The organism is Streptomyces sp. NPDC002386 (genome assembly GCF_053593175.1).
Window position 1 is genome coordinate 345476 of record NZ_JBSFBX010000007.1, and the last position, 51287, is coordinate 396762.

Genomic DNA, 51287 nt, shown 5'->3' on the forward strand with positions numbered 1-51287 from the left:
GGTCGGCTCGGACAACCCTGAGGCCGGGGCGCTGATTTCGGCGTACCGGTCAGCGGTCCCGACCGGCGCGAGACGGCGGATCGTGCGGGGGGTGCCGACCCCGGTCCGCAAGGCCGTGAAGTCCTCCCTCACCGCCGCGGACTCCATGCGCTCCGCCACGGTGGTCTGGGCGATGGGGGGCAAGCGCAAGGCGCCCCGGCACAGCACCGCCCACAGCCGGCGGGTCGTCCGCGTCGGCCGCCGCCACATGCGTGCGCTGCTGGTCGAGGGCGCGACGGACTGGGCGGCCCGCGCCCGCAACCTGAACATCCTGGTCTCCGTCCTGGAGGCGGCGGACATCGACTACTTCTGCGTGCGCGGCACGAACAGCGGACTGCCCGCCGTCGCCGTCCTCGCCGCGTCCCGCCCGCTGGTCGAGGAACTGCTCCGGGCGGCCTTCGCGCAGGCCCCGGGCTACGTGGGGCCGGCCGACGGCAACGAGGCCCGCATGGAGCCCGGCGACGAGGAGCGGTCGTGGCGGCAACTGCGCAAGCACAAGGTGCTGCGGGTCGCCTGGTACGTGTGCGACCCGACCCAGCAGCTGGTCTTCGGCGCGGCCTCCGGATGCGACCTGGAGGTGTGGACGGAGCGGGACGGGGAGCTGCGGGCCCCGCGGCCCAACCGGGTCATCGACGCCGTTCCGGCGAGCGCTCCGCGCAAGTCGGCACCGCAGAGTCTGTTCAGCCCCATACCCTCCGCGTACCACACGGGGGAGGCCAGGACGCTGGCCGAGTTCGCGGTGCCGCTCCCGGAGGACCACCGCTTCCCCATCGACGTCGTGTACACCTGGGTGGACGACTCGGACCCGGTCTGGCGGGCCTCCCGCGACCGCGCGCGAGGGCGGCTGCCCGCGGACGGGCTGCACGAGCAGGCGGCGAACGACTCGCGCTACACCAGCCGCGACGAACTGCGCTACTCGCTGCGGTCGCTCCACCAGAACGCACCCTGGGTGCGCAACATCTACCTCGTCACGGCCGGCCAGGTCCCGTCCTGGCTCCACGCCCAGCACGCGAACCTCCGGGTGGTGGACCACCGGGAGATCTTCTCGGACCCCGCCGCCCTGCCGACGTTCAACTCGCACGCCATCGAGAGTCAGCTCCACCACATCCCGGGGCTCTCGGAGTGCTTCCTCTACCTCAACGACGACGTGTTCTTCGGCCGGCCGGTGACGCCCGCCCACTTCTTCCACCCGAACGGCATCACCAAGTTCTTCACCTCGCCGGCGCTGATTCCGGGCGGCGGCGTCTCCTCGGCCGATCTGCCGGTCAACGCCGCGGGCAAGAACAGCCGGTGGCTCATCGCGCAGAAGTTCGGCACCGCCATCTCCCAGAAGATGAAGCACACGCCGCACGCGCTGCGCAGGAGCGTGCTGCAGGAGATCGAGGAGACCTTCGCGGAGCAGCACGCCGACACCCAGAACTCGCGCTTCCGGTCGCCCGATGACGTACCGATCGCCTCCTCACTGCACCACTACTTCGCGTACCACTCCGCCCGGGCCACGGTGGGCGATATCCAGTACCGGTACATCGACCTCTCGGCCGAGCTGGCCGAGCGGCGCCTGAACACGCTCCTGGCCAACCGGAACATGGACACCTTCTGCCTCAACGACACGGTGGAATCGGCCGACCCGGAAGCGCAGCGGCTGATGCTCGCGCGCTTCCTCGAGACGTATTTCCCGGTGCCCAGCCCTTATGAGGTCGCGGAGCCCGAGAACGTCCTGGAGCGCCCCGCCGAGACGGGGAGGAGCATCGATGCCGCCGGCCGATGACCTCCCCTTCCCCTCCGCACCGCACGCGAGTGAGTCCCCCGACAGATGAATTCCTACGACGTCACGCTGGTCGTGCCGGTCTACAACGTGGAGCAGTACCTCCCGGAGTGTCTGGCCTCCATAGAGGCGCAGACCGTGTTCGAGCGCTGCGAGGTCATACTCGTCGACAACGGCAGTACGGACGGCTCCTACCGGCTCTGCGCACAGTTCGCGTCCCGCCACACCAACACCACGGTGCTGGTGCGCCTCGGCGGCGGCGCCGGAGCGGCCCGCAACCTCGGCATGGACCGGGCGACCGGTGCGCGGATCGCGTTCTGCGACTCCGACGACGTGCTCCCGCCCACCGCGCTCGAACGCATGCTGGACGCCTCCGTGGCGACCGGCGCCCAGGTCGTGGTGGGCGCGATGGAGACGTTCCCCAAACCGACCAACTGGGCCTGGAAGGAGCACTTCGGCAAGGGCGACCGGACGTTCGCCAGCCTGGCCGAGATGCCCGAACTGGTGCACAGCGCGAGCGCCTGCAACAAGCTCTTCGACCTGTCCTACCTGCGCTCCCACGCGATCCGCTTCGCGGAGGGCGTCCACTTCGAGGACGCCTACGTCGGCGTACCCGCGCTCGTCCTCGCCGGCCGGCTCGCCCTGGTCGACGCCTGCGTCTATCGGTACCGCAAGCGCGCCGCGGGGAACTCCACCATGGACGCGATCTGGACGCGGCGGCAGAACTACCGGGACCACCTCCAGCTCGTCGAGCACCTGCACCGGATGGGCGCGGGCCTCCCGGAGTCATCGCGAGCCGTGCTGGACCTCTTCCTGGTCCGGAGCTACCAGGGCTTCGCGCTCCGGGCGCCCGACCTCTTCCAGGGGGCGGAGCTGGAGGAGATCTACTCGCGGTGCCGCGCGGTCTACTGGAACGTCTCGCCCGATGTGGTCGTCAGGGCCACCGCCGACGCGCGTCACCGTGTGGCCTACCTCGCCTTCCTCACCGGGGACTTCGGCCTCTTCGCGGACCGGGCGGCGAGACTGCGCGAGCCCGTGGTGCGCGACGGCCGCCCGTACCTCACCGGCGGACTGCCGGACCGGCTCGCCCCGCTGGCGCACGCCACGCCCTTCACCGCTCATCTGGAGCACGTCCGTCTGCTGCCGGGAACCGGGACGCTGCGGATCGCCGGACGGTTCGAGATCAGCGGCATGCCCCTGGTGCGGCCCCTGGCGGGGCGGCTCGGCCTGCGGGTCCGGGGAAGCCGCCTCGGCGTCCCCGCCGCGCAGGTCCGCCGGCGGGACCTGCGGAACACGCGGCCCGACACGGAGTGGGGCGGCTTCACCGCCGACCTGCCCCTCGACGCCCTGCGGCCCGGGGTCCACGACCTCGAACTCGTCCTCGACACCGGGGACGGCCGGGCGGCCACCCCGTGCCTGGTCGCCGCGGGCTACCTGCGCGGGGCGCGCGTGGTCGAGCACGGCGGGACCCGCGTGGTGCCGCACTGGAAGGGAAAGAACCGCGCGGTCCTCATGGTCTCCGCCGGGGCGCGCCGGTGGCGCGGGCGCGGGGTCCTGGACAGCCTCCTCGTCAAGGACGCCAAGCACGTGCTGCGCCGCCGGCCGTTCTGGAAGCAGCGCCTGCTACGCCTGTTCACGAAGCCGCTGGCGCCGCTCTTCCTCGGCCGGGACATCTGGCTCTTCGCCGAACGGGGCGACACCGCGCAGGACAACGGCCGGCATCTGTTCCGCCACGCCCGCACCGCCGGGAAGCGGCGCGGCGCGTACTACGTCATCCGGGCCGGCAGCCCCGACCGGGCCCGTCTGGCGGGGCTCGGGCACGTCGTCGCGCACAGCTCCTGGAAGCACAAGCTGCTGATGCTGCACGCGTCCGCGCTCGTCAACGCCTACGACATCGACACCTACATGCTGCCCGACGGCTGGGACCGGACCCGCTACCTCAAGCACCTGAACTGGCGCGTGGGCGCCCGCAGGGTCTTCCTCCAGCACGGTGTGACGGACAAGGACGTCAGCAAGGGCCTGCACCGCAACCGCACGGGCGTCGACCTCATCCTCGCGGTGAGCCGGCACGAGGGGTGGTTCCTGTCGGAGGAACTGGGCTACGAGGGGCAGGTGGAGGTCATCGGTTTCCCCCGCTTCGACGCGCTGGTCCCCGCCCGGGGCGGCCGCACCGTCCTGTTCATGCCGACGTGGCGCGCCTATCTGGCCGTCGCCTCCTACAGCCGGGACGGCGGCCACGAGGCACGACAGGCGGCGCGCGACCGGTTCCTGGCCTCCGGCTACCGGGAGTTCATGGTCCGCTTCCTCAACGACCCCGTTCTCCTGGCCGCGCTGGAACGGTACGACTACACCCTGGAATTCCTGCCGCACTACGAAATGCGCGCGATGGTCGGGGAGATGGTCCCGGACCGGGACCGGGTCCGGATCGTCGACCAGAACGAGGTCGGTGTGCAGGAGGCCATGCGGCGCTGCGACCTCTTCGTCACCGACTGGTCCTCCACCGCCTTCGACGTGGCCTACCTCGGAACTCCCCTGGTCTACGCGCAGTTCGATGCCGAGGAGTACTGGGACGGGCACTACCAGAAGGGCTACTTCGATGCCCGCCGGGACGGATTCGGGCCGGTCGGCGAAACGGTCGGGGAGGTCGTGGACGAGGTGGTCCGCTACCTGCGGTCGGGGTGCGTCCGGGAGCCCGGATACCTGCTGCGGGTGGAGAAGTTCTTCGAGTACCGGGACCAGCGGAACAGCGTGAGGGCGCTGGAAGCGATCGACCGCCTCGTTGGGGGGTCGTATCAGTGATGTGGTGTGCCAGGAGGAAAAATGTCCCAAGCCAGCCGTGACGTGACGGTCGTCGTGCCGTTCCGCGACGTCCAGAACTTCTTCGCCGAGTTCCTGCGGTCGGTGGCCGCGCAGACGGCCTTCGCGCGCGCCCACGTGATCCTCGTCGACAACGGCAGCAGCGATCAGTCGGTGGCGATCGCGAGCGAGTTCGCCGACACGCACGCCAACGTCGACCTGGTCTCGCAGCCTCAGGGCCGGGCCGGCGACGCGCGCAACCTGGGCATGGACATGGCCACGACGCCGTACATCGTCTTCTGGGACGCCGACGACACCGTGCCCGAGCGGTCGCTCGAGGTGCTGCGGGACACCATCGTCAGGACCAGGGCCACGGTCGTCGTGGGCCGCGAGAAGCACGTCCCGAAGCCGGTCAAGGCCCCGTGGCACAAGTACTTCGGCAAGAACGTCAAGACGGTGGGCAGCGTCGTCGACGTCCCCGACCTGATCCACTCCGCCTCCTGCTGGAACAAGATCTTCGACCTCGACCTGCTGCGCTCCCAGGGCATCCGGTTCGGTACCGGCACCGCCTTCGAGGACGCCTACGTCTCGCTGCCCGCGCTGCTGCTGTCGGAGCGCATCGCGCTGGTCGACGCGCCCGTCTACGAGTACCGCAGGCGTGGCGACGGCACCTCCGTGATGGACACCATCTGGGACCTCCCGCAGAACTACGCCGACCAGCTGATGATGCTGGAGTCCCTCGCGGGCATGCGCCAGGGACTCACGCCGTACGAGCAGGAGACGCTGGAGCGGTTCCTCATCCGCAGCATGCAGGGCTTCCTGCTGAGGGCGCCGCGGGTCTTCGGCGAGGCCGACTGCCGGCAGCTCTTCGAGCGCTGCCGCACGCTCTACTGGGGGATCACCTCGGAGCAGTTCGCCCGCAGCACGAACGACACCAGGCACCGCATCCCCTACCTCGCGCTGCACTTCGGGGACTTCGACCTCTTCTACCGACCGGCCTCCGTCCTCGGCTCGGTCTTCGGCCGCGAGGGGGACCTGCACATCGACTATCCGGGGACGTCCTGGGGGCTGCCGCTCACCAAGGTCACGTCGGTCCCGGCCCGGATCGAGGGGGTCTCCCCCGGCGAGGGCGGGACGACGGTCGTCCACGGCCGGTTCTCCCTCAACGGCCTTCCCGACGAACTGCTGGCCAAGCTCGAACTGCAGGTCTGGTTCGAACGGAGCGGCAAGACCCTGCCCGCGGTCAACCACGGGCAGGCGCACGACCGACCCGGCGAGGCGGGAGCCGTCTTCAGCGTCACCATCGACCCCCGCGAGTTCCCGGCCGGCTCCTTCCCCGTCCGTCTGGTGCTGTGCACCCGGGGCAGGGACGTCTCGCGCCCGTGCACGGTCTCCCCGGCGCTGGCCCGGCAACCGGGCGGCAACGGATTCCACGGCCTCGCGCGCGTCACCGCCGAGGACGGCACCGCCCGGCTCGTCATCGAGTCCACCCAGCACTGATCAGGGTCCGCTCCACAAATGGGGTACGCGGCAGAAAACAGGAGTCACACGTGTTCGATCCCCTCTACGACGTCGCCGTCGTCGTGCCCATCTTCAACGTGGAGAGATACCTCCAGGAGTGCCTCGACTCCCTGGCGCGGCAGACGATGTTCAGCCGCTGCCAGGTGATCCTGGTCGACAACGGCAGCGCCGACGACTCGCCCGCCATCGCCGCGGACTTCGCGGCCCGGCACCAGAACGTATGGGCGCTCGTGCACCCCGAGGGCAAGGCCGGCGGGGCGAGGAACGCGGGACTGGAACTGGTCAGCGCCCGCTACGTCACGTTCTGCGACTCCGACGACGTCCTGCCCGACGACGCCCTGGAAACCATGTGGCGGACCGCGGTCAAGGAGCGTGTGCCGCTCACCATCGGGCGGATGGAGACGTTCCCCGAGGAGACCAACTGGCCCTGGCTCCGCTACTTCGCGAAGCACGTCCAGGTGCATCCCGGCATCGAGAACATCCCCGAGATGATTCACGGGGGAAGCGCCTGCCACAAACTCTTCGACGTCGAGTTCATCCGCGCGAACGACATCCGCTTCCGCGAAGGGGTGCACTTCGAGGACGCGTTCTTCTCGGTTCCCGCCATGCTGCTCGCCGACCGCATCGCGATGGTGCCGAACACGGTCTACCGGTACCGCAAGCGCGCCACCGCGGACTCCACCATGGACAAGCTGTGGGAACGCACGGAGAACTACTGGGACCACCTCCTCCTGGAGGAGTACCTGATGACGCTCCGGCCCCGCCTCTCCGCCCACCGGCAGGAGGTCCTCAACCGGTTCCTGGTGCGCAGCTACCAGGGTTTCGCCCTGCGCGCCCCGCAGGTCCTGCCCGAGGAGGAACTGCTCAGGCTCTTCTACCGGGCCCGCGCGGTCTTCACCCAGGTACCGCCGGACGCGGTCCTGGCCTCCACCCACGACACCCGTCACCGGGTGCCGTTCCTCGCGATGTACATGAACCTGTACGAGCTGTTCGCGCGCCCGGAGCAGGAGATCAGCGGGCTGTACGGACGAGGCGGAGACCTCTACCTCGACATCACGGTGCCGAGCGCGCTGCTCCCGCTGACGAAGGTCTCCTCCACCAGCGTGCACGTGGAACGGATCCAGGCGGAGCCAGAGTCCGGCGGAGTCCTCGTCGCCGGCCGGTTCGTGCTCAACGGGTTCCCGATGGGCCGGCCCATGCGCAACCCCCTGCAGCTGTGGGTGGAGAAGAGCGGTCAGCTGGTGACCGCGCGGCAGGTGTGGCGCAGCGACCTGATGGCGACGCGGGACGATCTCGCCTGGGGCGGGTTCGAGGCGGTCGTGCCGGCGGACGCCCTCAAGGACGGCGAGTTCCCGCTGAAGCTGGTGTTCTGCACCGCCGGCCGTGATGTCTCGCGTCCCTGCATGACCACCACCGCGATGCTGCGCGGCGCCCGCCCGATGAAGGTCGCGGACCGGTGGATCCTTCCGCTGTCGCAGGGGAAGGACAACACGGTCCTGGTGGTCCGGGAGGCGCTGGGCCGGGACGGCGACCGGGCCTGGGAGAAATTCCTGGAGGGCATGGACGAGGACCAGAAGAAGCGCAAGGCGCCCTTCTGGCGCGCCCGCGCCATCCGGCGGGCCACGCTCAGGTTCTTCCGCCGCAAGGAGATCTGGCTGATCGGTGAGCGCAAGGACACCGCGCAGGACAACAGCCTGCACCTGTTCACCTATCTGCGCACGCACGAGCGCCGCCGCAAGGCCTACTACGTCATCGACAAGAGCAGCCCGGACCGGGCCAAGCTGAAGCGCCTGGGGAACGTGGTGGCGCACAGTTCCTGGAAGCACAAGCTGCTCATGCTGCACGCGTCGCTGCTCGTCAACGCCTACGACATCGACTCGTACATGCTCCCCGACGGCTGGGACCGCACCAGGTACCTCAAGCACCTCAACTGGCGCGTGGGGGCCCGGCGGGTCTTCCTCCAGCACGGCGTCACCGACGAGGACGGCAGCAAGGCCCTGCACCGCAACCGGACCGGTGTGGACTTGGTGTTCGCGACCAGTGACCGGGAGGCCCGGTACTTCTCCGAGCACATGCACTACGGAGACCGGGCCAAGGCGCTGGGCTTCCCGCGCTTCGACGCCCTGCAGCCGGACCGCGGCCGACGGCGCGTCCTGCTGATGCCCACCTGGCGCAAGTACCTGACCATCCCCTCCTACCTCCAGCAGGACGGTGCCGACCAGGACGCGGTCGACGAGATCTTCCGGGAGTCGACGTACCGGGAGTTCCTGGTGCAGCTGCTGGGTCACCCGAAGCTGATGGAGGCGCTGGAGCACTACGACTACGTACTCGACTTCCTGCCGCACTACGAGATGCGGAACATGGTCGACGGGGTCGTACCGGATCACCCCCGGGTGCAGCGCCTGGACCAGACGAAGACCAGCGTGCAGACGGCCCTGCGCCAGTGCGACCTGTTCATCACCGACTGGTCCTCGGTCCACTTCGACATGGCCTACCTCGGCACGCCGCTCGTCTACGCCCGGTTCGACCCGGACGAGTACTGGGCCAAGCACGCCCGGAAGGGCTACTTCGAGGCGGCGCACGACGGGTTCGGGCCCGTGTGCGGCAACGTCGAGGAAGTGGTGAACGAGGTGATCCGCTACCTCGGCAACGGGTGTGTGCGCGAGCGGGAGTACGACTACCGTGCGCGCGCGTTCTTCGCCTTCGACGACCGCGAGAACTGCGCCCGCGCGACGGCCGCGATCGCGGAGCTCGCGGCGTCGGACGTGTAGGCCCGCCGCCTCACCGGTCCCGGTGAAAGAGGTGTGGGGCGACAGCGTGACCGGCCACAGCCGGTCCGCGGTCGCCCCACACCTCTCAGGCTTCCCGGACGGGAGCGCTTACGCGGGCACGCTCGCCACGCCCGCCTCCAGGAACCGCTTCCCGTTCACCCGCTCGGAGACACCCTCGCGGTCCAGGTACGGCGTGATGCCGCCCAGGTGGAAGGGCCAGCCGGCGCCCGTGATCAGGCAGAGGTCGATGTCCTGGGCCTCGGCGACGACGCCCTCGTCGAGCATCAGCCCGATCTCCTGCGCCACCGCGTCCAGGACGCGGTCGCGGACCTGCTCCTCGGTCAGGACGGTGTCGCCCTGCTTCAGCAGCGCGGCGACCTCCGGGTCCAGCTCCGGCTTGCCGCTGTCGTAGACGTAGAAGCCGCGCTTGCCCGCCTTGACGACGGCCGCGAGGTTCGGGGAGACCGTGAAGCGGTCCGGGAAGGCCCGGTTGAGGGTCTCCGAGACGTGCAGACCGATCGCCGGGCCGACCAGCTCCAGCAGCACCAGCGGGGACATCGGCAGACCGAGCGGCTCGATGGCCTTCTCGGCGACCTCGACAGGGGTGCCCTCGTCGATGACGTTCTGGATCTCGCCCATGAAGCGGGTGAGGATGCGGTTCACGACGAACGCCGGGGCGTCCTTGGTGAGGACCGCGGTCTTCTTCAGCTTCTTGGCGACGGCGAACGCGGTCGCGAGGGACGCGTCGTCCGTCTTCTCGCCGCGGACGATCTCCAGCAGCGGGAGGATCGCGACCGGGTTGAAGAAGTGGAAGCCGACGACCCGCTCGGGGTGCTTCAGCTTCGACGCCATCTCCGACACCGACAGCGAGGACGTGTTGGTGGCGAGGATCGCGTGCGCCGGGGCGACCGCCTCGACCTCCGCGAACACCTGCTGCTTGACGCCGATCTCCTCGAACACGGCCTCGATGACGAAGTCGGCGTCCGAGAAGCCCTCGGCCTTGTCCAGGACACCGGTGACCAGCGCCTTGAGGCGGTTGGCCTTGTCCTGGTTGATCCGGCCCTTGCCGAGCAGCTTGTCGATCTCGGCGTGGACGTAGCCCACACCCTTGTCGACGCGCTCCTGGTCGATGTCGGTCAGGACGACCGGCACCTCGAGGCGGCGCAGGAAGAGCAGGGCGAGCTGCGAGGCCATCAGACCGGCGCCGACGACACCGACCTTGGTGACCGGGCGGGCCAGGTTCTTGTCCGGGGCGCCGGCGGGTCGCTTGCCGCGCTTCTGGACGAGGTTGAAGGCGTAGATGCCGGAGCGCAGTTCGCCACCCATGATCAGGTCGGCGAGGGCCTTGTCCTCGGCGTCGTAACCCTGCTGCAGGTCGCCGTTCTTGGCGGCCTCGATGATCTCCAGGGCCCGGTAGGCGGCCGGGGCCGCGCCGTGCACCTTGCCGTCGGCGATGGACCGGCCGCGGGCGACGGACTGGTCCCAGGCCTCGCCGCGGTCGATCGCCGGGCGCTCGACGGTGACGTCGCCCTTGAGGACGTTCGCCGTCCAGACGAGGGACTGCTCCAGGAAGTCGGCACCCTCGAAGAGGGCGTCGGCGATGCCCAGTTCGAAGACCTGCTTGCCCTTGAGCTGCTTGTTCTGGTTGAGGCTGTTCTCGATGATCACCGAGACGGCCTTCTCCGCGCCGATCAGGTTCGGCAGCAGCGCGCAGCCGCCCCAGCCGGGGACCAGGCCGAGGAAGACCTCGGGCAGGGAGAACGCCGGGATCGCCTTGGAGACGGTCCGGTAGGAGCAGTGCAGGCCGACCTCGACGCCGCCGCCCATGGCCGCGCCGTTGTAGTACGCGAAGGTCGGGACCGCGAGGCCCGCGAGGCGCTTGAAGACCTCGTGGCCGCCCTTGCCGATGGCGAGTGCGTCCTCGTGGTTCTTCAGCAGCTCGACACCCTTGAGGTCGGCGCCGACCGCGAAGATGAACGGCTTGCCGGTGATGCCGGCGCCGACGATGTCACCGGCCGCGGCCTCCGCCTCGACCTGGTCGATCGCGGTGTTGAGGTTCGCCAGCGAGGCCGGACCGAAGGTGGTCGGCTTGGTGTGGTCGAAGCCGTTGTCGAGGGTGATGAGCGCGAAGCGCCCCGCACCGAACGGCAGGTCGAGGTGGCGTACGTGCGCGGACGTCACGACCTCGTCGGGGAACAGCTCGGCCGCACCCTTCAAAAGCTCAGCGGTGGTGCTCACTTGTCCCCCTCGAAGTGCGGGTTCTCCCAGATGACCGTCGCGCCCATGCCGAAGCCGACGCACATGGTGTTCAGGCCGTAGCGGACGTGCGGCTGCTCCTCGAACTGGCGGGCCAGCTGCGTCATCAGACGGACGCCGGAGGAGGCCAGCGGGTGGCCGTAGGCGATGGCTCCGCCGTACTGGTTGACGCGCGCGTCGTCGTCGGCGATGCCGTAGTGCTCCAGGAAGGCGAGGACCTGGACGGCGAAGGCCTCGTTGATCTCGAAGAGACCGATGTCGGAGATGGACAGCCCCGCCTGGGCGAGGGCCTTCTCCGTGGCCGGGATCGGGCCGTAGCCCATGACCTCGGGCTCGACGCCCGCGAAGGCGTAGGAGACCAGGCGCATCTTGACCGGCAGGTTGTTCTCGCGGGCGAAGTCCTCGCTCGCGATGATCGACGCGGTCGCACCGTCGTTCAGACCGGCCGCGTTGCCCGCGGTGACCCGGCCGTGGACGCGGAACGGCGTCTTGAGGCCCGACAGGTTCTCCAGGGTGGTGCCCGGGCGCATCGGCTCGTCGGCCGTGACCAGGCCCCAGCCGGTCTCGCCGGCCTCGGGGTTGGTGCGGCGCACCGAGACCGGCACCAGGTCCTGCTGGATCTTGCCGTCGGCGTACGCCTTGGCGGCCTTCTCCTGCGAGCGCACGGCGTACTCGTCGGCGCGCTGCTTGGTGATGGTCGGGTAGCGGTCGTGCAGGTTCTCGGCGGTCATGCCCATGAACAGGGCGGACTCGTCGACCAGCTTCTCGCTCACGAAGCGCGGGTTCGGGTCCACGCCCTCGCCCATCGGGTGGCGGCCCATGTGCTCCACGCCACCGGCGATGACGGCGTCGTAGGCGCCGAACGCGATCGAACCGGCGGTGGTCGTCACGGCGGTCAGGGCGCCGGCGCACATGCGGTCGATCGAGTAGCCGGGGACGGACTGCGGCAGGCCCGCGAGGATGCCGGCCGTGCGGCCGAGGGTCAGGCCCTGGTCACCGATCTGGGTGGTCGCCGCGATGGCGACCTCGTCGATCTTCTTCGGGTCCAGACCCGGGTTGCGGCGCAGCAGCTCCCGGATCGCCTTGACGACGAGGTCGTCGGCCCTGGTCTCGTGGTAGATGCCCTTCGGGCCCGCCTTGCCGAACGGGGTGCGGACGCCGTCGACGAAGACGACGTCCCTGACGGTACGAGGCACGATGGCTCTCCTCCAGGTGCGGGATGCTGAGCGCTTGCTTACGGGCCATGCTACTTGTGAGTAACGTGACTGCCCAGCCCTCCCCCCGGCCGGAGCGGCGAACGTCACACCCGCGGGGCCGCCCGCGTCTGCGGAGCCCGGTGCCGATCCGCCGGGGCGCGCGGCCGGGCCCGCTCCCGTGTCCGCGGGTACGGAGGCCGTGACCCCTGCGAACAGGGCCCGCGCCCCGTCCGGGGCGCGGGCCCTCGGCCGCGGGACGGGACGCGTGGACACGGCCCCGGGATCTGGAAGCGGGGCGCGTGCACGCGCCCAGGATCTTGGCGTGATTTCGACGTCAGGGTTCCGGATCAGACGTCAGGGTTCTGGATCAGGCGTCAGGGTTCCGGATCAGACGTCAGGGTTCCGGATCAGGCGTCAGGGTTCCGGATCAGACGTCAGGGTTCCGGATCAGACGTCAGGGTTCCGGATCAGGCGGCCGTGCCGGCCAGCGCCGCCACCAGGACGGGGGTCACCTGATCCACCTGCCAGGGCCGCGCACCGTATCCGGCCAGCGCGTCCGCCACCGTCCCGGCGTCCACCGCGGCCGGCGGCTCCCAGCACACCCGCCGCACGGTGTCGGGGGAGACCAGGTTCTCCTGCGGCATGCCGAGCTGCTCGGCCAGCGCCGACACCCCCGCCCGCGCGGCCGACAGCCGGGCCGCCGCGGCGGGGTCCTTGTCGGCCCACGCCCGCGGCGGCGGCGGTCCGGTGACCTGTTGCCCCGGCTGGGGCAGCTGCGCCTCGGGCAGCGCCTTCGCCCGGTCGACCGCCGCCTGCCACTGCTCGAGCTGACGGCGTCCCACCCGGTGCCCGAACCCGTTCAGCGCGGCCAGCGCGTGCACGTTGGCCGGAAGCGAGAGCGCGGCCTCCACGATGGCCGCGTCCGACAGCACCTTGCCCGGTGAGACGTCCCGCCGCTGCGCGATCCGGTCCCGCGTCTGCCACAGCTCCCGCACGACGGCGAGCTGCCGGCGCCGCCGCACCTTGTGCATCCCGGACGTGCGGCGCCAGGGGTCCTTGCGGGGTTCGGCGGGCGGCGCCGCCGCGATCGCCCCGAACTCCTGGAGCGCCCAGTCGAGCTTGCCCTGCCGGTCCAGCTCCTTCTCCAGGGCGTCCCGCAGGTCCACGAGGAGTTCGACGTCCAGGGCGGCGTAGCGCAGCCAGGGCTCCGGCAGCGGCCGGGTCGACCAGTCGACGGCGGAGTGGCCCTTCTCCAGGACGAAGCCGAGCACGCCCTCGACCATGGCGCCGAGACCGACCCGGGGGAACCCGGCGAGCCGGCCGGCCAGCTCGGTGTCGAACAGCCGGGTCGGGACCATGCCTATCTCCCGCAGGCAGGGCAGGTCCTGGGTGGCCGCGTGCAGCACCCACTCGACGCCGGTCAGCGCCTCGCCCAGACCGGAGAGGTCGGGACAGGCGACGGGGTCGATGAGCGCGCTGCCCGCGCCCTCGCGGCGGAGCTGTACCAGGTAGGCGCGCTGGCCGTAGCGGTATCCGGACGCTCGCTCGGCGTCGACGGCGACGGGGCCGGAGCCGGCGGCGAAGGCCGCGATCACCTCGGCGAGCGCGGCCTCGTCGGCGATCACGGGCGGAATGCCCTCACGGGGTTCGAGCAGCGGAGTCGGCGCCCCCAGCACAGAGGCCCCGGCGTCGTCCGGAGGGGTGCCCCCGGTGGTGCGCACGGAACTGTCTGCTGCGGTCTCTTGGGCGTCGGTCACCTGTCAAGGGTATCCGTGTGTGCACGGCGCCCGTCGACGGAACGTTCCGTCGACGGGCGCCGCAGGGTCGTAAACCAGTCAGGCCGGTGAAACTTCCGGTTCATATGAGTGAACGGATGCTGCGCTCACGAGGCGTACGGAGGAGTCGGTGGGGGTCAGTGGATGATGCCGGTCCGCAGGGCCACGGCCACCATGCCGGCGCGGTCGCCGGTGCCGAGCTTGCGGGCGATACGGGCCAGGTGGCTCTTCACGGTCAGCGCGGACAGGCCCATCGAGACGCCGATCGCCTTGTTGGACTGGCCTTCGGCGACCAGGCGGAGCACCTCGACCTCCCGTCCGGACAGCTCGCGGTAGCCGCCCGGGTGGCTCGGGGCACCCGGGGGGCGGCGGTGCATACGGCCGGGCCCGGCGCCGAGGGGAGCGGCGCCGGGCCGGGTGGGGAGGCCGATGTTGGTTCGGGTTCCGGTGACGACGTAGCCCTTGACCCCGCCCGCGAGGGCGTTGCGGACGGCGCCGATGTCGTCGGCGGCCGAGAGCGCCAGCCCGTTGGGCCAGCCCGCGGCACGGGTCTCGGACAGCAGGGTCAGGCCGGAGCCGTCGGGCAGATGGACGTCGGCGACGCAGATGTCGCGGGGGTTGCCGATGCGGGGACGAGCCTCCGCGACGGACGAGGCCTCGATCACGTCGCGCACACCGAGGGCCCACAGATGGCGGGTGACGGTGGAACGGACGCGCGGGTCGGCCACGACCACCATGGCGGTCGGCTTGTTCGGGCGGTAGGCGACCAGGCTTGCGGGCTGCTCGAGGAGAACGGACACCAGGCCTCCTGGGTGGGGGGACGGGGCCGGCTTGTGGGGAGGAAGCCGGGACAAACGTGCTTTCAGGGTCACAGTCGTCTTCGGCAGCAGAGGCGTGCGCCTTTAGAGAATGATCACGATCTAGTGAGTAACAATCCGTTCAATTCGGACAGGCGATCGATCATCCGAAGATCGAATCGGTTCGAGCCGATGCGATTCGAGGTCAGAAAGTGGCCGTATCGACAAAGAGAGAGTCAATAGGCCGCCCAAGAGGATGAATCCGGTACGTCCGGCGCTCAGGTCACCGTGACTGCGGACCCCTGCGCTGCGGCAGGGTCACCACCGAGGCGTCCCCCGGACCGGCCGGCGGAAGACCGCCGACCTGGGCCAGCAGATCGCACCACGAGGCCAGGTGCGCGGCCGTGTCCGGTGCCCCGCCGTGCCCCTCGCGCGGCGTCCAGGAGGCGCGGATCTCGATCTGGGAGGCGGCCGGGCGCGCGGACAGCCCGCCGAAGTAGTGCGAACTCGCGCGCGTGACGGTGCCGCTCGGCTCGCCGTACGTCAGGCCGCGGGCCTGGAGCGCCCCGGTCAGCCACGACCAGCAGACCTCGGGCAGCAGCGGGTCGGCCGCCATCTCCGGCTCCAGCTCGGCGCGCACCAGCGTCACCAGCCGGAAGGTTCCGTGCCAGGCGTCGTGCCCGGCCGGGTCGTGCAGCAGCACCAGCCGTCCGTCGGCCAGGTCCTCGTCGCCGTCGACCACCGCGGCCTCCAGCGCGTACGCGAAGGGCGCGAGCCGCTGCGGGGCGGGCGTCGCCTCCACCTCGATCTGCGGCCGCAGCCGCGCGGTGCGCAGCGCGTCGACCGCGGCCCGGAACGCCGGCGGCGCCGCCGTCCCTGTCCGGCCCTCCGCCTGAGCGGAGTCCTTCGTATCGTCCATTCCGTCAGCGCCGTCCGACGATCGTCCCTGAGCCGCAGCCATGCGGGGAAGAGTAAGGGGAACAGCGCCCCGGTGCAGGGAGGACACCCCTGAGGGCGGCCGCACTTCTCGCTTCGCGGCCGTGCGAGACTTGCCGACGTGAGTGCCAACGGAAGCCCCACGGGCAAGCAGCCGACCGCTACGTACGACAGCGCCTTCCTCAAGGCGTGCAGGCGTGAACCCGTGCCGCACACCCCCGTGTGGTTCATGCGCCAGGCCGGCCGCTCGCTGCCCGAGTACCGAAAGGTGCGCGAGGGCGTCCCGATGCTCGAGTCCTGCATGCGGCCCGAGCTGGTCACCGAGATCACGCTGCAGCCGGTGCGCCGGCACAACGTGGACGCGGCGATCTACTTCAGCGACATCGTCGTCCCGCTCAAGGCCATCGGCCTCGACCTGGACATCAAGCCCGGCGTCGGCCCGGTCGTGGAGCAGCCCGTGCGCACCCGCGCCGACCTGGCCCGGCTGCGCGACCTCACGCCCGAGGACGTCTCCTACGTCACCGAGGCCATCGGCCTGCTCACCCGCGAGCTGGGCGGGACCCCGCTGATCGGTTTCGCCGGGGCGCCGTTCACCCTGGCGAGCTACCTGGTCGAGGGCGGCCCGTCGCGCACGTACGAGAACGCCAAGGCGATGATGTACGGCGACCCGCAGCTCTGGGCCGACCTGCTGGACCGCCTCGCGGACATCACGGCCGCGTTCCTGAAGGTGCAGATCGAGGCGGGCGCCTCGGCGGTCCAGCTCTTCGACTCCTGGGTCGGCGCGCTGGCCCCGGCCGACTACCGGAAGTCGGTCATGTCCGCCTCGGCGAAGGTGTTCGACGCCGTCGCCGGCTACGGCGTCCCGCGCATCCACTTCGGCGTCGGCACCGGCGAACTGCTGGGGCTGATGGGCGAGGCCGGCGCCGACGTGGTCGGCGTCGACTGGCGCGTCCCGCTGGACGAGGCCGTCCGCCGCGTCGGACCCGGCAAGGCGCTCCAGGGCAACCTGGACCCGACGGTGCTGTTCACCGACAAGGACACCGTCGAGGCCCGGGCCGGCGAGGTGCTCGACGCGGCCGCCGGTCTGGAGGGCCACGTCTTCAACCTCGGCCACGGCGTCATGCCGAACACCGACCCGGACGCGCTCACCCGGCTCGTGGACTACGTCCACACCCGCACGGCCCGCTGAGCGCGGCCGCGCACCGTACGCCCACCGCTCACCACACCTGACGGGGCCGCGCCTGCCTGCCGAACACCAGGCGGCGCGGCTCCGGCGGTGGCGGCGTGCCCGGTTTGAGCGGCCAGGCCAGCAGCATGCCCACCACGAAGCCGACCACGTGGGCCGAGTAGGCCACCGTCCCGGCGCCGGACACCCCGTGCCCGGACGAGTACACCGCCTGCAGCCCGAACCAGAAGCCCAGCACCAGCCAGGCGGGCAGCCGCAGCGGCAGGAAGACCAGGAACGGCACCAGCACCCAGACCCGCGCCCGCGGATACAGCACCAGATAGGCGCCCAGCACACCGGCGATCGCGCCGGACGCGCCGATCAGCGGGTCGGCGGAAGTGGCGTTGAGCAGCGCGAAGCCGTAGCCGGCCGCGTAGCCGCAGAAGACGTAGAAGAGGAAGAAGCGGATGTGACCCATCCGGTCCTCGACGTTGTTGCCGAAGATCATCAGGAACAGCATGTTGCCCAGCAGGTGCAGCCAGCCGCCGTGCAGGAACATCGCGGTGAACACGGACAGCGCCGGGGACTTGTCGTAGCCGGGCGCCGCCACCACGCACCCGGGGCCGTGCGGGCCCACGCCCACGCCGCCGGTCGGGACCACCCGGGGCAGCTGATGGTGGATCAGCTCCCTCGGGACCGCCGCGTAGTGGTCCATGAAGGCCTGCACGTGGCAGAGCTGCGCCAGTTCGCTCGAACCCGGCATCGAACCGAGGGTGCCGGGGGTGACGAGGAAGACGAGGACGTTGGCGGCGACGAGGGCGTACGTGACATAGGGGGTGCGGCGCGCCGGGTTCACGTCATGGACGGGGATGACCACACAGAAGTACTGCCCGGGATACGGCGCGTGAATCGGTGAACGCCGGCGGGCGCGGCCGCGTATGTCCTCTCAACCGACGTGAGGATCAGGCGATGAGTGCGAACGCTCCGCAGGTGACCGCGATGCAGGCGCTGCCCGACGGCGAGGCCGAGCTGTCCTTGGTGATAAGGCTCCCCTGGGAGGACGTCGCCCGGCTCGGTCAGGAGGCCGGGCGGCTGGCGGCGCAGATGCAGCGGCCGGTGACGCTGGACGAGGCGGTGAGCTACCGGCTGCGGTCCACCCGGCCGTCCGCCTCGCACGCCAAACCCGCGGGGGAGCAGCCCGCGGCCGTGACGGCCGGCGGGGGCGTCACCTCCCTGCCGCGGATCAGCACCACGGCCTGACCGCCTACCGCTGGGAGGCCCGCACCTTCGCCGCCGCCTTTCTCGCCGCCACCAGGACCGGGTCCCACACCGGTGAGAAGGGCGGGGCGTACCCGAGATCCAGGGCCGTCATCTGCTGCACCGTCATCTGCGCGGTCAGCGCCACCGCCGCGACGTCGACCCGCTTGCCGGCGCCCTCCCGGCCGACGATCTGGACGCCGAGCAGCCGGCCCGTGCCCCGCTCGGCGAGCATCTTCACCGTCATCGGGGAGGCGCCGGGGTAGTAGCCGGCCCGGCTGGTGGACTCGATGACGACCGATTCGAACCGCAGGCCCGCCCGGTGGGCGTCCTTCTCGCGCAGACCGGTGCGGGCGATCTCCAGGTCGCAGACCTTGCTGACCGCGGTGCCGACCACACCCGGGAAGGTGGCGTAGCCGCCGGCCGCGTTGGTGCCGATGACCTGGCCGTGCTTGTTGGCGTGGGTGCCCAGCGGAACGTACTGCTCCTGTCCCGAGACCAGGTTCAGCACCTCGACGCAGTCGCCGCCCGCCCAGATGTCCTCGTGGCCGCGCACCCGCATCGCGAGGTCGGTGAGCAGGCCGCCGTGCGCGCCGAGGGGCAGCCCCGCCGCGCGGGCGAGGGAGGTCTCCGGGCGCACACCGATGCCCAGGACCACGATGTCCGCCGGGTACTCGGCGTCCTCGGTGGCCACCGCGCGGACCCGGCCGTCCTCGCCGGTGAGCAGCTTGGTCACCTCGGCGTCGTTCACCATGGTGATGCCGAGGCCCTCCATGGCCCCGTGCACCATCCGGCCCATGTCCGGGTCCAGGGTCGACATGGGCTCCTTGCCGCGGTTGACGACCGTCACCTCGAAGCCCCGGTTGATCAGCGCCTCGGCCATCTCGACGCCGATGTAGCCGGCGCCCACGACCACCGCGCGTCGGCCGGTCGCCCGCTCCAGCGAGTCCAGCAGCGCCTCGCCGTCGTCCAGGGTCTGCACCCCGTGCACGCCCGGCGCGTCCACGCCCGGCATGTCGGGGCGGACCGGGCGGGCGCCGGTGGCGATGACCAGCCCGTCGTACGAGGTCCACGACTCCGCGCCGGATTCGACGTCGCGCGCGCGTACCCGCCGCCCCGCCACGTCGATCCCGACGACCTCGGTACGCATCCGCAGGTCGATCCCGCGCGCGCGGTGCTCGGCCGGGGTGCGCGCGACGAGCTGGTCGCGTTCGGGCACGTCACCGCCCACCCAGTACGGGATCCCGCACGCCGAGTAGGAGCTGAAGTGGCCCCGCTCGAAGGCCACGATCTCCAGTTCGTCCGGGCCCGACATCCGGCGCGCCTGCGACGCCGCGGACATCCCCGCGGCGTCGCCGCCGATCACCACCAGCCGTCGCCTGCCGTCCCGCCCACCGTTCACGCTCATGTGAACACGCTACGGTGCGCGGCCATTTCGGTCCTGACCGGGCCCGCGCGCGTCAGTCCTGACCGGGCTCGCGCGCGGGACGCGCGTGCGGCAGCGGACCCGGCGCGGCCGTCGCCGGTGCGGGGACCGGCTCCGGGCGGCGCGGCAGCCGGGGCCGGACGAGCCGCGCCCACACCAGGGCCAGCAGCGCGGCGAGCGCGGCGAACGGCAGCAGCGCGCCCAGGACCAGGGCGATCCAGCGCAGCATCGTGACGAACGCGTGCCAGCCGCCCGACAGCGCGTCCACGAAGCCGGGCGTGCCGTCCTCGGCGGCCTTCTTCACGGGCGTCTCGGACAGCGACAGGGTGATGGTCGCCAGGCTGGTGCGGTCCTTCAGGGACGCCTGCTGGGCGAGCAGCGCCTCCAGGTCCGCCTCCCGGCTGCTCAGCTCGCCCTCCAGGGTGACGACGTCGCTCAGCTTGGTCGCCCGGTCCATCAGCGTCCGGATCCGGGCCACGCTCGCCCGCTGCGACCTGACCCGGCTGTCCACATCCACGACCTGGTCGGTGACGTCCCGCGCCTTCGCGGTGCGCTCGACGAGCCGGCCGGCGCCCTGCAGATCGCCGAGGACCTCGTCGTACCGCGCGGACGGCACCCGCAGCACCACGCGCGTGTACTCGTGGCCGTCGGAGTCCCGGCCGGTGTTCTCGCCGCCGACGTAACCGCCGGCGCTCTCCGCGGTCGTGCGGGCCTCCTCCAGCGCCTTGGGCACGTCCTTGACCTCGACCGTGAGGGAGGCGGTGCGGATGACGGCGCTCGGCACGGACGCGGGCGTCCGGCGGGCGGACTTCGCGTCCTCCGCCTTTCCGCCGGCGGCACCCGCCTGCCGCTCCGCGCCGTCCGCGGCGGACTTGGCGGAGCCGCCGCCCGAGTCGTCCGCGGCGCTGCATCCGGCCAGAGCCAGACAGGCGGCGAGCAGGACCCCGGACAGGGCCCGGACGGGTCGTACGGAACGTGGTGCGCGCATGGCGGTACCCCCGGGAACGGTGAGACACGACGGCGATGACCTCTGACGCTCCTTCGACGCCCGGGCGGCCCGGACCGTTGGGGCGTGCCGGTTCCGATGCGGTCACGGTCCGGACTCGTCCCGGACACCGGCCCGGGACGGGAGCGCCGGCGGGGTCTGAGAGAGTGGGGACATGAGCGCAACGGGTACGCATTCGGGGCATGTCGTCGTCGTAGGAGCCGGCATCTCGGGGCTGGCCGCGGCCCACCGGCTGCTGCGGCGAGGCGCCCGGGTGACCGTGCTGGAGGCCTCCGACCGGGTCGGCGGCAAGCTGCTCCCGGGCGAGATCGCGGGCGTCCGGGTGGACCTCGGTGCCGAGTCGATGCTGGCCCGCCGCCCCGAGGCGGTCGCCCTGGCCCGTGAGGTGGGCCTCGCCGAGCGGCTCCAGCCGCCGGCCACCGCGACCGCGTCGATCTGGACCCGCGGCGCGCTGCGCCCCATGCCCAAGGGGCATGTGATGGGCGTCCCCGGCACCGCCGCCGCCCTCGCCGGCGTGCTGTCCGACGAGGGCCTCGCCCGCATCGGGCGCGACGCCGTACTGCCCCGCACCGAGATCGGCGACGACGTGGCGGTCGGCGAGTACGTGGCGGCGCGGCTCGGCCGGGAGGTCGTCGACCGGCTGGTGGAACCGCTCCTGGGCGGGGTGTACGCGGGCGACGCGTACCGCATCTCGATGCGCTCGGCCGTCCCGCAGCTCTTCCGGGCCGCCCGCGCCCACGACTCCCTCACCGAGGCCGTGCGCGACATCCAGGCCAGGGCCGAGGCCGACCGGCGGACCGGGCCGGTGTTCATGGGCATCGAGGGCGGTGTGGGCCGGCTGCCGCTCGCGGTCGCCGAGTCGGTGCGCGCCCTCGGCGGTGACGTCCTCTGCCGCACCCCGGTGACCGGACTGCGCCGGGAGGCGTCCGGCCGCTGGCGGGTCACCGCGGGGGAGCGGGTGCTGGACGCCGACGCGGTGATCGTCGCCGTACCCGCCCCGGCCGCCGCCGCGCTGCTGAGCGCCGAGTCCCCGGAGGCCGCGGCCGAACTCGCCGCCGTCGAGTACGCCTCCATGGCCCTGATCACCCTCGCCTACCGCCGCACCGGCCTCGCCCTGCCCGAGGGCAGCGGCTTCCTGGTGCCGCCCGTAGACGGCCGCACCATCAAGGCGTCCACCTTCGCCTCCCGGAAGTGGGGCTGGATCGCCGACGAGGACCCGGACGTGGTCGTGCTGCGCACCTCGGTCGGACGGCACGGCGAGACCGAGGTGCTCCGGCGCGAGGACGCCGAGCTGGTCGACGTCTCGCGGCACGACCTGCGCGAGGCCACCGGCCTGGACGCCACGCCGCTGGAGACCCGCGTGACCCGCTGGACCGACGGGCTGCCCCAGTACCCGGTGGGCCACCACGCGCGCGTGGCCCGCGTCCGCGAGCACGTGGCCAGGCTGCCGGGCCTCGCGGTGTGCGGCGCGCAGTACGACGGCGTCGGCATCCCGGCCTGCGTCGCGAGCGCCCACGCGGCCGTCGACCAGCTCGCCGGCGACCTCGACGGTGTGCGCAAGCTGACGGCCGACCCGGTGCAGAGCCTGCACGGCGGAGCGGGAGAATAGGCACATGAGTGACGACGCCCCCACCACCGAGACCGGCAGGATCCCGAACAAGGGCAAGCTGGCCAAGGACCTCAACGAGGTCATCCGCTACACGCTGTGGTCCGTCTTCAAGCTGAAGGACGTGCTCCCGGAGGACCGCGCGGGCTACGCCGACGAGGTCCAGGAGCTGTTCGACCAGCTCGCCGCGAAGGACGTGACGGTCCGCGGCACCTACGACGTCTCCGGGCTGCGCGCCGACGCCGACGTGATGATCTGGTGGCACGCCGAGACCAGCGACCAGCTCCAGGAGGCGTACAACCTCTTTAGGCGCACCCGGCTCGGCCGCGCGCTGGAGCCGGTGTGGTCGAACATGGCGCTGCACCGCCCCGCCGAGTTCAACCGCTCGCACATCCCGGCGTTCCTCGCCGACGAGACGCCCCGCAACTACGTGAGCGTCTACCCCTTCGTGCGCTCCTACGACTGGTACCTGCTGCCCGACGAGGACCGCCGCCGCATGCTCGCCGACCACGGCAAGATGGCCCGCGGCTACCCGGACGTCCGCGCCAACACGGTCGCCTCGTTCTCGCTCGGCGACTACGAGTGGATGCTGGCCTTCGAGGCCGACGAGCTGTACCGCATCGTCGACCTCATGCGCCACCTGCGCGGCTCCGAGGCCCGCAGGCACGTCCGCGAGGAGGTCCCCTTCTTCACGGGCCGCCGCAAGGACGTCGCGGACCTGGTGGCGGGGCTGGCCTGAGTCCTCGGCCGAGGGTCCCGGGGGCGTCCCCCGGGAGACGCGGCACCGGGTGCCGCGAGGACGTCGCGGACCCGGTGGCCGGGCCTAGGGCCTGTCTGACAATTCGCGTCGTCGCTCGAAGGGCGGCCGCGCGGCGTCAGGTGCGTGCTCTCGGCGGGCCGGCTCCAGGGCCGCGTACTGGACGTACTTGGGTCTGGGGCCGGTGCGGCGAGAGTGCGTGCATGGCGTCGCGCGGCAGGCGGGAATTGTCAGACAGGCCCTAGGACGCCTTGCCCTTGAGGGCGTCCCGTTCGGTGCGCTTGGCGGCGGGGGAGGCCGGGGCCTCGGGCCTCGGCTCCGGGCGCGGCGCGCAGGCGGCGCGCCGCCCCGGAACGCGGCCTTCGAGCAGGTAGCCGTCCAGGTGGCCGTTCACGCACCTGTTGGGGCCGCCCCCGATGCCGTGCGTGCCGGCGTCCCGCTCGGTCACCAGCGCCGAGCCGGCCAGCCGCCGGCTCATCTCCAGCGCACCCGAGTACGGGGTGGCGGCGTCCCGTTCGGCGGCCAGGATCAGCACGGGCGGCAGCTCACCGGGGCCCGTCCGCACGTCCAGCGGCCGCTGCCGGGGGGCCGGCCAGTAGGCGCACGGCAGGTTCATCCACGCGTTGTCCCAGGTCTCGAACGGCGCGCTGCGCGCGAGCCGGGTGTTGTCGCGGTCCCACACCTTCCAGTCGGTCGGCCAGGGCGCGTCGTTGCACTCGACGGCGGTGTAGACCGCGCTCCCGTTCTCCGCCTCGGCGGCCGCCCCCGCGTCCGGTGCGGCCAGTTCGACCAGCGCCTTGGCGTCGCCCTTCAGATAGGCCGACAGCGCGGCGGCCCGGCCCGGCCAGAGGTCGTCGTAGTACCCGGCCTGGAGGAACGCGTTCTGCAGCTGGCCCGGCCCCACCCTGCCGCCCGCCGCCTTCCCCGCCAGCCGGCCGCGCGCGGTGTCGTAGCTGTCCTGCACCTTCGCGGGGGTGTCGCCGAGCCGGTACACGTCGTCGTGCCGGGCGACCCACTCCCGGAAGTCCGTCCAGCGGTCCTCGAACGCGGCGGACTGGTCCAGGTTGGCGCGGTACCAGACCTTCTGCGGGGACGGGTCCACCGCGGAGTCCAGCACCATCCGCCGGACGTGCGAGGGGAACAGCGTCGCGTACAGCGCGCCGAAGTACGTGCCGTACGACGCGCCCATGTACGTGAGCCGGTCCTCGCCCAGCGCCGCCCGCAGGACGTCCAGGTCACGGGCGTTGCTGAGCGAGTTGTAGTAGCGCAGCCCGCTTCCCGACCGCTCGGCGCAGCCGCGCGCGTACGCCTTCGCCCGGGCGATGCGCTGCCGCTTGTACCGCTCCGAGGGGTGGGCCGGCGACTCGGCGGGCGCGTGGAAGAAGAGCTTCGGCTCGACGCAGGACAGCGGCGCGGAGCGGCCCACCCCGCGCGGGGCGTAGCCGACGAGGTCGTACGCGGCGGCGATCCGCTGCCACGCGGGCAGGGTGCGGGCCATCGGGAAGTACATGCCGGAGGCGCCGGGGCCGCCCGGGTTGTAGACGAGTGCGCCCTGCCGGGGCACTTTCCGCTTGCTGTTGCGCGGGTCCTTCTGGGTGGCCCGGGCCCGGCTGACGGTCAGCTCGATCTGCCTGCCGCCGGGCCGCGCGTAGTCCAGCGGGACGCGCACCGTGCCGCACTCCAGGCTCCGCGGCGCGTCCCGCCCGTCGCACCGGGTGAACTCGATGCCGCTCTCGCGCGCCCGCTGGACGGCCACCGCGGTCCCGCGCGCCTCGGCAGCGCCCGGCGCGCCCGCCGCGCCCGCCGCGCCGTCGGCCGAGGCCGCCGCCAGGGCCGCGATCAGCAGGGATCCGGCGGCCGTGTACAGGGCGGCAGCTCTCATCGCGTAATCCCTCCGGTGCGCGGCGGCGATGGCACGGCTGCCACGGCCCGACGATCACACAAGGGATGTTTCGTTCGGCTCCCGGTGAAGGCAAGCACCGCACGGCGGTGTCGCCGGGAATGCCCCCGGTGCGCCCCCGAAGGGCGGTCTCACTCCCCCTGGGGCCGGTCGCGGTGGGCGAAGGCCGCGCGCAGCTCCGGTCCGCCGGCCGCCCGGATCCCCCGCACGGCGACGGAGGTCAGGAAGGACCGCTCGTCGCCCTCCCGGGTCTGCCGCCGGGGCAGGGCGCCGAGCAGCCGCTGTCCGGCGGGAGAGGCCCAGCGCGAGTACGGGTGCGCCTCGACCCGGGCGATGGCGAGACAGCTCAGGGTCAGCGTGAGGGGCAGCGCGAACCACAGCGCCACGACGAACCGCGGCATCCCCGTCTGAGCGGGCATCAGCAGGGCGGCCAGGGCCAGCGCGCACACGGCCAGTGCGGCGGCCCGCACCTGGCGGACACCGTCCGCCACCGTCGTCCGCGCGCCGTCCGGCACCGCGAGTCCGGAGCGCTCCAGTCCGTCGGCGAGCCGCCGTACGGCCTCCGCGCCGGCCGCGGCGGCCCGCACCGGCGCGATCCTCGACTGGCCCTCGGGCCCTATCGCCCCTATGACGGACCGTTCCATCTCGTCGCGGCCCCGCGGGTCCACCACCGTGGCCCAGCCGGTGTGCGCGAGCAGCAGCCGCCGCTGCCGGGCCATGGCGACCATGGTCACGTCGGCGACCCGCGCCGGCCCGCCGGACAGGAACGCCGCCTCGTACAGCGTCAGATCGTGCTCCCGGTCCGTGGGGACGCCCTCGGTGCCGAGGTCCGCCGAGCGGACCGCGGCCAGGCACAGCCGGGTGCACGCGATGCCCGCGAACGCCCAGGCCAGGAGCAGCAGAAGGACCCAGAACATGACGTGTTTCTATGCCAGGCGCCCCGGAAAGACCATGCCCGTTCCAGCATCCGGACCGAGTGTCGCCGGTACGTGACGTTCCGTTTGCCGCGCAGGTCAGGGGGCGTCTACGGGCAGCGGACTCGAGGCGGCGGGCGGCATGGAGTACGACTCGGACGGCGAGGGCGCGACCGGGACCGCGGAACCGGCGTCGGTGACCGGGGGCGTGGGCACGGGGGAAGGGGTGGTCGCGAGGTCCCGGGCCAGGGCGGAGAAGTCGACGTACCCGGTCGCCTCCAGGACCTTGATGTGGTCCAGCACGGTCGTGTTGGCGTCGTCGGCGAGGTCGCGGACCAGCGAGTTCTGGGTCCCCGCGCGGACCTCGGCGACCAGTGAGAACACCCGGCCGTGGGCCAGCCGCAGCAGGCCCGCGAACTGCCGGTCGAACTCCTGGCCGCGCGCGCCGCGCAGTGTGGCGAGCCACTGCTCCTGCTGGGCGTTGGGCTCGTCGGGCAGGGGCACGCCGAGCCGGGAGGCGACGGTGCGGTCGTGCGCGTCGAGCGAGGTGTGGCCGTCCACCAGATGCTGTCCCGCGTCGCGCACGGCCTGCGTGGTGCCCTTCTCCAGGGCCAGTTGCCCGGCCGGCAGTTCCCACAGCCCCGCCAGCCGGACCTTGGTCACGAAGTCCCTGTCCCGCTCGGACAGCGGACCGTAGGGCGTCGTCACGGTCCGCGCGCCGAGCACCTGCGCGCCGGCCGCGCCGCCCTGGCGGCCGTACGACCAGAGCGGGAAGAGCAGCGCCGCGGCGGTCGCCGCGAGGGCCGTGATGATGAGCCCGGTGCCGCTGAATATGCCTCGGCCCTTGACGGGGGGTCGCGGTCGCATGGTGCCTCCTGCACCGCACTCCGATGTGCTGGGTGCGGAGCTGGCATATTACTGCGGCGTCCGGGGCGACCGGTCACGGAGGCGGGCCGGCGGCTCAGGCCCCGCGCAGCAGCACCCGCGCCCGTGCCGCCAGCCCCCGGGGGCGGGGCGCCGGGCCCGCGCGGTGCAGCCACCACTCCCGCAGTTCACGCCGGGTCCCCGGGTCCCGGGGCCGGCCCAGCTTCAGCAGGTGCCCCGCGAAGTCCAGCGCGTCCCGGCGGTAGCCGCCGCTCATCGGCAGGCTCCGCGCGTACTCGAGGAACGCCTGCCGGTATCCGTCCCCGAGGATCACCGGGAGTTCGGGTGCCACCTTCGCCACCACGTCCGCCCGTTTCGCGGCGAGCGCCCGCGCCTGCACGCCCATCCGCGCCCGGTCGAACCCCTCCGGCACCGGCGTCCCGGCCACCAGCGAGGACAGCACCGCGGCCTGCGCGACTCCGAGCCGCTGCCGCACCCCGGCCCCGGCCGGAGCCGGCGCGGCCACCGCCGGATCACCGGCGGCCGGGCCGCCGGTGCCGCCCTGCTCCGCCGCACCGCGCGCCGCCCCCGCCGCCACGGCGGCCCGGACGGTGCCCAGCTCCCGCTCCAGTTCGGCCGGCTCGGGGAAGTTGTCGTCCCGCTCCAGCAGCACCCCGGGCGGCGCGACGCGGGACGCCAGCCCGGTCAGGATGTCGAGCACCGGACGCGGCACGGGGTGCGCGTGGCTGTCGTGCCAGACGCCGTCGCGTTCGAACCCGCCCGCGACGTGCACGTACGCGATGGCCTCCACCGGCAGTCCGGCGAGCGCCGCCGCCGGGTCCTCGCCCCGGTTGACGTGGTTGGTGTGCAGGTTGGCCACGTCGACGAGCAGCCGTACGCCGGTGCGTTCGACCAGTTCGGACAGGAACTGTCCCTCGGTCAGCTCCTCGCCCGGCCAGGAGAACAGCGCGGCGATGTTCTCCAGGGCGAGCGGCACGGGCAGCGCGTCCTGCGCGACGCGTACGTTCTCGCACAGCACGTCGAGCGCGTCCCGGGTGCGCGGCAGGGGCAGCAGGTGGCCCGCCTCCAGGGGCGGGGACGCGGTGAGCGCGCCGCCCGCCCGGACGAACGCGATGTGCTCGGTGACCAGGGGCGCGCCGAGCGCCGTCACCCGCTCGGCGAGCGCCGCCAGCCGTCCCGGATCGGGCCGTTCGGCCCCGCCCAGGCCGAGGGAGACGCCGTGCGGGACCACCGTCACGCCCCGCTCGCGCAGCCGCAGCAGCGACTGCGGGAGGTGGCCGGGGCAGACGTTCTCCGCCACCACCTCCACCCAGTCGACGCCCGGCATGGCCTCCACGGCGTCCGCGATCTCCGGCCGCCAGCCGATCCCCGTCCCCAGTCGCAGCATGCCCGCACCCCCTCCTCCGAATGACGGGGGTATGGCCCCGCCGGACGGGCCCGAACCCCGACCGGGCCGCGTTCAGAGCAACATTTGAGGTTCCCGGCGGCTACCGGCGCAGCGCGGGGTGGTCGGCGACGACCGTGCAGGAACCGGGGGCGATCTCCGTGAAGCCCGCGTCGCGGACCAGGGGGAGACCGCTGGTGGTCAGCCCGGGCCAGTCGCCGGGGGCGGCGGTGCGCACGGCCAGGGGGAAGCCCTCGTCGCGCCAGGTGCCGCGGGCCTCGGGGGACAGGGCCCACCAGGCGAGCTGGGCGCCGTGCCCGGCCTGGGCCATCGTCTTGCCCGCCGACATCTCCAGCTCCGGGTTGAGCCACAGCACCGGCCGGGTGCGGTCGGCGCCGGCCGGCGGTTCCGGATCGTCCAGTTCCGTGCCCGAGACCTGGAGTTTCGCCAGATCCTTGGGCCAGCCGTCCAGCGGGACCGGCGGGAAGACCCGTACCTCCGCGGTCCCGCCGGTCACCGTGATCCCGGGCAGTGCCTCGGCCCGCCGCCACTCGGCGCCCCGGGCCCGCCGCACGACCTTGCGGATCCGGGCGTCCTCCCAGTCCCGCACGGCCTGCGCCCACTCCCCGTCCCCGGCGGCCCGGCCGTCGCTCAGCAACAGCAGCACGGCGCGGGCGGCGGTCTCCAACGCGTCGGTACGGGCGGGCGGGGCGCTCTTCTCGATCCGCGCGACGAGCGGCAGCACGAACTGCGGCGCCGCGTCACGCGGGTTGCGCTCGGTCTGGAAGGGACTGTCACCGGGGGCGGCTGGGGCATGACTCACAAGGGCCCAGCTTACGAGCAGCCCGCCCGGGCCCGCGGCCGGGCCCGGCGCACCGCCCGCGGCTCAGCCCGAGGATGCGGTCACCGGTGCCCCTTGGTCTCGCCGATCAGTTCGGAGACCTTCACGAACCGGTAGCCCTGCCGGCGCAGCTCCGGGACGACCGCGCGGACCACGCGCTCGGTCGTGGGGGCGGCGCTGCGGGTGCAGTGCATGACGACCACCGAGCCCGGCTTCACGCCGTCCAGGACCTGCTGGACGACCGCGTCGGCGTCCGTGGCGAACGCGTCGCCGCTCACCACGTCCCACTGCACCGCGGTGACGCCGGTCGCGCTGAGCGCGCGCAGCGCCTTCTGGTCGTAACAGCCGCCCGGGAAACGGAAGTACGGCATCGGGTGCGACACACCCGCCGCGCGCAGGGAGGCGTACGCCCGCTCGACCTCCTTGCGCATGCCGGCCGAGCCGACCGTCGGCAGGCCGTAGCAGTCGCCGGTGAACGCGTAGTGGCTGTAGGAGTGGTTGGCGACCTCGAACTGCGGATCGTGGCCGAGGGTGCGGGCCTGGGCCGGGTACTGCTCGGCCCAGCGGCCGGTCATGAAGATCGTCGCCGGGACCTTCAGCAGGCGCAGGGTGCCGATGAGGTCCGGGTTGTCGAAGTGCTCGCCGGAGGCGGCACGGGGCCCCTCGTCGGCGGTCATGTCGGCGTCGAAGGTCAGCGCGACGGTCTTGCCGAGGTCACGCGGGCCGTGCTCGAACACCGGGGTCAGGCCGCCCGGACCGGGGGTCAGGGTCGGAGGCCGGGAGGCGGACGGGGAGGCGGAGGGGGCCGGGTTGGCGTGGGCCGGACGGGCGGGCCCGGGGCTGCCCGCGGTACCGCAGGCGGCGACGGCCGCGCCGAGGGCGCAGAGGGCGGTGAGACGGCGTAGAGATGCGATCACAGTATGAAAATAGGATTTATTGGACGGTTTTCAGTTCATATGACTAATGACGCTCCGGTGGAGTCACCCGGGCGGCGGGAGCCCCTCACAGGTCCCGCCGTCCCGTCCCGGCCGTGCCGCTCAGGTCTCCGGCTGACGCGGGGCCTGGCGCTGTCCCGCGTCCCCGTTGGGGGTGGGCAGTTGCCCGAGCTGATGGCCCCTCTCCAGGAAGTGCAGCAGCTCCACCGGGATGGGCAGCACCAGGGTGGAGTTCTTCTCCGCCGCCACCGCCATCACCGTCTGCAGCAGTCGCAGCTGGAGCGCGGCCGGGGTCTCGGACATCTGCTCCGCGGCCTCGGCGAGCTTCTTGGAGGCCTGCAGTTCGGCGTCCGCGTTGATGATCCGGGCCCGGCGCTCCCGGTCGGCCTCGGCCTGGCGGGCCATCGACCGCTTCATGGTGTCCGGCAGGGACACGTCCTTGATCTCCACGCGGTCGACCTGCACGCCCCAGCCGACGGCGGGGCTGTCGATCATCAGCTCCAGGCCCTGGTTGAGCTTCTCCCGGTTGGAGAGCAGATCGTCCAGGTCGCTCTTGCCGATGATCGAGCGCAGCGAGGTCTGCGCCATCTGGGACACCGCGAACTTGTAGTCCTCGACCTTCACCAGCGCGCTCGACGCGTCGACCACCCGGAAGTACACGACGGCGTCCACCCGCACGGTGACGTTGTCCCGGGTGATGCCCTCCTGTCCGGGGACCGGCATGGTCACGATCTGCATGTTGACCTTGTGCAGCCGGTCCACGAACGGGATCACCAGTGTCAGGCCCGGCTCGCGCACCTCGGCCATGACCCGCCCGAGCCGGAAGAGCACACCCCGCTCGTACTGCTTGACCACGCGCGCCGCCATCGCGAGGTAGACGACGCCGACGGATGCGGCGGCCGCGGCCGCCCCCAGCAGCTCCTGGAGCATGATGACCTCCTCACCGAGAGGCCTGCCTTTTGTCCGCTGCTGTAACCATATGCCCGCGTTCGGGTTGAATCCATGGGCCGGTCGGCCGGGACCCGGACCGGGGCGCCGAGGGGCGTCGGCACCCCGGCCCGGGGGCGGCGGCCCGCGGTGTCAGGCCGTGGGCGCCCCGGCCGGTTCGCCCGGCGCGGACCGGGCGGCCGGCAGGGCCGGCGCGGTGACCCGGACCGGCTCGGTGCCGGCCGCGCTGTGCCGCTCGGCCCAGTTCTCCAGTGCCTTGCGGCAGGCGTGGTCCAGATGGTGCAGGCCGGACAGGTCCAGCCGCACCGGACGGTCCTGGGGCAGCGACTCCAGGCTGTCGAGGATCTTCGGCAGCCGCAGAAAGGTCGCGTTGCCCGACAGGTGGGCCTCGACCGGGCCCGCGCCCTTGTCGACGACCTCCAGCCTGAGGTGCGAGGCCTCCCAGGCCGTCTTGACGACCGCCAGGGCGAGACCGATGAGCACGCCCTCGAACATGCTGACCGCCACGATCGACACCGCGGTGACGCCCAGGATCAGCGCCTCGCCCCGGTGCTCGCGCCACAGCGCGGCCAGCGCCCGGACCGGCACCAGCTTGGCGCCGGCGTGGATCAGGACACCGGCGAGGGCCGGGATCGGGATGAGGGCGAGCACGCCCGGCAGCAGCGCGGCGAACAGCAGCAGCCACACGCCGTGCAGCACCCGGGACGCCTTGGTGCGGGCGCCCGCCTGGACGTTGGCCGCGCTGCGCACGATCACCGCGGTCATCGGCAGCGCCCCGAGCAGCCCGCACACCGTGTTGCCGGCGCCCTGCGCGATCAGCTCCTTGTCGTACGCGGTGCGCGGCCCGTCGTGCAGCCGGTCCACGGCCGCCGCGCTGAACAGCGACTCGGCGGACGCGATCAGCGTGAACGCGACGATCGTGCCGAGCAGCCCGGGGCCCGCCAGTCCGGCGAACTCGCTCGGCGGCGGTGGCTGCACCGAGCCCAGCAGCCCCTTCACCTCGACGGTCGCCACCGGCAGGCCCAGTACGGCCGCGGCCGCCGTGGCCAGGCCGACCGCGGCGAGCGGACCGGGCACCGTACGCACCCGGGCCGGCGCCAGCCGCCACAGCACCAGCACCGCGACGGTGCCCGCGCACAGGGCGAGCGAGGCGAGCGCCGGTCCGTCGCCGAGGGCGTCCACGAACGCCCGGGGCAGCCCGGCCATCTTGCCCAGGCCCGAGTCGGGAGCCTTGGCCGCCATGGCCGGATACAGCTGGCCGGCTATCAGCACCAGCCCGATTCCGGCCAGCATGCCCTCGACCACGGAGACCGAGATGGCCCGGAAGTACCGGCCGAGCCGGAACGCGCCCATGAGCACCTGGAGCAGACCGGTGGCGAGCACGATCACGCCGAGCGCCGGCAGCCCGAACTCCTTGACCGCCTCGAAGACCAGCACGGTGAGTCCGGCGGCCGGCCCCGACACCTGCAGGCTGCTGCCGCGCATCAGCCCGGTGACGAGGCCGCCCACGATGCCGGTGACGAGTCCCAGCTCGGCCGGCGCCCCGGAGGCGACGGCCACGCCCACGCACAGCGGCAGCGCGACCAGGAAGACGACGAGGGAGGCGGCGAAGTCCTGCCGCAGATGGGGGAAACGGGATATGAGCGCCGAGTTCCTCATGGGCGCGCTCACAGGGCTTCGAAGGTGTCGGACTGCGGGCGGTGCGTCCGGACGGCGCCGGTGTGCACCTCGTAGTACCAGGCGTGCAGGCCGATCCGGCCCTCCGCCAGCCGCCGCTCGACGCACGGGTACGAGCGCAGCCGGAGCAGCTGGGTGAGGACATGGCTCTGGACGCCCTCGGCGACCTCCGGGTCCTCGGCGGCGCCGGCCGGGCGCGCGGCGGCGTGCGCCAGCCAGTCGCGGACGGCGGGTACGGCGCTCAGGTCGTCGCCGCGCACCAGCGCGCCGACGGCACCGCAGTGCGAGTGCCCGCAGACGACGATGTCGCGGACGCCGAGCACCTCGACGGCGTACTCGATGGTGGCGGCCTCACCGGTGGGCCGCTGCGAGGCGTAGGGCGGGACGATGTTGCCCGCGGTGCGCAGCTCGAACAGCTCGCCGGGGCGGGCGCCCGTGATCAGGGCCGGGACGACCCGGGAATCGGAGCAGGTGATGAACAGGACCTGCGGGGACTGGCCTTCGGCGAGCTCCGCGAACTCCTCAGGGCGCTGTCCGAACGTACGGGCGTTGTCGATGAGGGGCTGCATGTGTGTGGTCTCCTCCTGGCGCGCCGCACCGGCGCGTCGGGCTTGCACGACGGTCGTGGGGGGAAGAGCCGTTCCTCAGCGGCGGAAGACCTGAAGGGCCGCGGGGGAGTGGGCTCTGGAGGATCTCGTGGTGCGGTGGTGCGGGTCACCGGACGGGGCCGGTGACCGCGGGTCGGCCGTCTGCCGGGATATGAGCGGGTGTTCCCGCGCGCACCCGGCGGCGGGCGCGCGGTGCCGGTCCCGGGTGTGCGGGGTGCCGGTGGGTTCCTTCGGGCGGCCCGGCTCGCGGAACGGGTCCGCCTGCTCGGCGGATCGCTGCGCGGAGGACGTCATTCCGGTCCAGGCGTTGGCCTCTGCCTCACCGATGGTGTGCGCGGCTGCGAAGGTTCCCGCGGATGTGAAGAACTGGAGCGCGAGGAGGAGGGCGGTGAGGAAGGTGAGCGTGGTCCGGGTGGTCCTACCTCGGAACATGCGCCCCCCTTCCGCAACTTCACACCTCTTGTGCGCACCAACCATTGGTCAATGGTTGGTCAAGAAACACGTTAACCCCGCAAAGTCCTTTGCAGGGTTAACTGGGGGTTAAGCGCGCAAGAGAGCGTGAAAAGCGCGGGTCCGATGGCGCGAACCGGCTCTTGACCGGCCAGAGCCCGATCGAATATTGGGCAGGCCGCGCCGTGACGGATTATGTGATTACAGGGCTGGGTGGAGACGGGGCTACGAGGCGACGAGGCCCTTGGCGTCGCGGGCCAGCGCGGTGAGCCGGGATATCGCGCGGAAGTACTTCTTGCGGTAGCCCCCGTTCAGCATCTCCTCGCTGAACAGCCGGTCGAACGGCAGCCCCGAGGCCAGCACCGGGACCTCACGGTCGTACAGCCGGTCCGCCAGCACCACCAGCCGCAGCGCCGTCGACTGGTCCGGCACCGGCGTGACACCGGTGAGGCACACCGCGCCCAGTCCGTCCGTCAGCGCGCCGTACCGGCTCGGGTGCACCTTCGCCAGGTGCTCCAGCAGATGGGGGAAGTCGTCCAGCGAGGCGTCCGCCGTGGCGTACGCGGCCTTGGTGACCTGCTCGTCGGTGAACGGCGCCGGGGCCTCGGGCAGCCCCCGGTGGCGGTAGTCCTCGCCGTCGATCCGCAGGGCGCGGAAGTGGGCCGAGAGGCCCTGGATCTCGCGCAGGAAGTCGGCGGCGGCGAACCGGCCCTCGCCGAGCTTGCCGGGCAGCGTGTTGGAGGTGGCGGCGAGTGCCACGCCCGCCTCGACCAGCCTGCCGAGCAGCGTGGAGACCAGCACGGTGTCGCCCGGGTCGTCCAGCTCGAACTCGTCGATGCACAGCAGCCGGTGGTCGCTGAGGGTCTGCACCGTCTGCTGGAAGCCGAGGGCGCCGACCAGGTTGGTCAGCTCCACGAAGGTGCCGAACGCCTTGAGCGCGGGCTCGGCCGGGGTGGCGTGCCACAGGGAGGCGAGCAGATGGGTCTTGCCGACGCCGTAGCCGCCGTCCAGGTAGACCCCGCGGGGACCCGCCGGGGTCCTGGGGGCCTTGGACCGGCCGAAACCGAGGAAGCCCCGCTTGCCGGCGCCGGTGGCGTGCGCGCCGCCGAGCCCGGCCGCGAAGCCCTCCAGCGCCCGTACGGCCTCGGTCTGGCTGGGCTGGTTCGCATCCGGGATGTAGGTGGCGAAGCGCACCGAGTCGAACCGCGGCGGCGGCACCATCTCGGCGACCAGCCGGTCCGCGGGGACGTGCGGCTCGCGGGCGGTGAGGGACAGCGGGCCCGCGTCGGTCAGGGGGCTGGAGCCATGGGCTGCGGTGGAGGACGACACGGTTACCCATGCTAAGCGCCGTGTCACACTGCACGACATGCGACGCCTGTTCCCTGTGACCGACGAAACACCAGACCGGGCCCGGGAGTGGAGTCTCGCCGAGCTGGCCGCCGCCTACGCCTACCCGGAGCCCGCCGCCGGCGCCCCGCGGCCGTGGCTGCGGGCCAACATGGTCTCCACCCTCGACGGCGCCGCCCAGCACGAGGGGCGCTCGCAGCCCATCTCCAGCGCGGCCGACATGCGTGTCTTCGGCACCCTGCGCGCGCTCGCGGACGTGATCGTGGTCGGCGCGCAGACCGTACGGCAGGAGGGCTACCGGCCCGCACGCGCGCGTGCGGAGTTCGCGGCCGCCCGGCGGGCCGCCGGCCAGGGCCCGGCCCCGGCCGTCGCCGTCGTGTCCGCCGGCCTGGAGCTGGACTTCTCCCTGCCGCTGTTCACCTCGCCCCTGGTGCCGACCGTGATCCTCACCGGCGCCGCGGCGGCCCCGGACCGGGTCGCCGCGGCCGAGAAGGCCGGCGTCAGGGTGGTCGTCGCGGGTGAGGGCAGGGGCGTCGACCCCGCCCGCGCGGTGAGCGCCCTCGCCGGCCTCGGGTACACCCGGCTGCTCACCGAGGGCGGCCCCACGCTGCTCGGCCAGATGGTGGCCGCCGGAGTCCTGGACGAGCTGTGCCTGACCGTGTCGCCGATGCTCACCGCCGGGGACGCGCAGCGCATCGCCGGCGGGCCGTCCCTCTCCGCCCCGCGCCGCTTCGGCCTGGTGTCCCTGCTGGAGGAGGAGGGATTTCTGTTCAGCCGGTACCGCCGGTCCTGAAAGCGACGGAACACATCGTTCCGGTTTGCCTCGCGGCGGGCAGACTGGGGCTGTCCGGTGTGATCCACCGGACAGCCCCCAAGTCCGGTCTACCCGTGCGATCACGGGGCAGGATGGTTTCCGCAGGGCCCTGCCGGGCCCACGGGAGGAGAGAGGCGCCGGGTGTTCACTAGCGTTCTGATGATCGAGAAGGCCTTGTCGTCGGTCGACGTGGAGTTCGTCACCACCCTGCACGGGGACGAGCCGGTCTCGTTCCACGTGCTTCTCCAGCCGCGCGGAGACCAGGACCGCCTGCTGCGGGCCATCGACGACATCGCGCTCGGCGAACTGGACGACGCCGTCCGCGAGGGCAGGACGCCCGAGGGCGAGGCGGCGAAGGAACCAGCCGAGAAGGCGCTCGCGGTCTCCCTGCGGGCGCTGCGCGCCGCGGGCAGCGAGGCGCGGGGGCGGCTCGTCGAGGACCATCCGCTGGACGCGCTCAAGACCCTCGTCGGCGAGGTCGGCGCGGACGAGGTGATCGTGCTGACCGCGCCGCACTACGTGGAGGAGTTCTTCCACCGGGACTGGGCCTCCCGGGCCCGCCACAAGGTGGGCGTGCCGGTGCTGAAGCTCTTCGCGCACGGCGAGGAGTGACGCGGCGGCGGCCGGGGGCGCCGTGCCCGTTGCGAGGGAGGCCGGGCGCGAGCGCATAGGCTAGGCACGCTCAGCCCGTACCGGATCTTGGGAGAAACGCGCATGGCACCCGGACTTCCTGCCGCCATGGACCGACCGCACTTCATCGGCATCGGCGGCGCCGGGATGTCGGGGATCGCCAAGATCCTCGCCCAGCGCGGCGCCGAGGTGGCCGGCAGCGACGCCAAGGAGTCGGCGACCGCCGAGGCGCTGCGGGCCCTCGGCGCGACCGTGCACATCGGGCACGCCGCCGGGCACCTCGCCGAGGACGCGAGCTGTGTCGTGGTGTCGTCCGCGATCCGCGAGGACAACCCGGAGCTGGTGCGCGCCGCCGAGCTGGGCATCCCGGTGGTGCACCGCTCCGACGCGCTCGCCGCGCTGATGCGGGGGCTGCGGCCGATCGCCGTGGCCGGCACCCACGGCAAGACCACCACCACGTCCATGCTGGCCGTCTCCCTCGGCGAGCTGGGCCTGCGCCCGTCGTACGCCATCGGCGGCGACCTGGACGCCCCCGGCTCCAACGCGCTGCACGGCGAGGGCGACATCTTCGTCGCCGAGGCCGACGAATCGGACCGCAGCTTCCACAAGTACGCGCCCGAGGTCGCCATCGTCCTCAACGTCGAGCTGGACCACCACGCCAACTACGCCTCGATGGACGAGATCTACGAGTCCTTCGAGACCTTCGCCGGCCGCATCGTGCCCGGCGGCACGCTGGTGATCTCCGCCGACCACGAGGGTGCCCGCGAACTCACCCGGCGGCTGGCCGGCTCGGTGCGCTGCGTGACCTACGGCGAGGCCGAGGACGCGGACGTGCGGGTGCTCTCCATCGTCCCCCAGGGGCTGCGCAGCGAGGTGACCGCGGTGCTCGACGGGCAGGAGCTGACGTTCACCGTCTCCGTCCCCGGCCGGCACTACGCCCTCAACGCCGTCGCCGCGCTCACCGCGGGTGCCGCGCTCGGCGTCCCGGCCGCCGGTCTGGCGAACGCGCTCGCCGCGTACACCGGCGTCAAGCGGCGCCTGCAGCTCAAGGGCGAGGCGGCCGGGGCGCAGGTCATCGACTCCTACGCCCACCACCCGACGGAGATGACCGCCGACCTGGAGGCCATGCGCGCCGCCGCCGGTGACGCGCGCATCCTCGTCGTCTTCCAGCCGCACCTGTTCTCCCGCACCCAGGAGCTCGGCAAGGAGATGGGCCAGTCGCTGGCGCTCGCCGACGCCTCGGTCGTGCTGGACATCTACCCGGCCCGCGAGGACCCGATCCCCGGCGTGACCAGCGAGCTGATCATCGAGGCCGCGCGCGCGGCCGGCGCCGACGTCACCGCCGTGCACGACAAGGCGGAGATCCCCGCGGTGATCGCGGGAATGGCGAAGCCCGGTGATCTCGTTCTCACCATGGGCGCGGGCGACGTGACCGACCTGGGCCCGAAGATCCTGGACCGCCTGTCGCAGCAGTGAAGGGGCTGAGGCTCATGTCGTACAGCGTCGAGAAGCCGGACGAGCAGTGGCGGGCGGAGCTGACCCCGGCCGAGTACGCCGTACTGCGCCAGGCCGGCACCGAGCCGGCCTTCACCGGTGAGTACACCGACACCAAGACCGAGGGCGTCTACTCCTGCCGTGCCTGCGGCGCCGAACTGTTCACCTCGGACACCAAGTTCGCGTCGCACTGCGGCTGGCCGTCCTTCTACGACCCCAAGGACACCGACGCCGTCGAGCTGATCGAGGACCGCTCGCACGGCATGGTCCGCACCGAGGTGCGCTGCGCCCGCTGCGGCTCCCACCTCGGCCATGTCTTCGAGGGCGAGGGGTATCCGACCCCGACCGACCAGCGGTACTGCATCAACAGCGTCTCGCTGCGGCTGGCGCCCGACGAGGGCTGAGCGGCCCGCCGGGGGCCGACCCGTCCGGCCCGGGCCCACTGATCGGGCCCGGGCCGATGACGTGCCCGGGCCGACTGGTGCCGTTGCCCGGGCCGACTGGTGCCCTGTCCGGGCCCGCGGGCATCGTGCCCGGGGCCGCCGGTCAACGCCGTCCGCCGGAACTCACCCGCCGTGACCGGGGGCCGACCGGGTGCGGCCGTTTCCGCTACCCTGCTGGCAATACCCTGCTGAGGAGGGTGAGTTGACGGGGAGCACAGCGGCTGTCCGGCCGGGTGGTGGCCGGTCGGGCAGGAGGGATCTGCGGGGCAGGGACTTTCCGGCGCTCACCACCGGAACCCCGCACGAGCGGCTCGAGTCGGTCCAGTCGCTGCGCGCCTGGGCCGAGCAGGAGGCCGAGGACGCCATCGAGTGGTATCTGCGGGACAAGCGCCTCAAACGCCTCGGCTCCCGCCTCATCCGCGGTCTGATGATCGTCCTCGCGACGACCGGCACCGTCATCCCGCTGGCCGGCACCGCCACCGGCGCGGACATCCAGAGCTGGGGCTACGTCTTCCTGGCCGCCGCCGCGGGCTGCAAGGGCTTCGACTACTTCTTCGGCCTGTCCACGGCCTGGATGCGGGACATCACCGCGGCGCAGGCGCTGCGCGGCGAGCTGAACGAGTTCCGTCTGGCCTGGTCGGCCGAGCTGCTGCGGGACGTGACCGGCGTGCCGGAACACACCCTGATCGAGCGCAGGATGCTGCTGATCGGCGGACTCGCCGGCAAGCTCCGCACCCACCTGGAGTCCGAGACCGCCGACTGGACCGCCGAGTTCCGTGCCGGGCTCCAGCAGTTCCAGGACCAGGCCGCCGCGCTGCCCGCGCCGCGCGAGGCCGGTGCCGCCGCCGAACGCTGACCGCCCGACCCCGTCGAAGCCGCCCCCCGGCCCCGTCAGCGTCACCGTTCCGCCGGCTCCCGAGGATGTGCCATGCCACGCTCCACGCCCTCATTACCCCGGACGCGACACGCGTACGGTCCCGGACCGGGCGCGCACACGGCCGACCACCTGCTGGTGCGCTCCGACCCGGCGGGCGCGCGGCTGCTGGCGGGGGCCCTGCGGTCGCTCGCGGCCACCGGTCCGCTGCTGCCGAGGCTGAGCGCCGTCTGGCTCTCGGACGACGAGATCATCGCCGAGCTGGCCGCCGCGCCGGGCGCGCCGCCGCCGCTCCACCCGTGGCGGACGAGCGGTGACTCGCGCCGGTGGTTCCTCGGCAGGGAGAGCGCGGAAGCCCGGGACGACGCCGGTCCGGCGGCCCGGACCGTCCCCTTCCCGCACCTGGTGACCGTCGGCACCACCGAGGGACTGCGGCTGCTGCTCAACCTCGACGCGGGCACCGGTCTCGGTGCCGTGACCGGCCCGCCCGCGGCGCGCGGCGCGCTCATCGCGGCCATGGCCGCCGAACTGGCGACGACGCCGTGGTCGGAAGGGGTCCGGATCACCTGCGTGGGAGGCGCGCACGATCTCGCCGCCCGCCACCCCGACCGCGTCGAGACACTGCCCGGCATCGGTGCCCTCCTGGAGTCGATGCCCGCGGGAGCGGAACCCGCACCGGTGCTCACCGGCTGGGCACCGCGCCCCGCGCACCCCGCCACCCCGAGCCGGGTCGTCCTCGTCGCCACCGAGCCGTCGCGCGCCGAGGCCCTGGGGCTCGCCCGGCTCGCCGCCCGGGCCGGGCGGACGGGCCCGCGCCTCCTCGTCGCCACGGCCGACGAGGAGCTGCCCGGCGCCGGTTACGCCGTCCGGATCGCCGAGGACGGCCGGATCTCCGTCCCCCTGCTGGGGGTGGGGGAGCCGCCGGGAACGGCGCCGCCGGCCCGGACCCGCACCCCTCCGGCCGCCCCGGCACGACGGCCCCCCTCGTGGACGGCGGTCCGGCCCGCCCCGGTCCCGCCGTACCCGGGGGCACCGGAGGCCCGGTGGAGGTTCACCGTCGTCATGCCGGACGGGTCCGAGCTGGACATGGACCTGCGCGCCGACGGCGCGGCCCCCGTCCGGACCGTCGGCGACCGGCTCGGCCCGCACCGGGTTCCCGGCCTGTACACGAGCGAGGGGGAACCGCTGGCGCCGGACACACCGCTCGCCCTCACCCCCCTTCGCGACGGCTGCCGGATCTTCGCAGGCGCCCCGCCCGAGGGCGCGGCCCCGGTCCCGGACGGCGGGCTGCGGCTGACCCCGGAGGGCTTCGCGCGCTTCCGCGACCGCTACGTCCACCCGGACGCCGGAGGGTCCCTGGTCTTCGACCGTTGGCGCGCGGGGAGCGGGGCCGCCGAGCAGCCGCCGGAAGGTCCGGTCGGCCCGGTCGGCCCGGTCGGTCCGGCGCGGTCGCTGGGCCGCTTCGCGCAGCAGGCCTACGCGACCCTGAAGGGCGGCGAGCCGCCCCAGCCGGGCGAGACGAGGTCCCGCCATCCCGACTCCTTCGAACTCCCCGGCGAGATCTTCGGATCGCCCAGCCTCCTGTGGGAACGGGGCCCGGACCACCCGGACCGCCTCGTGCTCCGCGTCGGCCGGGGCGCGGGCGGCCCGCTCACCCTCTCCCTGCCGGACAGCGGGCATCTCGGCATCGCGGCCGGTCGTGACGTGGCCCGCCGGCTGGCCGGATGGCTCGTGGCCCAGATCGTGCTGCTGCACCCGCCCTCCGACGTCGCCGTCCGGGTGCTCACCGACGACTCGGGGCAGGACTTCTGGCACTTCGCCCGCTGGCTGCCGCCCGACGCGCTGATGCGGCGCGGCTCCCAGCAGGTGCGGATCAGCCGCGACCCCGCCGCACACGCCAGGCAGCTCGACGAGGCCGCGCTGATCGTCCTCGAACGGCTCCGCACCCCTTCGGGAGCCGCGTCGCTCTGGGGCGCCGCCGAGCTGGTCCTCGTCCTCGACGGTCCGGACGTGCTGCGCGCCGCGCCCTGGGCCACCGAGGTGCTCCGCGAGGGACCGTCCGTCGGCGTGCACGTGATCTGCCTCGCCGCACAGGAGCGGCGCCTCCCCGCGCTGTGCCGGACCCGCCTGGTCTCCGACGGCGAGGGGCTGTGGATCGGACAGCGCGGCCGGGACGGCACCCGACCCGGGCAGCGGTGCGTCCCCGACCAGTGGGTACCGGCCCAGCTCGAGGGCGTCGCCCGGCTGCTCGCGCCCCTGCGCGAGGCCCCCGCCGGGCAGCTGGTCCGCCACCGGGCCGCCCGGCTGCTGGACCTGCTCGACCTCGACGACCCGACCGCCGAGCGGATCACCGACCGCTGGCAGAGCACCCCTCGATCCCCGGCGGCGGTGCTCGGCGGTCCGGCCGGCCGCCCCCTCGTCCTGGACCTGCGCGGCGACGGACCGCACGCCCTGGTGGCCGGGATGGTCGGCTCGGGCATGGAGGCCCTGCTGTGCGCCTGGCTGACCTCGCTGGCCGTGGCGAACCGCCCCGACGAGCTGAACCTGCTCCTCGTCCACCACGACGCCGGGGAGGCCTTCGTCCCCGCCGCCCGGCTGCCGCACACCGTGGGGGTGCACACCGCGCTCGACCCCTGTGCCGCGGCCCGCGGCCTGACCGCCCTCACCGCCGAACTCGGCCGCAGACAAAGGCTGGTGAAGGAGGCCGGGGCCCGCGACTTCGAGCAGTACACGGTGATCCGGGCCACCGACGCGGCAGAGCTGCCCGCCCTGCCCCGGCTGGTGCTCGTCGTCTGCGACCTCGCCCGGCTCCGCGAGAACTGCCCCGAGTTCGTCACCGGACTGCTGGACGCCGTGCGGCGCGCCCCGGAGCTGGGCGTGCACGTGGTCCTCGCCACCCGCCGCCCCGCCGACGCGGTGGACCAGGACGTGCTCGGCTTCGCCCCCCTGCGGGTCGTCCTGCGCGTCGCCGACCCCGCCGACAGCGAACTGCTGCTCGGCACCCCGGCCGCCGCCCGGCTGGACCCGGCCCCGCACGGACTGGCCTTCGTCCGCCGCGCCTCCGGCGAGCCGGAACTCGTACGCCGGGCGACCCTCGACGGACGGCCCGCGGAGGCGTCCGCCCGGCGAGAACCGTCCGGCACCGTCCGGCTGCGGCTCACGGACTGGACGGGCGCCCCCCGGCAGCGCGCCCGGCGGACTCCCGCCGGCGCCGGCGGCGACGCGCTCGCCGGCCTCGTCGACGCCGTCGTGGAGGCGGCGGGCACGCTGGACGACCTGCCCGCGTCCCACGTCCCCTGGCCACCCCCGTTGCCCCCGTCGGTCCGGCTGCGGGAGACCGCCGCCGGCCCGGGCCCCCTGTGCCCCGTCCGGCCCCGGCCCGGAGCCCGCACCCCGGTCGTCTTCGGGCTGCGCGACGCGCCCGGCGCGCAGGGGTTCCAGCAGGCGGCCTGGGACCTCGACGCGGACGGACCGCTGCTCGTCTCAGGTGACGCGGGCAGTGGCCGCACGCAGCTCCTGCTCACCCTCGCCGTGGCCGTCGCCGAGCAGTACAGCGTGCGGGACGTGCACCTGTACGCCGTCGACTGCGGTTCGGGCGCCCTCGGTGCCCTGACCGACCTGCCGCACTGCGGGGCCGTGGTCACCCCGGACGAGACGGACCGGATGCGCCGGCTGCTCGACAAGCTCGTCAACACCGTGCGCGGCCGCCAGGAGCTCATCACCCGGTCGGGCCTGCGGAGCCTGCACGGACACCGGCAGGAACGCCGCGCGGGGGAGGGGCCGCCGTACCTGGTGCTGCTGGTGGACGGCTGGCAGGAGTTCCGCGACCGGGCCCGCCGCGACGGCGACGAGGGGCGCGTCCGGGACCTGGTGAACCTGCTCCAGGACACCCGGACCGGGATCTGTCCCGTCGTCACCGGCGGTCAGGAGGTACTGGACCTGCGCGGGGAACTGGACCGGGCCACCACCCTCGTCCTCGGCCGGGCCGGGCTCGACGGGCGGCCGCCGCCCGGGTCCGGCCCCGGCCGGGCCCGGTACGCGGACACCGGCGCCGAGGCGCAGATCGCGCTGCCCGACCGCATAGGGGAGACGGTGCGTGAGACCCGGCGGCGCGACGCCGGCGTGCCCCTGGAGCGCAAGCCGTTCCGGATCGGCAGCAGCGCGCTGGCCGCGGACCGGTTCTCGCTGGGCCCGGCGGGCCGCCCGGTGGGCCGGGAGGACGTGTTCGCCTGGCTGGACCGCAACTACCGGGACGACGCGTGCGTCGCGCTGCTGGGGCCGCGCCGCGCCGGCAAGTCGTGGATCGTCAAGGAGCTGCAGGAACGCATGCGGTCCGACGGACTCGGCAACGTGCAGCAGGTGGTGACCCTGTCCAACCGGGAGAGCCCCGGATCCCGGGACGACCTGGCCGTCCGCCTCATGCCCGCACTGGCCACGTCCGCCCGGCCCGCCGACGCGCTGATGGACCTGGCCGAGGCGGGCAGCGGCTCCTCCCGGCTGGTCCTGCTGCTCGACGAGGTCGGGCGGCTCACCCGCTACACCCCGGCGGCCGTCTCCTGGCTGCGCGATCTCGGGCAGGCCGGCGCCTGGCTCGTCTACTGCGGCACCTTCAAGGACTGGAACGACACCCGGCGGCACGCGCTCAGCGAGCCGGGCTCCAGCTTCAGCAACGACGTCAACCGGTTCCCGCTCGGCCCGCTGGCCGAGCCGGACGCGCGCGAGTTCCTGACCGGCACCGCGGAGAACGAGGGACTGCTGATCCCGCCCGTCACCGCCGACCGCATCCTCCGGGACGTCGGGCCCTGGCCCTTCTACCTCCAGGTGGTGGGCGACGCCCTCGTGCGCGCGGCGCGCGCCGGGAACACCCGGGCCCTCGACGACGGCCGCGAACTCAGGGCGCTCATCGAGCGGGAACTCCTCGTCGAGAAGGCCGACGTCTTCCGCTCCCGGTGGAGCGAGATCGGCCCGGCGGCCCGGGCGGCCCTGCTGGACGCGCGCGGCGGCCCGCCCAAGAACCCCAACGCGACACAGGGCGGACAACTGCGCGACGTGGGGCTGCTGCTGTCCCAGAACAAGTGGCTGCCCGATCCGCCCTTCTTCGACTGGATCCAGTACGCGTCCCAGGAACTGCACGACGAGGAGCAGCACCGATGAGCCACTTCCGGCCGAGCCGGTCGTACGACCCGAACCTCGACATCAGGTTCCGCGGGACGCACGTGCCGCAGTGGGCGCGCCCGCTGGTGGACCGGCACGAACCCAACGACGCGTGCTGGCTGGTGGTCATGCCCCGGCGGTCCGGCAAGAGCTGGCTCGCCGGCGCCGTGCGGCGCGCCCGGCCCGAGGGACGCACCCGGCTGGTCGACGTGCGCCAGGAGAACGACGTCCGCAGGGCGGGGCTGACCTGCCTGACCGGCGCCAAGGCCCTCCGTCCGCAGCTCGGCGGCGCGGACATGGTGCTCGTCGACGAACCGGCCCTCGGTCCGGCGGCCGGACCGGCCAGGGACCCGGCCACCCTGGCCGCCGGACTCGGACGGCTGCGTGAGCAGGGCGTCGTCCCCGTCGTGTTCGCCACGCCGGCCGAACACGAGCTGCTCGTCCCGCATCTCGGCGCGGACGCCCCCAAGGACGTCCTGTCCTGCCCGCCGGTGACCGACGAGGAGGCCGCGTGCATGGCGGCCCGCGCCCCCGACTGGGCACCCGCGGTCGTGGACCTGCTGCGGGCCGAGCGGCCCGGCTGGCTGCTCACCCCCTTCCTGCTCGAACTGGCCCTGCAGACCGCCGAGTTGGAACCGGACCTGCGCACGGACCCGGCGGCGCTGTCCCGCCGGGCCGGCGAGGAGGCCGCCTTTCCGCACCTCTACATCGAGCAGTGGTTCCACAACGGACTGTCCGCCGGTCACCGGGCCGCCCTGCGGCGCGAACGCTGGCGCGGCGCCGGACACTCCGTCGGCTCCGACGCCCGCGACGCGCAGACCATGAAACTGCTGGCCCCGGTGGCCGGGGACCCCGTGCTGGCCCACCACCTGCCCGAGGTGCTGCGCGTCCACCACGTGTCCGACCTCCACTTCGGCGGGGCGCACCGCACCAACGTCGACCAGAAGGACCGGACCCAGGTGGGCAGCGCCCTCGCCCGGCTCACCGGCGACGGCAGCCCGCTCGGCGGCTATCTGGAGCACGTGCGGCAGCTCGCCGAGCAGAACAGGGCGCCGCACCTCGTCATCGTCTCCGGCGACCTGGTCGACCGCCCGGTGGCGGAGAACGGGCGCGAGGCCCTGGCCTGGCTGGAGCGGCTGGCCCCGCTGCTCGCCGACCACCCCGACCTGCGCGCCGACGACCCGCGCGTCCTGCTCGTGGGCGGCAACCACGACGTCTCCTGGGACCGCTGCCTCGACGAACGGCCCGGCGCCCGGCACGAGTGGTTCGCGGAGACCTTCCGCGCCTACCCGCACCCCGACCTGGACCGGGCGGAGCACACCGCCCGCCGCCTCTACGTGCGCTACGCGGACGCGTGTCTGCGGGTCGCGCTGCTGGGCTCCGCCGAGTCCGGCGGCGAGCCGGCCCGCAACGAGGACCGCGACCGGGTACGGGAACTCGTCGCGGAGCTGGCACGGTCCGACGACGGCGCCCGGGTGGGCGAGCTGATGGCGAGGCTGGAGCGGTACGACCCCGGCGTGGTGGCGCACCCCGTGCTCGGCCGGCTCAAGAGGGAGCCCGGCTGCGTCAACCTCGCCGTCGTCCACCACCCGCTCTCCCCGGTGCCCGCCGTCGAAGTGGCGCCGTACGCCGGTGTCGTGAACGCCGGCCAGGCCAAGGCGGCGCTCGCCGACGCCCACACGGCACTGGTGCTCCACGGGCACACGCACCTCGCCTTCCTCGCCTCGGAACGGCTGATCGACCCGGACGGGGCCCGCCCCTGGACGACCCGTGTCGCCGGCGCGCCCGCGCTGGCCAGCGTCCACTCCAACGAGGAGAACGGCTACAACGAGGTCTGCGTGGCCCGCGAGGGCGAAGACCACTCCCTGGCCGTGCGCACCGTGCGCTGGCGCAACGGCCAGTGGAAACCGGGCCAGGCCATCGCCTTCCGTCCGGGAGCCGCCGACGAGTGCGCGCTCGCCGAGCTGGCCGCCGACCGCCACACGCGGAGCTGAGGAGGAAGGGCCCGCCGTGCGTCTCACCCTCACGGCCGTCGACCCCCGCGACGGGAGAACGGCGGACGTCGTCCTCGACGCCGACCCCGGCACACCGGTGCGCGAGGTCGCCCGCGCGCTGGAACGCCGGCTCACCGGGAAGCCCGGCGAGGAGCCGCCGCCCCTGTACGCCGACGGACTGCCCCTCGACGCCGGCGCCGCGCTCGGGCGGTGCGCGCTGCGCGAGGGGGCCGTCGTCAGCCTGCACACCCCCGCCGGCTGCCCGCCGCGCGAGGTCACCGGCATCGTGGAACTGCGCGTCGCCGGTGGCCCGGACGCCGGGCCCGTGCACCGGCTCGGTCTCGGCCGCACCGACGTCGGCCGGGGCCCGGCCGCCCACGTCCGCGTCGACGACCCCGCGCTCGCCGAGCACGCCCTGACCCTCACCGTCGCCCCGGACGGCCGGTGCACGGTACGCGCGTCCGGCGCCCGGCGGATCTCCCTGGACGGAGTGCCGCTGACGGCACGAGCCGACAGCGAGCAGGACGGGGACGGCACGGTGCGCGCGGGCTGGCCGCTCGGCTCACAGCTCGCCGTCGGCGGCTCACTGCTCGAACTGGACGCCTGCGAACCGCCGGACGTCACCCCGCGCCCGTCCGAGGACGGCACCTGCCTGGACTTCGAGCGCCCCCGGCGGCCCTCCCCGCCCGCCGAGGGCCCCCTCGGTGTCCCGCCGTACCGGTCCGGCGGCGAGTCCGTGCGGGACGCGTACCGGTCGCGGGCCCTGTACCTCGCGGCGGCGGTGGCGGGTCTCCTCGCCACGGTCGTCCTGCTGGCCGCGACCGGCCGCTGGTACGCCGCTCTGCTCGCCGTGCAGTGCCCGCTCTGCGTCTGGATCGCGGTGCGCGCCCATCGCAGGCTGCGGGGCCACGAGCACGCCGCGGCCCTGGCCCGGGAGGCCGCCGAGAGCTTCAGACTGCGCGGGCTGCGCGGAGCCGCCCCCAATCCCGGGGCCGTCCTCTCGCTGGCCACCGGCCCCGGATCCCGGCTGTGGGAGCGCCGGCCCGGCGATCTTGACCATCTGTCGGTGCGCCTGGGCACGAGGCCGGACGACGACACCCCCGTCGTGCTGCCGCTGGCGGAACTCGGCGTGCTCGGCGTCGCCGGGCCGGACGAGTCCGCCCGGGCGCTCGGGCGCTGGGCGGTGGCCCAGATCGCCGTGCTGCACAGCCCGCTCGACGTGTCGCTGTACGTCCTGACGTCCAAGGGCGCACGGGAGTCCTGGGACTGGCTGCGCTGGCTGCCCCATCTGCGTCCGGCCGGCGGCGACGCCACCGTCGCCCTCGGCATGGACGCCGAGACCGTCGGGGCACGCATCGGGGAACTCCTGCGGCTGCTCTCCGAGCGGAGCGGCGAGGCCGGCGGCGCCGACGCGCGGCCGGACGTCGTGGTCGTCTGCGACGGCTCCCGGCGGCTGCGCTCGCTGCCCGGCATGGTGCAGCTGCTGCGCGAGGGCCCCGCCGCGGGCATCCACCTGCTGTGCCTGGACGACGAGGAGCGGTTCCTGCCCGCCGAGTGCCGGGCGGTCGTCGTCGCCGAACTCCCCGGCAGTCAGGGTCCCTCCGGTTCCTGGCGCGCCTTCGGGCCGGGGGCCGGCGGTGAGCCGGACACCGGGACCCGGCCGGACGACCCGACCCGGCCGGAGGCCCGGCGGGGGCCCGCAGAACGGCCGGGTCCGCTGCTGCGGGTCGAGGCCGGCGGGGAGCGGATGCGGGACGTGCGGCCCGACTTCGTCTCCGCCCGCTGGTGCGCGGTGCTGGCCCGCTCCCTGGCACCCCTGCGGGACGCGAGCGGCGGCACCGACTCCGCGACGCTGCCCGCCCGTTCCCGGCTCCTCGACGTCCTCGCGCTCGAACCGCCGGACGGGCGGGAGATCGCGGAGCGCTGGACGGCGCGCGGCCCGTCGACGTTCGCCGCCATCGGCGAGACCTACGACGGGCCCTTCGGCATCGATCTCCGGCGCGACGGGCCGCACGCCCTCATCGCGGGCACCTCCGGCTCCGGGAAGTCCGAACTGCTGCGGACGATCATCGCCTCGCTCGCCGTGGCCAACTCCCCCGAGCACCTGACCTTCGTGCTCGTCGACTACGGGGGCGGCGCGTCCTTCCAGGACTGCGCCCGGCTTCCGCACACGGTCGGCACGGTCACCGACCTCGACCCGTACCTCGTGCAGCGGGTGCTGGACTCGTTCGCCGCCGAGCTGCGACGCCGGGAACAGCTGCTGGCGGCCCTGGACGCGAAGAACATCGACGACTACCACCACCTGCTGCGGCGGACCCCCGGCGAGCCCCTGCCCCGGCTGGTCGTCGTCATCGACGAGATCGCCGCGATGGCACGCGAGCTGCCGGACTTCATCTCCGGGGTGATCAACGTGGCGCAGCGCGGCAGGTCCCTCGGCGTCCACCTGATCCTCGCCACCCAGCGGCCCAGCGGTGCCGTCTCGGCGGAGATCCGGGCCAACACCAATCTCCGTATCGCGCTGCGCGTCACCGACGGCGGTGAGTCCCAGGACATCGTCGACTCGCCCGAGGCCGCCACGATCCCGAGGTCCGTGCCGGGGCGCGGCTACGCGCGGCTCGGCCACGCCTCGCTCATCCCGTTCCAGGCGGGCCGCGTCGCGGGCCCCCGCCACGGTGCCGCGGCCTCGGCCCGGCGCGCGCCCTGGACGGCCTCGCTGACCTGGTCCGAGCTGGGACGGCCCGCCCCGGCGCGGCCGGCCCCGGCGCCGGACCCGGACGCGCCGGTCACCACCGACTTCGACGCCCTGGTCGACGCCGTCCGCGAGGCCCATGCGGCGCTCGGTGTCCCGCCCCAGCACAGCCCGTGGCTCCCGCCGCTGCCCGGAGTCCTCACGCTCGACGAGGCCGGCGCCCCGGTGGACGGGGAGTCCGGGGACCTGCCCGCGGTGGCGTTCGCCGTCGAGGACCGGCCCGCGGAGCAGCGCCGCCGGCCGGTCCGTGTCGACCTCGCGCACTTCGGCCATCTGCTGGTCGCGGGCGCCCCGCGGACCGGCCGCACCCAGGCACTGCGCACGGTCGCCGGGGCGCTGGCCCGCGCCCACTCCTGTGCCGACGTGCACCTCTACGGAATCGACTGCGGGCACAACGGACTCGCCGCGCTGGCCGGGCTGCCGCACTGCGGGGCCCTGGTGTCCCGCCGGGAGAGCGAGCGCGTCGCCCGGCTGCTGTCCCGGCTGACGGACGAACTCGACCGGCGTCAGGACGCCATGGCCCGGTCGGACCTCGCCGACATCACCGCGCAGCGCGGCCGCGCGGAACCGGCCGGCCGGTGGCCGCACCTGGTGGTCCTGCTGGACGGCTGGGAGGGCTGGCTGCCCGTCCTCGGCGAGTACGACCAAGGCCGGCTGACGGACGAGCTGTTCCGGCTGCTGCGGGAGGGCGCCCCGGCCGGCCTCCACCTGGTCGTCAGCGGTGACCGGCAACTGCTGTCCGGCCGGATCTCCTCACTGACCGAGGAGCGGTACGCGCTGCGGCTGCCCGACCGGTCCGACTACGCCCTGCTCGGCATCCGGCCGGGCGCCGTGCCGGAGGATCTGCCCGCGGGCCGCGCCGTACGCGCGGGAAGCGGGACGGAGACGCAGTTCGCCCTGCTGACCGGCGATCCGTCGGCCCGGGCCCAGACCGAGGCGCTGGCCGCCGTCGCCGTGTCGGCGGCCGCCCGCGACGCGGCCGTGCCGGACGGACGGCGCCCGTTCCGCGTCGACGCGCTGCCCGGCCGCATCGGCTTCGAGGAGGCGTGGCGGCTGCGCGACCCGGATGCCTCCCGGTCCCCGCTGTGGGCACTGGCCGGTGTCGGGGGGGACGAGCTCACCGCGTACGGTCCGGATCTCGCCCAGGGCGTACCGGCGTTCGTCGTCGCCGGGCCGCCCGGATCGGGCCGTTCGACCGCGCTGCTGAACATGGCCCGCTCGTGTCTGCGCCAGGGCGCTCGCCTGGTCGTGGCGGCGCCGCGTCCGTCGCCCCTGCGGGAGCTGGCGGGGCGGGAGGGTGTGGTCGCGGTCTTCACGGACGGAGACATCGGCGCGGAGGAGTTCGACCGTGCCGTGGCTCCCGCCTCCGACGAGCGGCCGACCGTGGTGGTCATGGACGACGCCGAGGTCCTCGACGGCTGTGCAGCCGAGACCTCCCTGAAGCGCCTGATCCGGCACGGCGCCGAGCAGGGGCTCGCACTCGTCCTCGGTGGCGCCGAGGAGGAGGTCTGCGCGGGCTTCTCCGGCTGGCAGGTGGATGCGAAGAAGGCGCGGCGCGGGCTGCTCCTGTCACCTCAGGCTTCCTTGTCGGGGGAGCTCATCGGCCACCGGGTCGGCCGGAGCGCGGTCGGATACCCGGTGCAGCCGTGCCGGGGGCTGCTGCACCTCGGCGACGGCAGGCTGCTGTCCGTGCTGGTCCCGTCGGACTGAGCCGCCGCGGAGCGGCATTCCCGCGACCGGCGGCGGCCGCCCGGCCGGTGAACCACCGTACGGAACAAGGGCGTCGGGCTGGTCGAGGGGGCCGGCGAGGATGGCCATTTGTCGTGCTCCCGGCGGGCGGCCATCTTTCGCAACCCGATCGATTGGGTAACCATGACAGGGGACGGGTGTGCTGTCGTCAAAAAGGGGGACGAGCCGTGGATCTGTCGGCAGCCGATGTCGAGACCGAGTTGGTGGATCTCTCGGAAGTGCCGTTGGCGGCAGTCGGCTCCCTTGCGTCCGCGGGTCTGACCATGGAGGCCCGGCGACTGCTCGCGCTCGTCGACAACCCGCCCACGCTGGGGAATTCGTCGAGCGCCGACTGCTAGGTCGTGTCCGCAAAGTCACGCCTGCGTCGCGGCGCCCGGCACGCACTCTCGCCGCACCGGCCGGAAGCCCGAGTACACCCGGTACGAGGG

At 73.4% G+C, this 51287-nt stretch carries 36 protein-coding genes (1 of these 36 cut by a window edge); 17 read left to right on the plus strand and 19 right to left on the minus strand.

The features are described 5' to 3' along the window. The 4 genes in view from ACWCPN_RS17070 to ACWCPN_RS17085 are tightly spaced (at most 50 nt apart) and all read left to right on the plus strand, a layout consistent with a single transcriptional unit that may run on beyond the window. Positions 1–1807 carry the 3' portion of a stealth family protein gene (locus tag ACWCPN_RS17070; protein ID WP_451206561.1) on the plus strand. 2 nt of this gene lie to the left of the window's left edge, so 1807 of the gene's 1809 nt are visible here — the last part of the coding sequence; the start codon is cut by the window's left edge — 1 of its three bases falls inside, at position 1; its stop codon occupies positions 1805–1807. A 45-nt stretch (positions 1808–1852) separates the two neighbouring features. Next, positions 1853–4603, plus strand: coding sequence for a bifunctional glycosyltransferase/CDP-glycerol:glycerophosphate glycerophosphotransferase (locus ACWCPN_RS17075; protein WP_451206564.1), 2751 nt, complete (start codon positions 1853–1855; stop codon positions 4601–4603). Positions 4604–4624: 21 nt separating this feature from the next. Next, the gene (locus tag ACWCPN_RS17080) at positions 4625–6100 is read left to right on the plus strand and encodes a glycosyltransferase family 2 protein (RefSeq protein ID WP_451206567.1); all 1476 of its coding nucleotides are present in this window, start codon (positions 4625–4627) and stop codon (positions 6098–6100) included. A 50-nt stretch (positions 6101–6150) separates the two neighbouring features. After that, positions 6151–8892: a bifunctional glycosyltransferase/CDP-glycerol:glycerophosphate glycerophosphotransferase gene (locus tag ACWCPN_RS17085; RefSeq protein WP_451206570.1), complete on the plus strand. Its 2742-nt coding sequence runs from the start codon at positions 6151–6153 to the stop codon at positions 8890–8892. 108 nt (positions 8893–9000) lie between these two features. Here the strand turns inward: ACWCPN_RS17085 and ACWCPN_RS17090 are convergent, their stop codons facing one another. The 5 genes from ACWCPN_RS17090 to ACWCPN_RS17110 form a co-directional block, all read right to left on the minus strand. After that, positions 9001–11130 (minus strand): 3-hydroxyacyl-CoA dehydrogenase NAD-binding domain-containing protein, encoded by a 2130-nt coding sequence (locus ACWCPN_RS17090; protein ID WP_451206573.1) that lies wholly within the window; start codon positions 11128–11130, stop codon positions 9001–9003. Beyond that, entirely contained in the window at positions 11127–12344 is a 1218-nt protein-coding gene (locus ACWCPN_RS17095; RefSeq protein ID WP_451206576.1) for a thiolase family protein, read from the minus strand. The genes ACWCPN_RS17090 and ACWCPN_RS17095 overlap by 4 nt, the downstream gene beginning before the upstream one ends. A gap of 467 nt (positions 12345–12811) precedes the next feature. Further along, a complete protein-coding gene (locus tag ACWCPN_RS17100; protein WP_451206579.1) occupies positions 12812–14101 on the minus strand; it encodes a ribonuclease D in 1290 nt (429 codons plus the stop codon). Positions 14102–14256: 155 nt separating this feature from the next. Next, positions 14257–14919 carry a response regulator transcription factor gene (locus ACWCPN_RS17105; protein ID WP_365127676.1) on the minus strand — a complete coding sequence of 221 codons (663 nt, stop codon included), beginning with the start codon at positions 14917–14919 and terminating at the stop codon, positions 14257–14259. Positions 14920–15199: 280 nt separating this feature from the next. Further along, positions 15200–15877 carry a DUF3000 domain-containing protein gene (locus tag ACWCPN_RS17110; protein ID WP_451206582.1) on the minus strand — a complete coding sequence of 226 codons (678 nt, stop codon included), beginning with the start codon at positions 15875–15877 and terminating at the stop codon, positions 15200–15202. 96 nt (positions 15878–15973) lie between these two features. On the opposite strand from ACWCPN_RS17110, the gene hemE reads away from it, so the two are divergent. Next, the gene (gene hemE, locus ACWCPN_RS17115; protein ID WP_199212479.1) at positions 15974–17041 is read left to right on the plus strand and encodes a uroporphyrinogen decarboxylase; all 1068 of its coding nucleotides are present in this window, start codon (positions 15974–15976) and stop codon (positions 17039–17041) included. 28 nt (positions 17042–17069) lie between these two features. On the opposite strand, the gene ACWCPN_RS17120 is transcribed toward hemE, so the two are convergent. Continuing rightward, on the minus strand, positions 17070–17894 hold the full coding sequence (locus ACWCPN_RS17120; RefSeq protein ID WP_392293381.1) for a rhomboid family intramembrane serine protease: 825 nt from the start codon (positions 17892–17894) through the stop codon (positions 17070–17072). A gap of 122 nt (positions 17895–18016) precedes the next feature. Between ACWCPN_RS17120 and ACWCPN_RS17125 the strand changes: the two genes are divergently transcribed. Beyond that, the gene (locus tag ACWCPN_RS17125) at positions 18017–18277 is read left to right on the plus strand and encodes a hypothetical protein (protein ID WP_393430246.1); all 261 of its coding nucleotides are present in this window, start codon (positions 18017–18019) and stop codon (positions 18275–18277) included. Positions 18278–18281: 4 nt separating this feature from the next. Here the strand turns inward: ACWCPN_RS17125 and ACWCPN_RS17130 are convergent, their stop codons facing one another. Continuing rightward, the gene (locus ACWCPN_RS17130; RefSeq protein WP_451206586.1) at positions 18282–19682 is read right to left on the minus strand and encodes an FAD-dependent oxidoreductase; all 1401 of its coding nucleotides are present in this window, start codon (positions 19680–19682) and stop codon (positions 18282–18284) included. Between the two features lie 52 nt (positions 19683–19734). Next, on the minus strand, positions 19735–20688 hold the full coding sequence (locus ACWCPN_RS17135) for a DUF4349 domain-containing protein (RefSeq protein ID WP_451206589.1): 954 nt from the start codon (positions 20686–20688) through the stop codon (positions 19735–19737). 172 nt (positions 20689–20860) lie between these two features. Between ACWCPN_RS17135 and hemG the strand changes: the two genes are divergently transcribed. After that, positions 20861–22315: a protoporphyrinogen oxidase gene (gene hemG / locus ACWCPN_RS17140; protein WP_451206591.1), complete on the plus strand. Its 1455-nt coding sequence runs from the start codon at positions 20861–20863 to the stop codon at positions 22313–22315. Between the two features lie 4 nt (positions 22316–22319). Continuing rightward, positions 22320–23051, plus strand: coding sequence for a hydrogen peroxide-dependent heme synthase (gene hemQ, locus ACWCPN_RS17145; RefSeq protein WP_451206594.1), 732 nt, complete (start codon positions 22320–22322; stop codon positions 23049–23051). A 259-nt stretch (positions 23052–23310) separates the two neighbouring features. On the opposite strand, the gene ACWCPN_RS17150 is transcribed toward hemQ, so the two are convergent. The 11 genes from ACWCPN_RS17150 to zapE all read right to left on the minus strand — a co-directional run bounded on the left by ACWCPN_RS17150 (position 23311) and on the right by zapE (position 34940). Further along, positions 23311–24951, minus strand: a complete 1641-nt coding sequence (locus ACWCPN_RS17150; protein WP_451206597.1) for an alpha/beta hydrolase — start codon at positions 24949–24951, stop codon at positions 23311–23313. Positions 24952–25100: 149 nt separating this feature from the next. After that, positions 25101–25886, minus strand: coding sequence for a TIGR04222 domain-containing membrane protein (locus tag ACWCPN_RS17155; protein WP_451206600.1), 786 nt, complete (start codon positions 25884–25886; stop codon positions 25101–25103). 96 nt (positions 25887–25982) lie between these two features. Continuing rightward, positions 25983–26750 carry a DUF4142 domain-containing protein gene (locus ACWCPN_RS17160; RefSeq protein ID WP_451206603.1) on the minus strand — a complete coding sequence of 256 codons (768 nt, stop codon included), beginning with the start codon at positions 26748–26750 and terminating at the stop codon, positions 25983–25985. Between the two features lie 94 nt (positions 26751–26844). Next, positions 26845–28155 (minus strand): DUF692 domain-containing protein, encoded by a 1311-nt coding sequence (locus tag ACWCPN_RS17165; protein ID WP_451206607.1) that lies wholly within the window; start codon positions 28153–28155, stop codon positions 26845–26847. Between the two features lie 100 nt (positions 28156–28255). Beyond that, positions 28256–28975, minus strand: coding sequence for an aminoacyl-tRNA hydrolase (locus ACWCPN_RS17170; RefSeq protein WP_451206610.1), 720 nt, complete (start codon positions 28973–28975; stop codon positions 28256–28258). 80 nt (positions 28976–29055) lie between these two features. Continuing rightward, positions 29056–29910, minus strand: a complete 855-nt coding sequence (locus tag ACWCPN_RS17175) for a polysaccharide deacetylase family protein (RefSeq protein WP_199212488.1) — start codon at positions 29908–29910, stop codon at positions 29056–29058. A 120-nt stretch (positions 29911–30030) separates the two neighbouring features. Next, positions 30031–30858, minus strand: a complete 828-nt coding sequence (locus tag ACWCPN_RS17180; protein ID WP_451206613.1) for a slipin family protein — start codon at positions 30856–30858, stop codon at positions 30031–30033. A gap of 150 nt (positions 30859–31008) precedes the next feature. After that, positions 31009–32535 (minus strand): SulP family inorganic anion transporter, encoded by a 1527-nt coding sequence (locus ACWCPN_RS17185; RefSeq protein WP_392293392.1) that lies wholly within the window; start codon positions 32533–32535, stop codon positions 31009–31011. An 8-nt stretch (positions 32536–32543) separates the two neighbouring features. Beyond that, positions 32544–33122 carry a carbonic anhydrase gene (locus tag ACWCPN_RS17190; RefSeq protein WP_451206616.1) on the minus strand — a complete coding sequence of 193 codons (579 nt, stop codon included), beginning with the start codon at positions 33120–33122 and terminating at the stop codon, positions 32544–32546. 75 nt (positions 33123–33197) lie between these two features. Beyond that, a complete protein-coding gene (locus ACWCPN_RS17195) occupies positions 33198–33593 on the minus strand; it encodes a hypothetical protein (RefSeq protein WP_365127638.1) in 396 nt (131 codons plus the stop codon). Between the two features lie 243 nt (positions 33594–33836). Next, entirely contained in the window at positions 33837–34940 is a 1104-nt protein-coding gene (gene zapE, locus ACWCPN_RS17200) for a cell division protein ZapE (protein WP_451206619.1), read from the minus strand. A 37-nt stretch (positions 34941–34977) separates the two neighbouring features. On the opposite strand from zapE, the gene ACWCPN_RS17205 reads away from it, so the two are divergent. From ACWCPN_RS17205 to ACWCPN_RS17245, 9 genes are all read left to right on the plus strand, one after another. Continuing rightward, positions 34978–35751, plus strand: a complete 774-nt coding sequence (locus ACWCPN_RS17205) for a pyrimidine reductase family protein (RefSeq protein ID WP_451206622.1) — start codon at positions 34978–34980, stop codon at positions 35749–35751. 162 nt (positions 35752–35913) lie between these two features. Continuing rightward, a complete protein-coding gene (locus ACWCPN_RS17210) occupies positions 35914–36384 on the plus strand; it encodes an indole-3-glycerol phosphate synthase (protein ID WP_451206625.1) in 471 nt (156 codons plus the stop codon). Positions 36385–36486: 102 nt separating this feature from the next. Next, a complete protein-coding gene (gene murC, locus ACWCPN_RS17215; RefSeq protein WP_365127633.1) occupies positions 36487–37878 on the plus strand; it encodes a UDP-N-acetylmuramate--L-alanine ligase in 1392 nt (463 codons plus the stop codon). Positions 37879–37892: 14 nt separating this feature from the next. After that, positions 37893–38300, plus strand: coding sequence for a peptide-methionine (R)-S-oxide reductase MsrB (gene msrB / locus ACWCPN_RS17220; RefSeq protein WP_199212492.1), 408 nt, complete (start codon positions 37893–37895; stop codon positions 38298–38300). 241 nt (positions 38301–38541) lie between these two features. After that, positions 38542–39195: an SLATT domain-containing protein gene (locus ACWCPN_RS17225; protein ID WP_451206630.1), complete on the plus strand. Its 654-nt coding sequence runs from the start codon at positions 38542–38544 to the stop codon at positions 39193–39195. Positions 39196–39351: 156 nt separating this feature from the next. Beyond that, positions 39352–44367, plus strand: coding sequence for an FtsK/SpoIIIE domain-containing protein (locus ACWCPN_RS17230; protein ID WP_451206632.1), 5016 nt, complete (start codon positions 39352–39354; stop codon positions 44365–44367). Then, the gene (locus ACWCPN_RS17235) at positions 44364–46361 is read left to right on the plus strand and encodes a metallophosphoesterase family protein (protein WP_451206635.1); all 1998 of its coding nucleotides are present in this window, start codon (positions 44364–44366) and stop codon (positions 46359–46361) included. The genes ACWCPN_RS17230 and ACWCPN_RS17235 overlap by 4 nt, the downstream gene beginning before the upstream one ends. A gap of 16 nt (positions 46362–46377) precedes the next feature. Further along, complete coding sequence (locus ACWCPN_RS17240) at positions 46378–50820, plus strand: FtsK/SpoIIIE domain-containing protein (protein ID WP_451206638.1); 4443 nt, start codon at positions 46378–46380, stop codon at positions 50818–50820. A 206-nt stretch (positions 50821–51026) separates the two neighbouring features. Continuing rightward, positions 51027–51197: a hypothetical protein gene (locus ACWCPN_RS17245; RefSeq protein ID WP_199212496.1), complete on the plus strand. Its 171-nt coding sequence runs from the start codon at positions 51027–51029 to the stop codon at positions 51195–51197. Positions 51198–51287 lie beyond the last annotated feature (90 nt).

Bases quoted from the DNA above. Each gene is read 5' to 3' on its own strand.
- ACWCPN_RS17075 (WP_451206564.1), top strand. From the start codon at position 1,853: ATGAATTCCTACGACGTCACGCTGGTCGTGCCGGTCTACAACGTGGAG.
- ACWCPN_RS17080 (WP_451206567.1), top strand. From the start codon at position 4,625: ATGTCCCAAGCCAGCCGTGACGTGACGGTCGTCGTGCCGTTCCGCGAC.
- ACWCPN_RS17110 (WP_451206582.1), bottom strand. From the start codon at position 15,877: ATGGCTGCGGCTCAGGGACGATCGTCGGACGGCGCTGACGGAATGGAC.
- ACWCPN_RS17125 (WP_393430246.1), top strand. From the start codon at position 18,017: ATGCAGGCGCTGCCCGACGGCGAGGCCGAGCTGTCCTTGGTGATAAGG.
- ACWCPN_RS17130 (WP_451206586.1), bottom strand. From the start codon at position 19,682: ATGAGCGTGAACGGTGGGCGGGACGGCAGGCGACGGCTGGTGGTGATC.
- ACWCPN_RS17135 (WP_451206589.1), bottom strand. From the start codon at position 20,688: ATGCGCGCACCACGTTCCGTACGACCCGTCCGGGCCCTGTCCGGGGTC.
- hemG (WP_451206591.1), top strand. From the start codon at position 20,861: ATGAGCGCAACGGGTACGCATTCGGGGCATGTCGTCGTCGTAGGAGCC.
- hemQ (WP_451206594.1), top strand. From the start codon at position 22,320: ATGAGTGACGACGCCCCCACCACCGAGACCGGCAGGATCCCGAACAAG.
- ACWCPN_RS17150 (WP_451206597.1), bottom strand. From the start codon at position 24,951: ATGAGAGCTGCCGCCCTGTACACGGCCGCCGGATCCCTGCTGATCGCG.
- ACWCPN_RS17155 (WP_451206600.1), bottom strand. From the start codon at position 25,886: ATGTTCTGGGTCCTTCTGCTGCTCCTGGCCTGGGCGTTCGCGGGCATC.
- ACWCPN_RS17160 (WP_451206603.1), bottom strand. From the start codon at position 26,750: ATGCGACCGCGACCCCCCGTCAAGGGCCGAGGCATATTCAGCGGCACC.
- ACWCPN_RS17165 (WP_451206607.1), bottom strand. From the start codon at position 28,155: ATGCTGCGACTGGGGACGGGGATCGGCTGGCGGCCGGAGATCGCGGAC.
- ACWCPN_RS17180 (WP_451206613.1), bottom strand. From the start codon at position 30,858: ATGCTCCAGGAGCTGCTGGGGGCGGCCGCGGCCGCCGCATCCGTCGGC.
- ACWCPN_RS17185 (WP_392293392.1), bottom strand. From the start codon at position 32,535: ATGAGGAACTCGGCGCTCATATCCCGTTTCCCCCATCTGCGGCAGGAC.
- ACWCPN_RS17190 (WP_451206616.1), bottom strand. From the start codon at position 33,122: ATGCAGCCCCTCATCGACAACGCCCGTACGTTCGGACAGCGCCCTGAG.
- ACWCPN_RS17195 (WP_365127638.1), bottom strand. From the start codon at position 33,593: ATGTTCCGAGGTAGGACCACCCGGACCACGCTCACCTTCCTCACCGCC.
- ACWCPN_RS17205 (WP_451206622.1), top strand. From the start codon at position 34,978: ATGCGACGCCTGTTCCCTGTGACCGACGAAACACCAGACCGGGCCCGG.
- murC (WP_365127633.1), top strand. From the start codon at position 36,487: ATGGCACCCGGACTTCCTGCCGCCATGGACCGACCGCACTTCATCGGC.
- msrB (WP_199212492.1), top strand. From the start codon at position 37,893: ATGTCGTACAGCGTCGAGAAGCCGGACGAGCAGTGGCGGGCGGAGCTG.
- ACWCPN_RS17235 (WP_451206635.1), top strand. From the start codon at position 44,364: ATGAGCCACTTCCGGCCGAGCCGGTCGTACGACCCGAACCTCGACATC.